The following is a 42,403-nucleotide window of genomic DNA, read 5'->3' as shown; positions in this document are numbered from 1 at the left end:
CGGGTGGCCGAGCCGCGCCCGGCCGCCGCGCCGCCGCCGGCCGCCGCCGAGTCTGCGCCCGCCCCGCGCGGCGGGGAGCCGACCCCGGTGGTGTCCGCGAACCCGCCCGCCGACCAGGCCGGGGACGCCGGCGAGGGCGGGCTGGGCACCGGCGACGTCCGCCGGGTGTGGCCCGAGCTGCTCGCCGTCGTCAAGCGGCACAAGCGCACCACCGAGGCGCTGCTCAAGAACGCGCAGGTGCACGAGCTGCGCAACGGCGTGCTCACGCTGTCGACGTCGTCGCCCGCGCTGGCCCGCCGGATCGGCGACGACCTCAACAAGGACGTGCTGCGCGAGGCGCTCAACGAGCTGCTCGGCGTGCGCTGGAAGGTCGAGGCGGTCGTCGAGGGCGCGACCCGCGGCTCGGGTACCGCCGGCCCGTCCCCGGAGGCCGCGCGCGAGGCGGCCCGGGCGGCGGAGGCCGCCGAGGCGCGCGAGCTCATGGCGCAGCGGGCGGCCGAGGGCGACGACCCCGCCGCCGACCGCGAGCCCTCCGTCGACCCCGAGCAGGCGGCGCTCGCGCTGCTGCGCGCCCAGCTCGGCGCCCAGCCGCTGGAGGGCTGACCGCGCCGGTCCCGGCCGCCGTCCCCCCGGATGTCGGACCGGCGGCCTACCCTCGGGTCATGTTCCCCGGTGGTGGCCAGCCCGACCTGTCCGCGATCCTGCAGCAGGCCCAGCAGATGCAGCAGGCGCTGGCCGCCGCGCAGGAGCAGCTGGCGAACGAGGAGGTCACCGGCTCGGCCGGCGGCGGCCTGGTCACGGCCACGATGACCGGCGACGGCGAGCTGCGGGCGGTCACCATCGCGCCGTCGGCCGTCGACCCCGACGACGTGGAGACCCTGCAGGACCTCGTCGTCGCCGCCGTCCGCGACGCCTCGCGCCTGGCGAGCGAGCTGACCGCCGACCGCATGGGCCCACTGGCCGGCGGTCTGGGCGGCGGCTTCCCCGGGCTGCCCGGCGCCTGACCGGCGCACCACCTCTCCCTTCTCCCCGAGGAGCACCGTGTACGAGGGGGCCGTCCAGGACCTCATCGACGAGCTCGGCCGCCTGCCCGGCGTCGGGCCCAAGAGCGCGCAGCGCATCGCCTTCCACCTGCTCGCCGCCGAGTCCGCCGACGTCGGCCGGCTGGTCGCCGCGCTGCAGCGCGTGCAGGCCGAGGTCCGCTTCTGCGTGACCTGCTACAACGTCGCCGAGGGCGAGCAGTGCCGGATCTGCAAGGACCCGCGCCGCTCCGACGACGTCATCTGCGTCGTCGAGGAGCCCAAGGACGTCGTCGCCATCGAGCGCACCCGCGAGTTCCGCGGCCGCTATCACGTCCTCGGTGGCGCGATCAGCCCGATCGAGGGCGTCGGCCCCGACGACCTGCGGGTCAAGGAGCTCATGACCCGGCTCATGGACGGCACCGTCACCGAGCTGATCATCGCCACCGACCCCAACCTCGAGGGCGAGGCCACCGCGGCCTACCTGGCCCGGCTGGTCGGCCCCCTGGGCCTCACCGTCTCCCGCCTGGCCAGCGGGCTCCCCGTCGGCGGCGACCTCGAGTACGCCGACGAGATCACCCTGGGCCGCGCGTTCGAGGGCCGCCGCCGCATCGACGCCTAGCGGGTGGACGCGGGACGGCCGTCACGGTCGGGTAACGCCCGCCGTCGAGGTCTCTGAGCGCTGAGAGACGTGTGCTACCCATGAGCAGCCACAGGCCACGGCGGCCGCACGTCGGCGCCCCGGAGGCGCCGCGCGGCCGCGCTCGAGAACGAGGTAGCGGATGACTCCCGTAGGGACCCCTGGCCGTCGCGCGCGCGCGGCCACCGCCGGCATCGCCGTCACGGCGCTCGCCCTGACCGCCTGCGGCGGCGGTGGTGACGACGGCGGCTCCGGCGGCGGCTCGGGTGACGGCGGCGACGCGCTGATCATCGGCACCACCGACGTCATCACGACGATCGACCCGGCCGGTTCCTACGACAACGGCTCCTTCGCCGTCATGAACCAGGTCTACCCGTTCCTGATGAACACCCCGTACGGCAGCCCGGAGGTCGAGCCGGACATCGCCGAGTCGGCCGAGTTCACCGCGCCCAACCAGTACACGGTGACGCTCAAGGACGGTCTGACCTTCGCCAACGGCCACGAGCTGACCAGCTCCGACGTCAAGTTCTCGTTCGACCGCATGGTCGCCATCAACGACCCGAACGGCCCGGCGTCGCTGCTCTACAACCTGGCCGGCGTCGACACCCCGGACGACACCACCGTCGTCTTCAACCTGACCTCCCCGAACGACCAGGTCTTCCCGCAGATCCTGTCGAGCCCGGCCGGCCCGATCGTCGACGAGGAGGTCTTCGCCGCCGACGCGCTGACCCCCGACGCCGAGATCGTCGACGGCAACGCCTTCGCCGGCCCGTACACGATCACCAGCTACGAGCAGAACGACCTCATCTCCTACGAGGCCAACCCCGACTACCAGGGCCTGCTCGGCGCGCCGAAGACCAGCGCGGTCAACGTCCGTTACTACGCCGAGGCGTCGAACCTCAAGCTCGACGTCGAGGAGGGCGCGGTCGACGTGGCCTTCCGCAGCCTGTCGGCGACCGACATCGACGACCTGCGCGGCAACGACGAGGTCGAGGTCGTCGACGGCCCCGGCGGCGAGATCCGCTACATCGTCTTCAACTTCAACACCCAGCCCCACGGCGCGACGACGCCCGAGGCCGACCCGGCCAAGGCGCTCGCCGTCCGCCAGGCGGTGGCCCACCTGCTCGACCGGCAGGAGATCGCCGACCAGGTGTACCGCGGCACCTACACCCCGCTGTACTCCTTCGTCCCCGAGGGCCTGACCGGCGCCACCACGCCGCTGCGGGACCTCTACGGCGACGGCCAGGGTGGCCCCGACGCCGACAAGGCGGCCCAGACCCTGCAGGCCGCCGGCGTGCAGACCCCGGTCCAGCTGTCGCTGCAGTACTCCAACGACCACTACGGGCCGAGCTCCGGTGACGAGTACGCGCTCATCAAGGACCAGCTCGAGGCGACCGGCCTGTTCCAGGTGGACCTGCAGACCACCGAGTGGACGCAGTACTCCGAGCAGCGCACCGCCGACGTCTACCCGGCCTACCAGCTGGGCTGGTTCCCGGACTACTCCGACGCCGACAACTACCTGACGCCGTTCTTCCTCACGGAGAACTTCCTCAGCAACCACTACGCCAACCAGCAGGTCAACGACCTGATCCTGCAGCAGGCCACCACCGCCGACCCGGCGCAGCGGCAGGCGCTGATCGAGCAGATCCAGCAGCTGGTCGCCGCCGACCTGTCGACGGTGCCCTACCTGCAGGGCGCGCAGGTCGCCGTCGTGCGGACCGGCGTGGAGGGCGCCCAGGACACCCTGGACGCGTCCTTCAAGTTCCGCTACGGCGCGCTGTCCCGCGGCTGACGCGGGCAGGCGGACGACCCCGGCCCCGGGTGGCCTCCCGAACGGAGGCCACCCGGGGCCGACCCGTGTGAGGCGGACCATGTGACCGGGACCCGGCACCGGTCCTCACCGGACCTGAACGAGCAGGAGACATGACCACCACCACGACCGAGCTCACCGGCACCGGCCCCGAGGCCGACGCCGCCCCCGCCGGCGGACGCCGGCGCCGCGGCGGTGGCGGGCTGGGCAGCTACCTGCTGATCCGGTTCCTGCTGATCATCCCGACCGTCTTCGTCCTCGTGACGACGGTCTTCTTCCTCATGCGGTCCACCGGCGACCCGATCACCGCCGCGCTCGGCGGCCGCCTGCCCGCCGACGAACTGGCCCAGCGCGTGCGCGAGGCCGGCTACGACCGCCCCCTGCTGGTGCAGTACGGCGAGTTCCTCGGGGACCTGGTCCGCCTGGACTTCGGCACGACCCTCTCCGACCGGCGCCCGGTGCTCGAGGTGCTCACCGAGTTCGGTACCGCGACGCTGGAGCTGGCCGTCTACGCGCTGCTCGTCGCGTTCGTCGTCGGCGTGCCGCTCGGCCGCTTCGCCGCCTACGCCCGCGACCGCTGGCCCGACGCCGTCCTGCGCGTGTTCGCGATCTTCTGCTACGCGACGCCGGTCTTCTTCGCCGGCATGCTGCTCAAGCTGGTCTTCGCCAGCGGCCTGGGCTGGCTCCCGGTCGCCGGCCGGGCCTCCACCCGCAGCGAGATCCTCATCCAGACCGGTGTCGACGACCCGACCGGCATCTACCTGGTCGACGCGATCCGCACCGGCAACGGCGAGGTCGTCCGCGACGTGCTCGAGCACGCCGTCCTGCCCGCGGTCGCGCTCGGCCTGCTCACCGCCGGCGTCTTCCTCCGGCTGGTCCGCACCAACGTGATCGGGACGCTGGGCATGGGCTACGTCGAGGCCGCCCGCTCGCGCGGCGTCAGCGAGCGCCGGCTGCTGCGCAAGCACGCCTACCGGCCGGCGCTCATCCCGATCGTCACCGTCATGGGCCTGCAGATCGCGCTGCTGCTCGGCGGCGCGGTCCTCACCGAGACGACGTTCGAGTGGAAGGGCCTGGGCTTCCAGCTGGTGCAGTACCTGCAGGCCCGGGACTTCGTCGCCGTCCAGGGCATGGTCGTGCTGCTGGCCGTCATCGTCGCCGTGACCAACTTCGTCGTCGACGTGATCGCGGCGCTGATCGACCCGCGAGTGAGGTACTGATGGCCACCACCGTGACCCCGCGGCGCAAGCGCGGGCTGCCGCTGGTCCGCCAGTTGCGCCAGAGCGTCGGGCTGCAGCGCGGCATGCTCGTCGCGGGCCTCGTGCTGACCGGGCTCTTCCTGCTCACCGCGCTGCTCGCCGACGTCATCTCCCCGTACGGCTTCAGCCAGCTGCGCGACGGGTCCGGCTCGTTCGGCGCCCAGCGGCCCCCGTCGGGTGACCACCTGCTCGGCACCACCGTCGGCGGCTACGACGTCCTGTCGCGGGTCGTCCACGGCACCCGGACGGCGCTGCTCGTCGTGGTCGTCGCCGTGGTGCTGTCGATCTTCGTCGGCGTGCTGCTCGGACTGGTGTCGGGCTACTTCGGCGGCTGGGTCGACCGGGTGCTCGTCGTCGTCTGCGACGCCATCTACGCCTTCCCGTCGCTGCTGCTCGCCATCGTCGTGGCGATCGTGATCAGCGGTGGGCAGTCGAGCCTGTGGGGCGGCATCCTGGCCGCGGCGCTGTCGATCACCGTCATCTTCATCCCGCAGTACTTCCGCGTGGTGCGGGCCGAGGTGGTGCGGATCAAGGCCGAGGCGTTCGTCGAGTCGGCGAAGGTCATCGGGGCCGGCCACTGGCGGATCATGACCCGGCACGTGCTGCGCAACGCCACCCGCACGCTGCCGCTGATCCTCACGCTCAACGCCTCCGAGGCGATCCTCACCCTCGCCGGCCTGGGCTTCCTCGGGTTCGGCATCGAGCAGACCGCCGCCGCGGAGTGGGGCTTCGACCTCAACCGCGCGCTCTCCGACGTCACCAGCGGCATCTGGTGGACGTCGGTGTTCCCCGGCCTGGCCATCGTCCTGGTGGTCCTCGGCCTCACCCTCGTCGGCGAGAGCCTCAACGACCTGGCCGACCCGCGGCTGCGCAGCCGCCGGGCCGCCGAGTCCGGGGAGACCGGCGAGGTGTCCGTGGTGCCGGGCGGCGTGCTCGGTGCGGGTCCGGCCGGCCTGGCCGGCATCGAGGAGGTCCGGTGAGCACCACCCTGCCCGTCGGCGGCGAGCCCGTCGTCGACATCCAGGACCTGTCGGTCTCCTTCGCCACCGATGCCGGCACCGTCGCCGCGGTGCAGGACGTGAGCCTGTCGGTGGCCGCCGGCGAGGTGCTGGCGATCGTGGGGGAGAGCGGCAGCGGCAAGACCGTGACCGCGCGCAGCATCCTGGGGCTGCTGCCGGAGACCGCGACCACCCGCGGCGCGGTGCTGCTCACCCGCAAGGACGGCAGCGACGCGCACGACGTCGTCACGCTGTCCCGGTCCGGGCTCGGCGAGGTGCGCGGCCGGGACGCGGCGATGGTCTTCCAGGAGCCCTCGACCGCGCTCAACCCCGTCTACCCGGTCGGCTGGCAGATCGCCGAGGGGCTGCGGGCGCACGGCCGGCTGTCCCGCAAGGAGGCCCGTGCCAAGGCCGTCGACGTGCTGCGGCGCGTGGGCATCCCCGACCCGGAGACGCGGGTGGACCACTACCCGCACCAGTTCTCCGGCGGCCAGAAGCAGCGCATCGTCATCGCCCAGGCGCTGGTCCTCGACCCGGGCGTGATCATCGCCGACGAGCCGACGACGGCCCTCGACGTCACCGTGCAGGCCGAGATCCTCGACCTGCTGCGCCGCTGCCGCGACGAGTTCGGCGCCGCGATCGTGCTGATCACCCACAACATGGGCGTGGTGGCCGACCTCGCCGACCGGGTGGCGGTCATGTACCAGGGCCGGGTCGTCGAGCAGGCCGACGTCCGGACGCTGTTCTCCGCCCCGCGCGAGGAGTACACCCGCCAGCTGCTCGGCTCGGTGCCGCGCCTCGGCCAGGGCCGGGTGCGGACGGCGGAGCGCGCCGCCGCGCGCCCGGCCGGCTGGGAGACCGCCGCGCCGGTCGTGCAGGCGCGCGACCTGCGGATCGTCTACCCCGGCCGGCTGCGCCGGCCGGACTTCACCGCCGTCGACGGCGTCTCGTTCGCCATCCGCCCGGGCGAGGTGCTCGGCCTGGTGGGGGAGAGCGGCAGCGGCAAGACGACGATCGGGCGGGCCATCGCCGGCCTGACGAGGGTGACCGGCGGGTCCCTGTCGGTGCTCGGCACCGAGATGAACGGCGTCAAGGAGAAGCGCTTCCGGCCGGTCCGCGAGCGCATCGGGTTCGTCTTCCAGGACCCCGCCTCCAGCTTCAACCCGCTGCTGACCGTGGCCGACGCCGTCGCCGAACCGCTGGTCGTGCACGGCCGCGCCGGTGACGCCCACGAGGCGCGCGGCCGGGTCGACGAGCTGCTCGAGGCGGTGCAGCTGCCGCGGGCGTTCGGCGACCGCTACCCGCACGAGCTGTCGGGCGGGCAGCGCCAGCGGGCCAGCCTGGCACGTGCACTGGCGTTGGACCCCGAGCTGCTCATCGCCGACGAGCCGACCTCGGCGCTGGACGTCTCGGTGCAGGCCCGGGTGCTGGAGCTGTTCGCGGAGCTGCAGCGCGAGCTGGGCTTCGCGGCGCTGTTCATCAGCCACGACCTCGCCGTCGTCGACCTGCTGGCCGACCGGATCGCCGTGCTCTACCGCGGCCGGCTGGTCGAGGAGGGCACCGGGGAGCAGGTGCTCGGCGCGCCGCAGCACCCGTACACGCAGCGACTGCTGGCGTCGCTGCCCGTCCCCGACCCCGCCGAGCAGGCCGTCCGCCGGGCCACCTGGCAGGAGCTGAGCCGGGCGTAGCCGGAGGACCCTGCTGCCCCCGGCCGCTCCCAGGCTCGCGGCGGCGCCCTGCAGGAGGGCCGTCCCCACGTCCCGGCCGCCGGGACGTGGGGATCGCTCCCCGTGCCTCAGTCCTCCACGACGACGTCGTCGCCGCGGCGCAGCGCCCGCTTCACCCGCAGCCGCAGCACCTTCGCGTAGCCCCGGACGAACTGGGTGTAGCCCGGCGTGGGCCCGTGGTAGCCGAGGAAGCCGCGCGGGCCCTCGACCATCTCGCCGGTGCGCACGTCGAACCGGCTCTGGTGCCACGGGCAGACCAGGCAGCCGTCCTCGTCGAGGGACCCCTCGGAGAGGTCGGCGAGCTGGTGGCGGCAGCGGCGGGACACGGCGAAGTACTCGCCGTCGCGGTTGCCCACCGCCCACCTCCCGGCCCGGCCCACCGTCCCCGGGGGCAGCCGGTCGGCGGGGATGCGGTCGGTCTCGCTCACGGGTGGTCCTCCTCGGGTCGGGACTCGGTCGACCGCCCCCTACCCGGTCGTGCCCGTCCCATCCCGCCGAAAGGGAGGCGCCCACCTAGGGTCGGGACCGTGCGCCGGCTGATGGGGGTCCTCGCAGTCACGGCCGCGGTCCTGGTCGCCGGCGGCAGCCCGGCGCTGGCCGAGCCGCCCTTCGACGTCCCCGACGAGGTGACCGACCGCGCCGGCGTGCTCGGCTCCGGGGGACTCGCGCAGGTGCAGCAGGCGGTCGACGAGCGGCAGGCCGAGGACGGCACGCAGGCGTTCGTCGTCTACGTGGCCAGCTTCGACGGCATCGACCAGGGGGCGTGGGCGCAGGCCACCGCGGAGGCGTCCGGACTCGGGTCGACCGACGTGCTGTTCGCCGTCGCGGTGGACGACCGGCGCTACGGCTACTGGGTCGACGACGCGTTCCCGCAGACGGACGCGGAGGTCGAGGAGTTCCTCGCGCGCGACGTCGAGCCCGAGCTCGGCGCCGACGACTGGGCCGGCGCCGGGGTGGCCTTCGCCGAGGGCGTCGGCGACCCGGCGGGCTCCGGCTCCGACGGTGGCTCGGGGGCCGTCACCGCCGCCGTCGTCGGAGGGGTCGCCGTCGTCGGCGGAGGTGCCTACCTGGTGGCGCGCTCGCGGCGCCGCCGGCAGGGGACGCCGCCGCCGACGACGCGGATCGAGCGGCCCGACCCGAACGCCGGTGTGCCCACCGAGGAGCTGCAGGGCCGGGCCGGCGCCGCGCTGCTCGACCTCGACGAGGCGGTGAAGACCTCCCAGCTGGACCTGGACTTCGCCCGGCTGCAGTACGGGGAGGCCGCCGTCGCCGGGTTCACCGAGGCGCTGGGGCAGTCGCGGCAGGAGCTCACCCGCGCCTTCACGCTGCGCCAGCAGCTCGACGACGAGGTCCCGGAGGACGAGCCGGCGCGGCGGCGGATCCTGGGCGAGATCCTGCAGCTCACCGCGGCCGCCGACGCCCGGCTCGACGAGCAGGCGCAGGCCTTCGAGCAGCTGCGCGACCTCGAGCGCACCGCCCCGCAGGCGCTGGAGGCGCTGGGCCCGCGGATCACCGCGCTGCACGGCCGGCTGCCGCAGGACGAGCAGCGGATGACCCGGCTGCAGCGGCGGTACGCGGCGTCCGCGCTGGCGCCGGTGGCCGACAACCTCGACCAGGCCCGCGCGCGGCTGGCCGCCGCCGAGCAGGAGGTCGCCGAGGCCCGGGCCGCGCTCGACGCCGGCCGCTCCGGCGAGGCGGTGGGCGACCTGCGGGCGGCCGAGGACGCGGTGGCCCAGGTCGGCACGCTGCTCGACGCCGTCGCCCGGCTCGAGCGCGACCTCGAGGAGGCCGCCGCCCGGCTGCCCGCCGTCCGCGCCGAGACCGAGGAGGACCTCGCCGAGGCCCGCGCCCTGGTGGCCTCCGGGAACGCCGGCGGGCTGCGGCCGCAGGTGGCCCGGGCCGAGACGGGGCTCGCCGCGGCGGAGGAGGCCATGGGCTCCGGCGACGGCGCGCTGCCCGACCCGCTCACCGCGCTGCGAAGGCTGGAGGAGGCCGACGTCGCGCTGGAGCAGGCGCTCGCCGTCGCCCGGGACGCGCAGACCCGGGCCCGCCGGGCGGCCGCGGCGCTGGACCAGACGCTGCTGCGGGCCCGCTCGGCGGTGGCCGCCGCGGCGGACTTCGTCGCCACCCGGCGCGGCGCGGTCGGCCCCGAGGCCCGCACGCGGCTGGCCGAGGCGCAGCGCCACCTCGACGCCGCCGTCGGCACCGGGCGCACCGACCCCGAGGGCGCGCTGCGGGAGGCGCAGCTGGCCGACCAGCTCGCGCAGTCGGCGCTGCAGCTCGCGCAGTCCGACGTCGCCACGTGGTCCTCGGGCTACGGCGGCGGGTACGGCGGCGGCTACGGCGGCGGCTACGGGCCGGGGTACGCGCCGGGGTACGGCGGCGGGCGGGGCGGCGTCGACCTCGGCAGCCTCGTGCTCGGCGGCATCCTGGCCGGCGGCTTCGGCGGCGGGCACGGCCGGGGCCACGGGGGCGGGGGGCTCGGCGGTGGCTTCGGTGGTGGCCTGGGGAGCGGTGGCCTGGGGAGCGGTGGCGGGCGGCCGCGGGGCGGCAGCTTCGGCGGCTCGCGCAGCCGCGGCCGCAGCGGCGGCGGCCGCTTCTGACGCGGCTCCCGCATACGTCCGCGGAGGTGCACGGGAGGCTCGGCGGCCCGGCGGGTCGTCCCCGGCGCGCCGGAGGGCGGCAACCGGCTCCTCCCTGCCGGAGGAGCCGCCGGGCGCGTCAGCCCGGGTCAGCCGGGCAGCTGGCCGTAGGTGTGCTCGGGGGTGAACCGGACGACCAGGCGCCGCTCGGCCACCATCGCCCGGCGGTAGTCGTCCCAGTCCTCGTGTTCCTCGGAGATGCCGCGGTAGTAGGCGACGAGCTCCTCCACCGTGGCGTCGTGCGGGTCGGCGGCGACCGGGGTGAGCTCCGCGGTGCCCTCGACGGCCACCCACGACCAGAGGTCGCGCGAGGTCACGTGCAGGGTGAGCCGCGGGTCGGCCCGGAGGTTGCGCGTCTTGGCCCGGTCCGCGGTCACCGAGATCCGGAACAGCCGCCGCTCCGGGTCGTAGGCGTAGCCGACGGTGGACACCTGGGGCCGCCCGTCGCGCTTGACCGTGGCCAGCACGCCCATGTGGTGCTCCGCCACGAAGGCCAGGTGCCGCTCGTCGGCGGTCACCGGACCCGCCCCCGGGCCTTGAGCGGCACCGGCGGCAGCGCCGGCGCGAGCTGCCGCTGGTCCTCGTCGAACCCGGCGACGACGCCGAACCGCGGGTCGCCGTCGTTCCACCGCTCGGCGTACTCGGCGATCTCCTCGCCGGAGCGGCCGACGAAGTTCCACCACATGACCAGCCGCTCCTCGAACGGCTCGCCGCCGAGCAGCAGCAGCCTCGTGGCCGCCTCGGTCCGGATCCGCACCGACCGCCGGCCGGTGCCCAGGTAGACCATCGCCCCGTGCGCCAGCGGCGCGCCCTCGACGTCGGCCCCGCCCGAGGCGCCGAGGAGCGCGTGCTCGAAGTCCGGCTCCAGCGGCACCTCGACGTCGGCGCCCGCGGCCAGGTCCAGGTCGACGCCGACGATCGGCGTGTGCGCGGTGCCCGGCGACACCGCGCCGCCGAACCCGCCCATGAGCACCGTCGCGGTCAGCCCGTCGGAGGTGAACCCGGGCAGCGTCGCGTGGTGCTCGAAGGCAGGCGCGGTGTCGCGGGTGGCGTCGGGCAGCGCCACCCACAGCTGGGCGCCGTGCAGGAACCGCGGGTGCGGCACCGGCGACTGCTCGGAGTGCGCGATGCCGTGCCCGGCGGTCATGAGCGCGAGCTGGCCGGGGCCGAAGGTGACGTCGCTGCCGAGCGAGTCGCGGTGGTGCACGGTGCCCTGGAGCAGCCAGGACACCGTCTGCAGCCCGGTGTGCGGGTGCGGGGTCACCTGCATGCCGGAGGTCGCCGCGACGTCGTCGGGGCCGTAGTGGTCGACGAACGCCCAGGCGCCGACCATCCGGCGGCCGAGAGTCGGCAGCAGCCGCCGGACGACGGTGTTCTCCCCCAGCGGCACCTCCTTGGCGGGCAGCAGGTCGAGGGCCGGACCGGCGGCCGTGCCGTCCAGGCCACCCACCTCGCGCGGGGTGGGGCGGGGCTCGGTGTTGCTCATGGGCGGACCTCCGGACGGCGGACGGTGGGCAGGGTCAGCGGGGTTCGGGCGCGGTCGGGCAGCGCAGTGCGGCCAGGTCCCAGCCGGCGCGGCGGGCGCCGGCGGCGTAGGCGCTCTCCAGGAACTCCAGGACGGTGGCGCGCGGGTCGGCCGCCGCCCGCACGTCCTCGTAGGGCAGCAGCGCGAGGTGGGCACCGCGGCTGTCGATCCACCGCGCCGCCGCCGGCCGCAGCGGCTCCTCGGCCAGGCCCGCGGGCTCGGGCGCGGTGTAGGAGTAGAACGCCGGCTCCGGGACCTGGTCGTCGCCGAACCAGAAGCCGGCGCTGACCACCTCGTGCGAGTAGGCCTCGCGGGTGACCGGGTCGACGGTGTCCGGCTGCTCCACCCGGCGGTCGGAGAAGCGGGTGACGGCCAGGTCGAAGGTGTGCCAGAAGTGGTGCACCGGGCTGGTCTTGGCGTAGCTGCGGCCGGCGAACTCCTCGAGCACCTGGGCCACCTGGCCGAGCACCACCCAGTAGCGGGTCACCGCGGCGCGGTCGTAGGCGGCGTGGTGCTCGTCCTCGGCGAACGGCGTGCGGTCGGCCAGGTCGAAGGGGACGGGCAGCTCGACGGTCGCGGGCAGGCCCAGCGCCGACAGGCTGCCGAGCAGCTGCCGGTAGAAGGCCGCCACGCTCAGCCCGGGCAGCGGGAACGACGTCCGCCGCCCGTCGGCCACGGCGATCTCGAGCCGGTGGTCGACCAGGTCGAGGTCGACGGCGAAGACGGGGTCGAAGCCCATCGGCCGGGTGGTCAGGCCGCGGCCGGTGAGGTGGAAGGGGACGTGCCACCAGTGGTTGCGCCGCGGGGCGTTGGCCAGCCGCAGCTTGCCCACGACCTGCAGGAACCGGTGCAGGGTGTCCTTGGTGTCGGCCCAGTCGGCCAGCGGCACGGGCGGGAAGACGGGCACGGGGGCTCCTCGGTCGGCGGTCGCGGCCAGCATGCAGGCCCCGGCGGCGGCGCGGAAGCCGCCACCGGGGCCGTGCTCACCGTCCGCTGCTCACTGCCCGGTCCCGCCGCGCACGGCGGCGTGCGCGTAGGTGGCCGGGATGCTGCCGAGCCGGCCGGCCCGGGAGTCGGCGAACGCGTCGAGCAGCTCCTGCCGGGTGTTCATGACGAACGGCCCGTACATCGCGATCGGCTCACGGATCGGCCGCCCGCCGAGGACGACGACGTCGAGCGCCGGCGTGCGCGACTCCTGCCGCACCGCGCCGCGGACGGTCACCGTGTCGCCGGGGCCGAGGACGGCGAGCCGGCCGGTGCGCACCGGCGCCCCGTCGATGCCGACCGAGCCGGCGCCGGACAGGACGTAGACCAGTGCGTTGAACGAGGGGTCCCACGGCAGGTCGAGCGTCGCGCCGGGGGAGACGGTGGCGTGCACCATCGCCATCGGCGTGTACGTCGAGCCCGGCCCGCGGTGTCCGGCGACGTCGCCGGCGATGACCCGCAGCAACGCGCCGGCGTCGGGGCTGGCCAGCAGCACCGACCGGTCGGCGCGCAGGTCCTGGTACCGCGGCTGCACCCACTTCTGCGCCCGCGGCAGGTTCACCCACAGCTGCAGGCCGTGGAACAGCCCGCCGCTGGCGACGAGGTGCTCCGGCGGCCGCTCGACGTGCAGCACGCCGCCGCCGGCGGTCATCCACTGCGTGTCGCCGTCGCTGATCGTGCCGCCGCCCCCGTGCGAGTCGGCGTGCTCGAAGGTGCCGTCGAGGATGTAGGTGACGGTCTCGAAGCCGCGGTGCGGGTGCCAGGACGTGCCCCTGGGCTCACCGGGGGCGTACTCGACCTCGCCCATCTGGTCCATGTGCAGGAACGGGTCCAGGTCGCGCAGGTCGACCCCGGCGAAGGCGCGGCGGACCGGGAAGCCCTCGCCCTCGAGGCCCGACGGCGCGGTGGTCACCGAGCGGGTGCGGCGGCGGACCGTGCCCGGCCCGGGCAGCGGGACGCGCGGCAGGGTGGTGGTGTCCTCGACGGTGACGGCGGGCATCGCCGGCCTCCTCAGTTGAGCTCTCAACCAGTGGCGACCACAGCACCGCGTGCGGCGGATCTGTTCCCGGTCGTTTCGCCCGCCCGCGCACCGGTCACGTCCCGGGGGTGGACGAGGTCGGCCGGCGGCCCGGTTGCCCGAAGCGCATGGTCTTCGGTCCGTGCGGCGGGGTCCGGGACGACGGCCGCTGCGAGGTCGCCGAGGAGCGGTGCGTCTTCGTCGACGACCCCGCGCCGGCGTGGGAGGCGCCGGTGCCGCCCCCCGCGCCGCCCCGGCCGGGCGGCCTGCTCGACCGCGCCCGCACCCGGCCCGTCGTGCTGACCGACCTCAGCGTGGCGCCCTACGACCCGGCCTCCCTGCGCCGGGTGGTCGAGGCGCTGGCCCCCGTCTCCGACGGGCTGCTGGTGGGCGAGCACGCCAACCGCCCGGACTTCCCGCCCACCCTCGTCGCCGCGGAGGTCCTGCAGGCCGGCGGCCGGCCGTGGACCACGCTGGCCTGCCGGGACCGCAACCGCGTCGTCCTCGAGCAGGAGCTGGCCGGCCTGGCCGCCGTCGGCGTCGACGGCGTCCTCTGCGTGACCGGCGACGCCCGCGGCCCCGGTGTCCGGCCCGGCGCCACCCAGGTCTTCGACCTCGACGGCGTCCGGCTGGCCGCGCTCGCGGCGACCGCCGGGCTGCCGGTCGCCGTCCCGGAGTCGCCGTCCGCACCGCCGGTGCACCGGCGCCCCGCCCGGGTGGCGGACAAGCAGCGGGCCGGCGCGCAGCTGTGCGTGCTCAACCACGTGCGCACGCCGGCCGAGGTGGCGGCCTTCGTCGCCGCGGCCCGCCGGGCCGGGGCCACGCTGCCGTTCGTCGCCGCGGTGGCGGTCTACACCGACGAGCGGTCGGCCCGGGTGCTCCAGGGGTTCCCCGGCCTGCACGTGGACGACGCGACGGTCGAGCGCGTGCTCGCGGCCCCGGACCCCCGGGCGGCCGGCATCGCGGCCGCGGTGGCCGAGGCCCGGGCGCTGCTGGCGGTCCCCGGGGTCGTCGGGGTCAACCTCTCCGGCCTGGCCGCGGGCGGCGGGGAGGACGCAGGGGCGCAGGTCAAGGCGGAGGTCGCCGCCGCCGTCCGGGAGGTCGCGTGAGCGAGCTGGAGAGCGAGGCGATGGAGGCCGAGTTCGGCGACGTCGCCGGCTGGACCGAGGAGGCGGTGCGGGCGCTGGGGGCCGGGCACGCCATCCCGGCCGGGTGCCGCGGCAGCGGCAGCGAGGGCGCGCTGCGCTGGCTGGCCGACCGGCTGGCGCTGCGCCCGGGCAGCCGGGTGCTCGACGCCGGCGCCGGGGTCGGCGGCCCGGCCGGCTGGCTGGCCGCCGACCGCGGGGTCCGGCCCGTGTGCGCCGAGCCGATGCACACCGCGGCGCGGGCGGCCGCCCGGTTGTTCGGCCTGCCGTCGGTCACGGCGGTGGCCCAGCGGCTGCCCTTCCGCGACGCCGCGTTCGACGCGGAGTGGTGCCTCGGGGTGCTGTGCACGACCGCCGACAAGCCCGGTGCGCTGGCCGAGCTGCGCCGGGTGCTGGCCGACGGCGGCCGGCTGGGCCTGCTGGTCTTCGTCGCCGTCGGCCCGCTGCCGCCGCCGCTGCCGGAGGGCAACGAGTTCCCCGGCGAGCGCGAACTGGCGGAGCTGGTGACCGCGGCCGGGTTCCGGCTGGGGGAGACCGCGACCGCGGACCTCGGGGACAGCCCGCCGGAGTGGAGCGGGCGGGCCGACGCCGTCGACGCCGAGGTGGCCCGCCGGCACGGGGAGGACCCGCGCTGGCGCGAGGCGCAGGAGCAGTCCCGCCGGGTGGGCCGGCTGCTCGCCGACGGCGCGCTGCGGCCGTGGCTCGGGGTCGCCGAGGCGCGCTGACGCCGGCCGCGGGGAGGGGCGGGTCAGGAGGCGAGCTCGCCCTCGGTGGCGACCACCGGCGGGCCGTGCTCGGCGATCAGCGCGGTGGTGGCGACCTCGGCGTCGTCGAGGTGGACGGCGTCGCGCGGGTCGGTCGTGTCGAGCACCCGGGTCTCGTGCCCGCGGCCCACGAGCAGGACGACGTCGGCCGGGTCGGCGGCGCGCACCGCCGCCAGGATCGCCGCGCGCCGGTCCGGGACGGTGCGCACGGCCGCGTCCGCTCCCAGCAGGCCGACCCGCAGCTCGGCCACGATCGCCGCCGGGTCCTCCCCGTGGCTGCCCTCGTTGGTCAGCCAGACGACGTCGGCCGCGCGGGCGGACTCGCCCAGGCCCTGCCGCTTGTACCGGTCGCGGCGGCCGCGGGCGCCGAGCACCAGGTGCACCCGGCCGCCGGGCCCGCACAGGTCGCGGGCGGTGGTGACCGCCGCGGCCAGCGCGCGCGGGGTGTGCGCGTAGTCCACGACGACCAGCGGCCGCCCGCGCCCGCCGAGCACGGTGTTGCGCCCCCGCGGCGGCGCGACCGTGGCCAGGCCGTCGGCGATCCGCACCGGGTCCACCCCGAGCACCCGCCCGGTGGCCCACGCCGCGGCCAGGTTGGTCACGTGCACCCGGCCGACCAGCGGGCTGTGCACCCGGTGGCCGCCGGTGTCGTCGGCCAGCAGCACGTCGGTGCCGCCGGCGCCGGTGCGCCAGCCCAGGACCCGGACGTCGGCGTCCGCGGCCGAGCCCACGCGGGTCACCGGCACCGGCGCCTGGTCGGCCAGCCGCCGGCCCCACGGCTCGTCGACCACCACGACGCCGGCCGCCGCGCGGTCGCGCTCGAACAGCCGCGCCTTGCTCGCCCAGTACTGCTCGAGGGTGCCGTGGTGGTCGAGGTGGTCCTCCTCGAAGCCGGTGAACACCGCGACGTCGAAGCGCAGCCCGTCGATGCGGCCCACGTCCAGCGCGATCGAGGACGCCTCGACGACGGCCCGCCGCGCCCCGGCGTCGACCATCCAGCGCAGCAGCTCGTGCAGCTCCGGGGCCTCGGGCGTGGTCAGCGCCGTCCCGCGCGAGCGGGTGCCGACGGACGCGCCGAGCGTGCCGACGACGCCGGTGCGGACGCCCGCCGCGTCGAGCACCCCGCGCACGAGCGCGCCGGTCGTCGTCTTGCCGTTGCTGCCGGTCACCCCGACCAGGCGCAGGGCGCGCGCCGGGTCGCCGGCGAGCAGCGCGCCGAGCGGGCCGAGCTGGGCGCGCACCGAGGAGACGCGCAGCTGCGGCAGCGCGACGTCGACCGGCCGGTCCACCAGCAGCGCCGCGGCACCCGCCCGCGCGGCGGCCCCGGCGTGCCGGTGCCCGTCGCTGACCGCGCCGCGGACGCAGGCGAACAGCGAGCCGGGCGCCACCCGCCGGGAGTCGGTGACCAGGCCGCGCACGGTCAGGGCGTCGGTACCCCCGACGCGGCGGACCTCCCCGCCGGGGACGGTGGCCGCCCGCCGCTCGACGTCCGGCCAGGTCACGGCGGGGAGGGGCACCCGGCCGACGGTAGGTGGCGCGCAATGTTCTCGCAGGTCGAGCAATGCGCCCCGGCGCGTCGTCGCCGTCCGGAAACGCGCCGGACACACGCCCGAACTAGGTTCCGGACCATGGCGGACCTCTTCGACGGCTACCCACTCGGGGAGCAGTGGGACGAGATGTTCGGCGGCCCGGCGCAGCCCCGGCCGGCCTACGCTGGGCTGTTCGCGTCGCTGCAGCCGATGGCCGGCGAGGAGCTCGCCGCGCGGGCGGACCTGCTGTCGCAGACCTACCGGGACGCCGGGGTCACCTTCGCCCACGCCGGCGAGGAGCAGCCCTTCCCGCTGGACATCGTGCCGCGGGTGATCGGGGCCGACGAGTGGGCGGTCGTCGAGCGCGGCGTCGCCCAGCGGGTGCACGCGCTGGAGGCCTTCCTCGCCGACGTCTACGGCGCGGGTGAGGTCTTCGCCGACGGCGTCGTGCCGCGCAGCGTGGTCACGACGAGCGCGCACTTCCACCGGCAGGCCCACGGGCTGGTGCCGCCCAACGGCGTGCGGGTGCACGTGGCCGGGATCGACCTGGTGCGCGACGAGGCCGGCGACTTCCGGGTGCTCGAGGACAACCTGCGCTCGCCGTCCGGGGTCAGCTACGTCATCACCAACCGCGCGGCGATGAGCCAGGTGCTGCCCGAGCTGTTCGCCGACCACCGCATCGAGCCGGTCGCGGACTACCCGACCCGGCTGCTCGAGGCGCTCAAGGCCTCGGCGCCGCCCAACGTCAGCGACCCGACCGTCGTCCTGCTCACCCCGGGCGTCTACAACTCCGCCTACTTCGAGCACGCGCTGCTGGCCCGGCAGATGGGGGTGGAGCTGGTCGAGGGCCGCGACCTGGTGTGCGCCGGCAACCAGGTGAGCATGCGCACCACCGACGGCCAGCGCCGCGTCGACGTCATCTACCGGCGCATCGACGACGACTTCCTCGACCCGGTGCACTTCCGTCCCGACTCGGTGATCGGCTGCGCCGGCGTCCTCAACGCCGCCCGCGCCGGCCGGGTGACCATCGCCAACGCCGTCGGCAACGGCGTCGCCGACGACAAGCTGCTCTACACCTGGGTGCCCGACCTCGTCCGCTACTACCTCGCCGAGGAGCCGGTCCTCGACAACGCCGAGACCCACCGGCTCGACGACGAGGACACCGTGCGCTGGGTGCTCGACTCCCTCGACCAGCTGGTGCTCAAGCCGGTCGACGGCTCGGGCGGCAAGGGCATCGTCATCGGCCCGCGCGCCGACGACGCGACGCTCGCCGAGCTGGCGGAGAAGGTCCGCGCCCGGCCCCGCGACTGGATCGCGCAGCGGCCGATCGGGCTGTCGACGTCGCCGACGCTGGTGGGCGGCCGGATCGCCCCGCGGCACGTCGACCTGCGGCCGTTCGCCGTCAACGACGGCGAGCGGGTCTGGGTGCTGCCCGGCGGGCTGACCCGCGTGGCGCTGCCCGAGGGCGAGCTGGTGGTCAACTCCAGCCAGGGCGGGGGCTCGAAGGACACGTGGGTGTTCAGCCCGCCGCGGCCGGCGCCCGAGGACGACGAGCCGCCGGCGCGCACCCGGATCGAGTTCACCGCCGCCGACCTGCCCGGCGACCCGCCCGGCCAGGACCCCGGCCCGTTCGAGGACGCCGTCGCCGGCCAGTCGCAACAGCAGCAGCAGACCCTGGGGGAGACGCCGTGCTGAGCCGGATCGCGGAGTCGCTGTTCTGGATCGGCCGGTACGTCGAGCGCGCCGACGACACCGCCCGGATCCTCGACGTGCACACCCAGCGGCTGGTCGAGGACCCGTGGATCGACGAGCGGCGGGCCTGCGCGAACCTGCTCGGCCTCATGGGCGCGGGCGTGCCCGAGGAGGAGGCCGACACCGAGCGGGTGCTCGCGACCCTGGCCTTCGAGCGGGACAGCCCGAGCTCGATCGTCGGGGCGCTGTCGGCGGCGCGGGAGAACGCCCGCGGTGCCCGCGAGGTGCTCTCGGCCGAGATCTGGGAGTCGCTCAACGTCACGCACAACGCGCTGCCCCAGCAGCGCACGATGGCCCGCCGGTACGGGCCGCACTCGCTGTTCCGGTTCGTCCGCGAGCGCTCGGCCATGGTCTTCGGCCTGGCCGACTCCACGATGAGCCGCGACGAGTCCTGGCTGTTCCTCGTCCTCGGCCGCTCGCTGGAGCGGGTGGACATGACCGCGCGGATCCTCTCCACCCGCGTGCTGGCCGGGGACGCGGCGCCGTCGTGGACGCTGGTGCTGCGCTCCACCGGCGCCTACGAGCCCTACCTGCGCACCTACCGCGGCGTCGTCGACTCCAGCCGCGCAGCGGAGTTCCTGCTGCTGGACCGGCTGTTCCCGCGGTCGGTGTTCGCCGCGCTGGAGCAGGCCGAGGCGTGTCTGGCCGAGCTGGAGCGCTCCACCGTCCGCGACGCCACCCGCATCGGCGTGGCCGGCGAGGCACACCGGATCGTCGGCCGGGCGCGCACGATGCTCGAGTTCATGCCGCCGCCCGAGCTGCTGGACCGGCTGCCGCAGCGGCTCGACGAGCTGCAGCGCACCTGCTCGCTGGCCAGCGCGGCGGTCACCGGCCGGTTCTTCACCGAGCAGGCGCCGCAGGTGTGGGTGCCCGAGGGGGTCGCGTGAGCCAGTCGCAGGTCCAGACCCAGGTCCCCGGCCGGGCGCCGCGCCCGCCCGGCGACCGCTGGCGGCTGCAGGTCGTGCACACCACCCGGTTCCGCTACGGCGGGCCGGTGCGCTCCTCCTACAACGAGGCCCGGCTGACGCCGGAGAACAGCGGCCGGCAGACGACGCTGCGCTCGCGGGTGGAGATCGAGCCGGCCGCGACCGCGTTCGCCTACCGCGACTACTGGGGCTCGACGGTCACCGCCTTCGACCTGCACACCCCGCACCGGGAGCTGGTGGTCACCGGTACCTCGATCGTGGAGGCCGGCCCCGACGTCGTCGACCACGACCACGTGGGCTGGTCCGCCCTCCGCGGCCGGCTGGTCCGCGACCGCTTCGGCGAGCTGCTGGCCCCCACGCCCCGCACCGCCATGGACCCGACCGTGGTGCGCGCCGCCCGGGCCGCGGTCGGCGACGCCCCGCCGCACCAGGCCGGGCCCGCGGTGTGCCGGTTCGTCCGCGAGCACATGGAGTACCTGTCCGGCTCGACGTCGGTGCGGACGACGGCGATGCAGGCCTGGACGGCGGGCAGGGGCGTCTGCCAGGACATCTCGCACGTCACCGTGGGCCTGCTGCGCGAGCTGGGCCTGCCCGCCCGCTACGTCTCCGGCTACCTGCACCCTCGGCCGTCGGCCGGCATCGGCGAGACGGTGACCGGCGAGAGCCACGCCTGGGTGGAGTGGTGGGACGGCGGCTGGTGCGCCGCCGACCCCACCAACGGCGTCCCGATCGGGCCGCGGCACGTGACCCTGGGCCGCGGCCGCGACTACGGCGACGTCCCGCCGTTCACCGGCATCTTCTCGGGCCCGCGCAGCGAGGGGCACACGGTGACCGTGGAGGTCACCCGGCTGGCCTAGGAGCCCCTCGCCCGGGAGCTCCCCGCCCGGGAGCTCCCCGCCCGGGAGCTCCCCGCCCGGGAGCCCCTCGCCCGGGGAGCCCCTCGCCTAGAAGCCCCGGAGCAGCCGGGCGACGCCGGTGAGCTCCTCCTCGGCGTCGGCGTCGGGGAGCACCTCGGTGCGGTCGGCCAGCCGCGGCCGCCACGCGGGCGGGGCGGACTCCAGCCAGGCGGCGCCGGCGTCGGTGAGGCGGCCGTCGGAGCGCAGCGGCGCCCAGCCGCGCAGGAAGCGCAGCCCCTCGGCGGCGGTGACCAGGGTGCGGGCCACGCCGCGGCCGCGGTACACCGGCTCGACGGTGACGTCGTCGACCAGGCCGGAGCGGATCCACCAGCGGACCTCGGCGATCCGGTCGGTCATCCGCACCCCGGCGGCGGCGACCTCGTGCGGGCGGACGACCGCGCCGGGCCGGAAGGCGTTGCCGCGGAAGGCCAGCAGCGAGGCGGCCGGGACGGCGCTGGTCGCGTGGGTGACCTCGGCGAACCACATCGGCGGGCAGGTCCCCGACAGCTCCTCGGCGACCTCGATGCGCACCACCCGGCCGTCGGAGGCGCGGTGCCGGACGTCGACCTGCCAGCCGGCGGGGCGGCGCCCGCGGGCGTCGACGGCGGTCATGTCGACCGGGGTGCCGTCGGGGAAGCGGTCGGAGTTGACCGCCACCAGCGAGTACTCGACGGGGCCGGGGCCGCGGCGCAGCAGCCGGGCCCACCACAGCGCCGTCGTCCCCGGGGCGGGCTCGGCCAGCGGCGGGACCGCCCGCAGGCGCGGTGCCGCCGGCGCCGGGGCCGGGAACGCCGTGTCGTGGGCCGCTGCCGTCATGCTCATGTCGTCCTCCGCTCGTCCGCCCCGGACACCCGGGGTGTGCTGCCGATGACTCTCCGGACGCCGCTTGCGGGTGCCTTGGGGTCCACTAGCGGACCGCCCCGGGCGGCCGGGGCGTGCGGGCGGCCGGGGATACTGGGGTCCGATGACCTGGACCCGGCCGTGAGCGCCCCGCTGAACCTGCTCAACCTCGAGCGGGTCTCCAAGGCACACGGCACGACCGTGCTGCTCGACGGCGTCTCCCTCGGCGTCGCCGCCGGCGAGCGGATCGGCGTCGTGGGGCGCAACGGCAGCGGCAAGTCCACGCTGCTCGGCGTCCTCACCGGCCGCGAGGAGCCCGACTCCGGCCGGGTCACCCGGCGCGGCGACCTCGCCGTCGGCGTCCTCGACCAGTCCGGCACGCTGCCGCCGGGAGCCACCGTCCGCGACGTCGTCCTGCCCGGGACGCTGTTCGCCGCCGAGCACGAGTGGGCCGCCGACCCGGCCGTCCGCAGCGTGCTGACCGGCCTGGAGCTCGACCGGCTCGGCCTGGACAGCCCGGTCGCCCCGATGTCCGGCGGCGAGCGCCGGCGGGTCGCCCTGGCCGCGCAGCTGATCCGGCCGCTGGACCTGCTGGTGCTCGACGAGCCGACCAACCACCTCGACGTCGAGGGTGTCGCCTGGCTGGCCGACTTCGTCAAGCGGCGGGTCGGCGCGCTGGTCGTCGTCACCCACGACCGGTGGTTCCTCGACGAGGTCTGCACGCAGACCTGGGAGGTCACCGACGGCGCGGTGCACGCCTACGAGGGCGGCTACGCGGCCTACACGCTGGCCCGCGCCGAGCGCGCCCGCGTCGCGGCGGTGACCGAGGAGCGGCGGCTGAACCTGGTGCGCAAGGAGCTCGCGTGGCTGCGCCGCGGCGCGCCGGCGCGCACCAGCAAGCCGCGGTTCCGCATCGAGGCGGCCGAGGCGCTGATCGCCGACGAGCCGCCGCCGCGGGAGTCGATGGCGCTGAAGGGCTTCGCCGCCCGGCGGCTCGGCAGGACCGTCTACGACGTCGAGGACGTCGACTACGCCGTGCCCTCCGACGACGGCCCGCGGGCGCTGTTCCGCGACCTGACCTGGCACGTGGGCCCCGGCGACCGCATCGGCGTGGTCGGCGTCAACGGCGCGGGCAAGACCTCGCTGCTGCGGCTGCTGGTCGGCGAGGTCGAGCCGGACCGCGGCCGGGTGGTGCGCGGGCAGACGGTGGCGCCCGCGTACCTGTCGCAGCACGTCACCGAGCTGCCCGGGCGGCTGCGGGTGCTCGAGGCGGTGCAGGAGATCGCCCGCATCGCGCGGATCGGCAACCAGGAGGTCTCCGCGTCGTCGCTGGCCGAGCGGTTCGGCTTCCCGGCGTCGCGGCAGTGGACGCCGGTCGGCGACCTCTCCGGCGGCGAGCGGCGGCGGCTGCAGCTGCTGCGCCTGCTCATGGCCGAGCCGAACGTGCTGCTGCTCGACGAGCCGACCAACGACCTCGACATCGACACGCTCACCCAGCTCGAGGACCTGCTCGACTCCTTCCCCGGCACGGTGCTGGTGGTCAGCCACGACCGGTACTTCGTCGACCGGGTCTGCGACTCGGTGGTCGCGCTGATGGGCGACGGCTCGCTGGCCGCGCTGCCCGGTGGGGTGGAGGAGTACCTCGCCCGCCGGGCCGCCGGTGAGGCGGCACTGCCCTCGGCCGGCTCCGGTCTCGCGCCCGCCGGCGGCGCGGCCCCGGCGCCCGCCCCGGCCGGCCCCTCGGCGGCGGAGGTGCGCGCCGCCCGCAAGGAGGCCGCCCGGCTCGAGCGGCGGCTGGAGAAGCTCGGCGCGGAGGAGGAGCGGCTGCACGCCGAGCTCGCCGCCGCGGCCACCGACCACGCGAGGGTCGTGGAGCTCGACGGCCGGCTGCGGACCCTGCTGGCCGAGAAGGACCGGGTCGAGACCGACTGGCTGGCCGCCGCGGAGCTCGCCGAGGGCTGACCCGGCAGGAGGTGTTCACCCGGGTCGCCGACTCAGCGACGGTGCGGCTCGGACCGGCTCGAGGAGGCACGTCCGGGGCGTCCCGGCCAGCGCTGGTGAGCTGTCGCGGGAGGCCCACACCGTCGTCTCGAGGAAGTCGAGGAAGCGCTGCGCCTGCTCCCGGGTCGGGAAGTCGAGATCGACGAGGACGTAGCGGTCGTCGTCGACCGGGTGCCGTACCCGCTCGCCGCACACGCCGCCCTGTCGGCGGCGCTCGGCGAACCGGTCGAAGGCGGCCTTCCACGTGGGGAGGTCGCTGATCGGGTGCTCGATGTGCAGGGTGATCACGTCCACGACGCTAGGAACCGGGCGGCGGCGGCCCCATCCCAGATGTCTGGGGTCCGGTGACGCGCGGTGCTGTCCGGCGCGGCGGGGTGTCCGTAGCCTGCCGTCGTGGCCGGGTCCACGGCGGCGCGGGAGCGGGTCGAGCGGATCTGCGCGGCGGGTGCCGACGCCCGCACGTTGCGCCTGCGGCTGCTGGCCGAGCTCCGCCGCGCGGTCGGGTTCGACGCCTACGCCTGGGTGCTCACCGACCCGGAGACGCGGGTGGGCTGCGGGCCGCTGGCCGACGTCCCGTGCCTGCCCGAGCTGCCCCGGCTGATCCGGCTGCGCTACCTGACCGCGCTCAACCGCTGGACCACCCTGACCGACCGACCCGTCGCGCTGCTCGCCGAGGCCACAGACGGCGACCTCGGGCGCAGCCCGCTGTGGCGGGAGCTGCTGTGCCGGTACGACGTCGCCGACGTCGCCTCGGTGGTCTTCCGCGACGGCTTCGGCTGTTGGGCGTTCCTGGAGCTGTGGCGTACCGGAGGCCGGGCCTTCGACCGGGTCCACGCGCAGTTCCTGCGGGACGTCGCCCCGACCGTCACCACGGCCCTGCGGCGCGGCCAGGCGCGCACCTTCGAGACCGCCTCGCCCTCCGACCACCCGACCGGGCCCCTGCTCCTGCTGCTGGCGCCGGACCTGCAGGCGGTGCGGCAGACACCTGGCACGCGGGACGCGCTCCGGCTGCTGGTGCCCCGCGACGACGAGGGGCCGCCGGTTCCGGCCGGTGCCCTCAACGTCGCCGCCCAGTTGCTCGCTGTCGAGGCGGGGGTCGACGCCTCGCCGCCGTGGGCGCGGGTCCACCTGGCCGGGAACTGCTGGCTGACCCTGCGGGCCGCCCGGCTCGAGGGCGACGCTCCACGCGAGGAGCGCGACATCGCCGTCACCATCCACGAGTCGAGCGCCTCCGAGCGGCTGTCGCTGTTCGCCCGCTGCACGGGGCTCAGCGCCCGTGAGGCCGAGCTGCTCGCCCACCTGGCGACCGGCGCCGACACCCGCGACGTGGCCGCACGGATGTTCCTGTCCGCGCACACCGTGCAGGACCACCTCAAGTCGGTGTTCGACAAGACGGGCACCCGCAGTCGCCGGACGCTGCTGGCACGTGTCCTCGGCGCCTGACCCCCGGCGCGTTCGTCGAGGGGTGACCCGCCGTCGCTCCGCGCCCCTGTCCACCCGGGCGCGGAGGCGCCCAGGGGGCCGTCCAGCACCCTGTGATCGACACTGCCTGCCGAGGGCACCGAGCGCTGACCCGGCCCGGCGCGCGCTCGTGCTCCGGGTCCGCAGCGGACCCGGAGCACGAGCGGGTGGCCTCCCTGCAGGGGCCCGCCGCGAGCCTGCGAGTGGCGGAGGGCAGGGAGGTCCTCCCTCAGGCGACGGCGGCCTCGGCGCGGGTGCGGGCGAGCATCCGCAGGCCGACGACGACCGCCGGGACGGCGCCGACGAGGGCCAGGGCGCCGTGGACCGTCGGCGAGAACGGGATCACCGCGGAGGCCACGAGGCAGCCGACGGCCGGGAGCAGCAGCCACCAGCCGGTCACCCCGGCGCGGGCGAGACCCACGTAGCCGACGATCGGGCCGAGGAGCCCGAACAGGGTCAGGACGCCGACGACCGCGACCCCCGAGTTGGCCCCGACGGCGTCGTAGAGGCCCAGGGCGGTGGCCGGGTCGAGCTCGCGGCCGATGGCGCCGGTCCAGTGGTCGTAGAGCACGAAGCCGGCCACGGTGACCAGGCCGATCGCGGACAGCAGCGCCCCGACGACGGTCGGGATGCGCCCGCGGCGGCCCCGCACCAGCGTCGGGACGGCCAGCCAGGCCAGGGCCAGCGCCATGTTGCCGTAGTGCAGCAGCACCGCCGACAGCGTCGTCCGGCCCTCGTCGCGACCCAGGGCCGCGATGTAGTCGGCCGCCGCCTGGGAGTCCTGGGGCGGGGAGGTCACCATGCCGGCGACGTAGAGCAGCGAGCCGCCGACCAGGGCGGCGCCGGCGATCGGCAGCATCAGCGAGCCGGCGCTGCGGGCCGGGCGCGCCTCGGGGGTGGCGGCGGGACGGGTGGGGAGCGGGGAGGTGGTCATCGGTCCTCGTCGGTCGGGGCACCGCTCGCTGCGGTGCGTCGGCGAGGACTCTCCGGCCGCGGGCCCCTCCGCCACGTCCGTCCCGGCGGACCGACCGCCCTCCGCCGCGAGGAGGAGGGAGGGCGCGTGTCCATCGGCCGCGCGGGGGATCCCGGGCACCCCCGCGGGCCCCTACCGTGCTCGCCGTGCCCCGCTGGTCGTCGTCCCCCTCCGCCCGCCGGCTCGTCTGGCCGGTGCTCGGCGCCGTGCTCGCGGTGCTGTCGGTCGTCGAGACGCTGACCGAGGAGGTGTTCCGCTACCCGCTGGTCACCGCGCTGCCCGGCGTCGCCGTCGGGGCCGTCGTGGCGCTCGGCGCCCGGTGGCCGGAGGCGGCCGCGGTGGCCGGCGGGCTCAGCGTGCTCGGCAACTACGCGCTGGGGACGCCCGGTCCCGGCGGCGCCCAGTTGATCGCGATGGCGGTGCTCGTCGGGCACGCCGCCGCGGTGCTGCCGGTGCGGCGGGGGCTGCGCGCGGCCGTCGTCGCGACGCTGGTCGTGGTGGGCAGCGGCATCGCCTTCGGCCCCTCCACCTGGGAGAGCGTCTTCTACCTGGTCGTCACCGGCACCGCCTGGGCGGTCGGGGTCCTCGTGCGGCAGTCGCACTCGCGCTCGCTGGCGCTGCAGGCGCTCGCCGCGCGGCTGGCCGAGCAGCAGGAGGCGGTGGCCGGCGCCGCGGTGGTGGCCGAGCGGGCGCGCATCGCCCGCGAGGTGCACGACTCGGTGGCGCACGCGGTGAGCGTGATGGTGCTGCAGATGGGCGGCCTGCGCCGGCTGCTGCCCGACCACCCGGAGGCCCAGGACGTGCTGCTGGGGCTGGAGCGGCTGGGGCGCGAGTCGGTCGACGAGATGCGCCGGGTGGTCGGCATCCTCCGCGAGTCCGGCGGCGGCGACCCGGCGCCGCGGCCGTCGCTGTCCCGGCTCGACGCCGTCCTCGCCGAGCTGCGCGCCGGCGGGATGCCGGTGCGGCTCGTCGTCACGGGGGAGCCGGCCGAGCTGCCGCAGCTGGTCGACGTCGCGGCCGTCCGCGTGGTGCAGGAGGCGCTGTCCAACGTCGTCCGGCACGCCGGTGCCGCGGCCACGTGCGTGGAGGTCGCCTGGAGGCCGGGCCGGGTGACGGTGACCGTCACCGACGACGGCCGGCCGCGGGTCCCCGTGCCGCCGCCGGTCCCCGGCACCGGCGGGCACGGGCAGCTGCACATGCGCGAGCGGGTGGCCGTGGCCGGTGGCGACCTCTCCGTGGGGCCGGTCCGCGGCGGCGGCTACCGGGTCCGCGCCGGCTTCCCGGTGCCCGCGCCGGCGAGCGCGCCCGCGGCGGTGGGCGCGTGACGATCCGGGTGGTGCTGGTCGACGACCAGTCGATGATCCGCACCGGCCTGCGGATGGTGCTGGCCGCCGAGCCCGACATCGAGGTGGTCGGGGAGGCCGGCGACGGCGCCGGCGGCGTGCGGGTGGTCACCGAGCTCGCGCCCGACGTGGTGCTGCTCGACGTCCGGATGCCCGGCACGGACGGGCTCGAGGCGGCCCGCCGGATCGTCGGGGCCGGCCTGCCCACGCGCGTCGTCGTCCTCACCACGTTCGACGAGGACGAGTACGTGGCCGCCGCGCTGCGCGCCGGGGTCAGCGGGTTCCTGCTCAAGGTGGCCCCGCCCGAGGACCTGGTGGCCGCGGTGCGCACCGTGGCCGCCGGGCAGGGGCTGCTCGACCCGGCCGTGACGCTGCGGGTGATCCGGTCCTTCGCCGCGGCGCCCGCGCCCGACCCCGGCCGCGCCGCGGAGCTCGCGGCGCTGACCGAGCGGGAGACCGACGTCCTGGCGCTGGTCGCCGCCGGGCTGTCCAACGCCGAGATCGCCGCGCGGCTGTACCTCGGCGAGGCGACGGTGAAGACGCACGTCAGCCGGGTGCTGCTCAAGCTGGGCCTGCGCGACCGGGTCCAGGCGGTTGCATTCGCCTACGAGTCGGGCCTGGTGACGCCGGGTAGGTGACCCGGTTCTCCGCACCCCCGGTTTCCCGGCGCGGGAGCAGCGGTACCCCCACGAGGGGGCGACGCCGCCGCACCGCCGTCGTCGCGTGCTCCCCTCCGCCGCCGACCCGGGAGCCCCGTGACCGCACTGCTGCTCGCGCACCTGGTGGCCGCCCTGGCGGCGCCGGTGCTGGTGCGGTGGTGGGGACGGGACGCCTTCCTCGCCCTCGCGCTGGTGCCCGCGGCCGGGTTCGCCTGGACGCTCGCGCAGCTGTCGGCGGTCGCGTCCGGCGACGACGTCCGCGAGACCGTGCCCTGGGTGCCCGCGCTCGACCTGTCGGTGGCGCTGCGGCTGGACCCGCTGGCCCTCGTGTTCGCCGGGCTGGTCACCGGCGTCGGCGCGCTGGTGCTCCTCTACTGCAGCCGCTACGTCGAGCCGGACGCCGAGGGCACCGGCCGGCTGGCCGGCTGCCTGACCGCCTTCGCCGGCTCGATGCTGGCGCTGGTCCTCGCCGACGACGTCTACCTGCTCTACGTCGCCTGGGAGCTGACGACGGTCTTCTCCTTCCTTCTCATCGGCGGGTCGGGGACGTCGCTGGCGGCCCGGCGGGCGGCCGCTCAGGCGCTGGTCCTCACCACCGCCGGGGGCCTGGCGATGCTGGCCGGGCTGGTCGTGCTGGCGCACGCCGCGGGCACGTCGCGGCTGTCGGCGATCGTCGCCGACCCGGGCAGCGGGCCTGCCGTCGTCACCGGGGTGCTGCTCGTGCTGGCCGGCGCGGTGACCAAGTCCGCGCTGGTGCCGTTCCACTTCTGGCTGCCGGCGGCCATGGAGGCGCCGACGCCGGTGAGCGCCTACCTGCACGCGGCGGCCATGGTGAAGGCCGGCGTCTACCTGGTCGCGCGGCTGGCGCCCGGCGCCGCGGACCTGCCCGGCTGGCGGCCGCTGGTACTCGGGCTGGGCGTGGCCACGATGCTGGTCGGCGGCTACCGGGCGCTGCGCCAGACCGACCTCAAGCTGCTGCTCGCCTTCGGCACGGTCAGCCAGCTCGGGTTCCTCACCACGCTGGTCGGCGCCGGCAGCGCCGAGCTCGCGCGCGCCGGGCTGGCCATGGTGCTCGCCCACGGGCTGTTCAAGTCCACGCTGTTCCTCACCGTCGGCGTCGTCGACCACGCCACCGGCACCCGCGACCTGCGCGAGCTGTCCGGCCTCGGCCGCCGGATGCCGGTGGTCGCCGCGGTCGCCGGCCTGGCCGCGGCGTCGATGGCCGGGCTGCCGCCGCTGCTCGGCTTCGTGGGCAAGGAGGCGGCGTTCACCGCGCTCCTCGACGGCGGCCTGCCCGACCGCACCGCCGCGCTGCTGGTCCTCGCCGGGCTGGTGCTCGGGTCGGTGCTCACCGCCGGATACACGCTCCGCTTCGTGTGGGGAGCGTTCGCGGCCCACGCCGGCCGGCCGGCCACGGAGGTGGCGCACCCGCCCGGGCCGCTGTTCCTCGCCGCCCCGGTCGTCCTCACCCTCCTCGGCCTCGCGGGCGGCGTGCTCGCGAAGGGCCTCGAGCCGGTCGTCGGCCGCTACGCCGACGGGCTGCCCGGCTACGCGCCGGAGACCGAGGAGCTCGCGCTGTGGCACGGGCTCCAGCCGGCCCTGGCGCTGTCGGCGCTCACCCTGCTCGGCGGGGCGGCGCTGTTCGCCGGGCGGGCGGCGGTGGCCCGGGTGCAGCGGCGGCTCACGGTCCGGGCGTCGGCCGACGAGGGCTACTGGAACGTGCTGCAGGGCGTCGACCGGCTCGCCGTCCTGGTCACCGGGACGACGCAGCGTGGGTCGCTGCCCGCCTACCTCGGCACCATCCTCACCGCGGTCGTCCTGCTGCCCGGCGCGCTGCTCGCCACCGTCGCCGAGCGCCCGGCGCAGTGGCGGGCCTGGGACAGCCCGGTCCAGGTGCTGGTCGGCGTCGTCGTGCTGCTGGCCGCCGCGATGGCGGTGCGGGTGCGGCAGCGGCTGTCGGCGGCGCTGGTCGTCGGCGTCACCGGCTACGGGCTGGCGGTGTTCTTCGTGATCGCCGGGGCGCCGGACCTCGCGCTCACCCAGTTCCTCGTCGAGACGGTGACGATCGTGGCGTTCGTCCTGGTGCTGCGGAAGCTGCCCAAGGACGTGTCCGAGCGGCACCGCCGCCGCGAGCGCGCCGGCCGCGGCCTGCTCGCCGTCGGCGTCGGCCTGCTCATGGGCGCGGTGTCCGCCGTGGCGCTGGCCGCCCGCGACGCCGCCCCGGTGTCCGACGAGTACGCCCGGCTCGCCGAGGAGGCGCAGGGGCACAACGTCGTCAACGTGACCCTGGTCGACATCCGCGCCTGGGACACCTTCGGGGAGATCTCGGTGCTCATCGTCGCCGCCACCGGCGTGGCCAGCCTGGTCTTCCTGCGGCGGCGCACCGGGGCGATCGAGCGGGCCGAGCGGGTGGACCAGGTCGCCGGGCGGTCCCGGCGGGCGCCGGTCGGGGAGTGGCTGGCCGCCGGCGGCACGCTCGACCCGCGGCGCCGGTCGGTGGTGCTCGAGGTCGTCGTGCGGATGCTGTTCCACACCGTCCTGGTCTTCTCGCTGTACCTGCTGTTCGCCGGGCACAACCAGCCCGGCGGCGGGTTCGCCGGCGGCCTGGTCGCCGGGCTCGCGCTGGTGCTGCGCTACCTGGCCGGCGGCCGCTACGAGCTCGGCGAGGCCGCCCCGCTCGACCCCGGCCGGCTGCTCGGTGCGGGCCTGCTGCTGGCCGGCGGCACCGGCGTCGCCGCGCTCGTGCTGGGCGGGCAGGAGCTCGAGTCCACCTACTGGGAGTGGACGCTGCCCGTCCTCGGCGACGTCAAGCTGGTCTCGCCGCTGTTCTTCGACGTCGGCGTCTACCTGGTGGTCGTCGGCCTGGTGCTCGACGTGCTGCGCAGCCTCGGCGCCGAGCTCGACCGCCAGGAGGACGAGGACGACCCGGTCGAGACCACGCCGGGGGAGGTGGTGGCCCGGTGACGCCGACCGTCGTCCTGCCCGTGGTCATCGGCGGCCTGTACGCCGCCGGCGTCTTCCTGCTGCTCGACCGCAGCCTCACCCGGGTGCTGCTCGGCTTCCTGCTGCTGGGCAACGCCACCAACCTGCTGCTCATCTCCGCCGCCGGCCCGGCCGGGAGCGCGCCGCTGCTCGGCCGCGGTGACGACGCCACCGCCGACCCGCTGCCGCAGGCGTTCGTGCTCACCTCGATCGTCATCACCTTCGGCGTCTCGGCGTTCCTCCTGGCGGTGATCCACCGCTCGTGGCGGCTGGCCCGCCAGGAGGCGGTGGAGGCCGACGAGGAGGACCGCCGGCTGGCCACCCGGGAGGGCCGGCGCTCCGGCCGCGAGGACCCCGACGAGATCGACCCGGACCGGCTGGCCGCCGAGGACCGGCGCCCGTTCCACGCCGAGCCGCCCCGGCGCCGCGGTCAGCCGCCGCCGGGCACCCCCGCGGACGACGTCGACCTGCCCCCGGCGCGACGGCGGTCGCGGTGATCCGCGTCCTCGCCCCGCTGCCGGTGGTCCTGCCGCTGCTGGGTGCTGCCGTCTCGCTGCTGCTCAGCCGCCACACGCGGACCCAGCGGGTACTCAGCGTCGCGGTGCTCGCCGCGGTCCTGGGCGTGTCGGTGACCCTGCTGGTCCTCGCCGACCGGTCGGGCGCGGTCGCGGTGGCGGTCGGCGACTGGCCGGTGCCGCAGGCGATCTCGCTGGTGGTCGACCGGCTGTCGGCGCTGATGCTGGTGGTGGCGCACACCGTGGGCCTGGGGGTGCTGCTGTTCGCCGTCGGCCAGGGCGCCGCCGACGGCAGCGAGCAGGCGCCGGTGTCGATCTTCCACCCGACGTTCCTCGTGCTCATGGCCGGCGTCGGGTTCGCGTTCCTCTCCGGCGACCTGTTCAACCTCTACGTCGGCTTCGAGGTGCTGCTGACCGCCAGCTACGTGCTCATCACCCTCGGCGGGTCCGCGCCGCGGGTGCGCGGCGGGATCACCTACGTCGTGGTCAGCCTGGTCGGGTCGCTGCTGTTCCTCGCCGCGATCGGCCTGGTGTACGCGGCCACCGGCACCGTGGACATGGCCGACCTGTCGGTGCGGCTGGCCGAGGTCCCCGAGGGCACCCGCACGCTGCTGCACGCGCTGCTGCTCATCGCCTTCGGCATCAAGGCCGCCGTCTTCCCGCTGTCGGCCTGGCTGCCCGACAGCTACCCGACGGCGCCGGCGCCGGTGACCGCGGTGTTCGCCGGGCTGCTCACCAAGGTCGGCGTCTACGCGATCGTCCGCACGCAGACGCTGCTGTTCCCCGACGGCGCGCTGGACACCCTGCTGATGGCGGCGGCGCTGGCGACGCTCGTGGTCGGCATCCTCGGCGCGGTCGCGCAGACCGACCTGCGGCGGATCCTGTCCTTCACGCTGGTCAGCCACATCGGCTACCTGGTGTTCGGCATCGCGCTGGGCAGCGTCGCGGGGCTGACCGCCGCGGTGTTCTACGTCGTCCACCACATCGTCGTCCAGACCACGCTGTTCCTCGTCGCCGGTCTGGTCGAGCGCACCGGCGGGTCGACGTCGATCCGCCGGCTCGGCGGGCTGGCCGCCGCCTCCCCGCTGCTCGCGGTGCTGTACCTGCTGCCCGCGCTGAACCTCGCCGGCATCCCGCCGCTGTCCGGGTTCCTCGGCAAGCTGGGGCTGCTGCAGGCCGGGGTCGCCGACGGCCGCCCGCTGGCGCTGGTGCTGGTCGGCGCCGGGCTGGTGACCAGCCTGCTCACCCTCCTGGCGGTGGCCCGGGTGTGGACCCGCGCGTTCTGGCGGCCGCGCGCGCAGGAGCCCGGCGCCGACGCCGCCACCGCGGCGGCGGCCGACGCGGGGCCGCGGGGCGGGGCCCGCCCGTCGGGGAACGGCGCCGCCCGGCTGTCGGCGGCGTGGCAGCGGCAGGTGGCCGTGGCGACGGCGTCCGAGGGGCCCGAGGAGCCCGACGAGCACCCGGGCGAGCCCGCGGAGCGGCTGCCGCGCGTGCTGGTCGGCGCGACGGCGGCGCTGGTGGCGCTGACCGTCGCCCTCACCGCGCTGGCCGGCCCGCTCTACGGCCTGGCCGGCCGCGCCGCCACCGACCTGCTCGACCGCGGCCCCTACCGCACCGCCGTGGAGGGGGAGCGGTGACCGACCGCGCCCGCCACCTGCTGCGCCAGCTGCCCGCGCTGGTCTGGCTGGTGCTGGTCTGGGTGCTGCTGTGGGGCACCTGGTCGTGGGCGAACGTGCTGGGCGGCGTGCTGGTCGCCGTCCTCGTCACCCGCGTGGTGCCGCTCCCGGCGGTGGTGGAGAACATCCGCATCCGGCCGCTCGCGCTGCTGCGGTTCCTCGCCGTGTTCGCCGTCGACCTCGCCGTCTCCAGCGCGCAGGTGGCCTGGCGCGCGCTGCGGCCGGGCCCGCCGCTGCGCAGCGCCGTCATCCGGGTGCAGCTGCGCACCGACTCCGACCTGCTGCTCGCGGTCATCAGCGAGGCGCTCAGCCTGGTCCCCGGGTCGGTGGTGCTCGACCTGGACCGCGAGCACCGGGTGCTGGCCGTCCACCTGCTCGAGGTCCGCGACCGCGACGACCTCGAGCGCCAGCGCGCCGGGGTGCTGGCCGTGGAGGACCGGGTGGTGCGGGCCTTCGGCCGGTCCCGCGAGCGTGCCGCGCTGGACCGGGAGCCCACGGAGGTGGCGCGGTGAGCTGGGTGGCCGTCGTGGCGTTCGGCCTCGTCGGGGCGGGGGCGCTGCTCGCGCTGGTGCGGCTCGCCCGCGGGCCGTCGCTGCTGGACCGGGTCGTGGCCGGCGACGCGATGCTGGTGATCACGGCCGGCGGGCTCGGCGTGCACGTGGCGCTGTCCCGCGACGCGTCCGCGGTGCCGGTGCTCGTCGTCGTGTCGCTGCTGGGCTACATCGGCGCGATCGCGGTGGTCCGCTACGTCGGCGGCATGGTGCTCGACCGGCCCTCCGGCGACGACCCCGCGGGGGAGGAGCGGCCGTGAGCGCGGTCCTCGACGTCGTCGCGACCGTCTGCCTGCTGCTCGGGTCGTTCCTCGCGTTCACCGCGGGGCTCGGGCTGCTGCACTTCCCCGACGTGCTGACCCGCCTGCACGCGGCCACGAAGCCGCAGGTCACCGGGCTGCTGCTGGTGCTGGTCGGCGCGGCGATCCGGCTGGCCGGGACGCCGGCGATGTGGGTGCTGCTGCTGGTGGCGCTGCTGCAGGTGCTGACCGCGCCGCTGTCGGCGCACATGGTCAGCCGGATCGCCTACCGCCGCCGGCACGTGCGCCGGGACCTGCTGGTGGTCGACGAGGTGGCCGAGCACGCCGGCGGGGGCGCGGACCCGGGGCTCCGCGGCGACTGACGCCGCGGAGCCCCGGGCCCGTCCTCAGCGCAGGGCCCGGTTGACCGCCGAGACGACGGCGCGCAGCGAGGCGCTGACGATGTTCGGGTCGATGCCCACGCCCCACAGCACGCGCTCGCCGACCGCGCACTCGACGTAGGCGGCGGCGCGGGCGTCGCCACCGGCGGACAGCGCGTGCTCGGCGTAGTCCAGGACCCGGACGTCGACGTCGAGGGTCGTCAGCGCGTCGACGAACGCGGCGATCGGGCCGTTGCCGCGGCCCTGCACGGTGACCGGGACGCCGTCGGCGGTCAGCTCGACGACCATCTCGTCGAGCTGGTCGCCGTGGGCGGTGTGCCGGTGGCCGGTGAGGGCGAACCGGCCCCACGGGGCGTCGGGGTCGGGCAGGTACTCGTTGCTGAACGCGGCCCACATCTGCTGGGCGGTGACCTCCCCGCCCTCGTCGTCGGTGTGCCGCTGGACGACCCCGCTGAACTCGATCTGCAGCCGCCGGGGCAGGTCCAGGTGGTTCTCGGTCTTCATGACGTAGGCCACGCCGCCCTTGCCGGACTGGCTGTTGACCCGGATGACCGCCTCGTAGCTGCGGCCGACGTCCTTGGGGTCGATCGGCAGGTACGGCACCGCCCACGGCATCTGCCCGACCGGCTTGCCGGCGGCGGCCGCGTCGGCCTCCAGGGCCTTGAAGCCCTTGTTGATGGCGTCCTGGTGGGAGCCGGAGAAGGCGGTGTAGACCAGGTCGCCGCCGTAGGGGTGCCGCTCGTGCACGCCGAGCTGGTTGCAGTACTCGACGGTGCGGCGGATCTCGTCGATGTCGGAGAAGTCGATCTGCGGGTCGATGCCCTGGCTGAACAGGTTCAGGCCCAGGGTGACCAGGTCGACGTTGCCGGTGCGCTCGCCGTTGCCGAACAGGCAGCCCTCGATGCGGTCGGCGCCGGCGCGGTAGCCCAGCTCGGCGGCGGCGACGGCGGTGCCGCGGTCGTTGTGCGGGTGCAGGCTCAGGACGACGGCGTCGCGGCGGCCCAGGTTGCGGTGCATCCACTCGACCTGGTCGGCGTAGACGGTCGGCTCGGCCATCTCGACGGTCGCCGGCAGGTTGAGGATGGTCGGCCGGTCGGGGGTCGGCTCCCAGACGTCGGTGACCGCGTTGCAGATCTCCAGGGCGAAGTCCAGCTCGGTCCCGGTGAAGGACTCGGGGCTGTACTGGAACCGGATCTCGGTGTCGCCGGCCTGCTCGGCCAGCTTGCGGACCAGCTGGGCGCCGTGGACGGCGATGTCGACGATGCCGGCGCGGTCGCTGCCGAAGACGACGCGGCGCTGCAGCGTGCTCGTCGAGTTGTACAGGTGCACGATCGCCTGCTTCGCGCCGCGCAGCGACTCGAAGGTGCGCTCGATCAGCTCGTCACGGGCCTGGGTGAGGACCTGGATCGTGACGTCGTCGGGTACCAGGTCGTCCTCGACGAGCTGGCGGACGAAGTCGTAGTCGGTCTGGCTGGCCGCCGGGAAGCCGACCTCGATCTCCTTGTAGCCCATCCGCACCAGCAGCTCGAACATCCGGCGCTTGCGGTCGGGGCTCATGGGGTCGATCAGGGCCTGGTTGCCGTCGCGCAGGTCGACGGCGCACCAGCGCGGGGCCACCGCGGTGACCTTCTCCGGCCAGGTGCGGTCGGGCAGGTCGACCGGCTGGAACGGGGTGTAGCGGGAGATCGGCATCCCCGAGGGGCGCTGGGGGTTGCGGGCGTGCGGGTGCTGCGGGCTGGTCACGGTGGGATGACTCCTCTGGCGCGGGCTGGACTGTCGCTCCTGGGGGGCGGTCAGCGGGCACCGGGACGTCATCGACCACGGCAGGGTCTCCGCGGCGAGGGAGCCGACCTAGGAGGAGGCCTCGCCGCGGCGGGTAAGCAGGAGGCTGCCGCGCACGGAGCCCACGGTAGCAGCGTGTCAGCCGAGGTCGCAGCCACACGCGCAGTCCGGCGCGTGCGGAGCGGGCGGTGCGGGCCGGCCCGGCGCCGGCGGGGGCTCGTCGAGCAGCAGGTCGTCGCAGGCCGGCGGGCACACGCAGCGGAACTCCGGCGCAGGCGGGAGCAGCCCGGCCGCCCGCAGGCGCTCCCGTTCCGCCGCGCGGGCCCTCTCCGCGGCCGCCCGCCGGGCCGCCGCCCGGTCGGCCAGGGCGTCCCCGGGCCGGGGGAGCTGGTGGTCCTCCGGGGTCCCGCGCACCCGGCGGCGGTCGTCCCTGCTCCGCCGGTCGCGGGTGAACGTGTAGGTGACCGGCGTGCGGTCGTACCGGTGCGGCCCGTGCCACCAGCCGTCGTCGCCGTGCCGGGTGTCCAGGTGCGCGGGGAAGTGCCGGTCGCCCTCGTCCCGCACGGCCGCGCCGTCCATCGGCGCCACCTCCCGCCCCTCGGCGTCCAGCAGCGCCAGCCGCAGCCCGGCGACGGCCGCCAGGCGGGCCAGCGCGCGGGCGTCGAGCCCGCGCGTCCCCGCCTCCGCCGCGGCGAGCGCCGTCTTCGACACACCGCTGGTCCGGGCGAGTTCGCGCTGGGACTGGTCAGCAGTCCTGCGGATCCGCCTCAGGGTGCCGGAGAGGTCGAAGTCGGTCACGGGGGCAGCCTGCAGCGGCTGACCGGATGGCGGCGTGCGGCATGTGCTCCTGTGGAAGCTCGTGCTCTGCCCCCGACTGGGGGCAGAGCACGAAGGTGGGTCCTGCTCGATGGGTTCCGTGTGCTTGTGCTCTGGTCCGTATCGGGGGCAGAGCACTACTCCCCTCGGGAGGTGCACTGCCCGGGCCGGCACGGGCGGAGCCGGGAGCGCGCGGAACGGCCGGTCGGACCCGTGGGCGCGGTGCGCCGGGACCGGCCGGCCGGGCCCGGTGTGGCGTCCGGGAGCTCAGAACTCCCGGCGGCGGCGGAGGCGGAGAGGACGGCCGTCGGGGTCGTCGACCAGGCGGTACAGCGGCGTCGCCCACAGGCGGGTGGGCAGCGTCAGCCGCTCGGGGCGGTGGTGCCGCAGCCGGCCGCGAGGACGGGGTCCCCGGCAGCCCCCGTCGTACCAGGCGTCGAGCGCGTCGGCCGCGGCGTCGAGGGTCGCGACGAAGGCGGCCGGGTCGAGCAGGTCGGCGTCCTCGCTGCCGTCCTCGGCCCGGTCGGTGTGCTCGCGGGCGAGCACCAGCCGCAGGTCGCGGGCGAAGGTCCGGGCGCCGTCGCCGGTGCCGGCCGGGTCGCGCGGCTCGCGGGGGTCGAGGGTGGTGTCGAGGACGGCGGAGGACAGCTCGCTGTCGTGGGTCCAGGAGCGGCGGTTGAAGTTGTCGCTGCCCACGCTGGCCCACACGTCGTCGACCACGCACACCTTCGCGTGCACGTAGACCGGCGTCCCCTCGTGGTTCTCGACGTCGTACACGTGCACCCGGTCCCGGCCGGCCCGGCGGCACATCTCGATCGCCTGCCACCGCCCCACGTACTGCGGCCGCTGGGCGATCGCGCCGTCCTGGTCGGGCACCCGCGGCACGACGACGACCAGGTGCAGGTCGGGGTGCTCGCGCAGCGCGTGGGCGAACAGCTCCGCCACCTCGCCCGACCACATGTACTGGTCCTCGAGGTAGATCAGCCGCCGCGCCCGCCGGATCGCCTTCGAGTAGCCGCGGGCGACCGACCGCTCGCCGTCGGGGGCGAAGTCGTAGCGCGGCCGGATCGCCGGGTAGGTCCGCAGGTTCTGCACCAGGTGCGGCCCCGCGGGCGGCGGGGGCGGCAGTTGGGGCGGCAGCGGGTCGGCGAACATCCGGCTGCGCCGCAGCCGGTCGACGAGGTGCGCGATCGGGTTGCCCGAGTCGGGGTCGGTGGGGTCGTCCCACCGCTCCCGGAACACCGTGTCCACGGCCGCGACCGCCGGACCCCGGACCATCAGCTGCACGTCGTGCCACGGCGGGGTGGGGCCGTACGCCGCGGCCATCGGCAGCGTCTGCGGGTCACCGCGGTGGTCCGCGTCGTCGCGGCGGCTGTGGCACAGGTCGATCCCGCCGACGAAGGCGGTGTCCCTGGTCGGGTCCTGGTCGTGCCGGCAGACGACCAGCTTCTGGTGGTGGCTGCCCATCCGGCGCACCCGCTGGTCGAGCACCACCAGACCGCCGCCGTCCTCGACCTCCCGGTCCAGGGCCCGGTTCTCACGGGCGCTGAACGACAGCCAGTCCACGTGCGAGCGCCAGACCAGGCCGCGCACGGTCACCCCGCGGCGCACCGCCTCGGTGAACAGCTGGGCGACGGTCGGCCCGCCGGGGCGCAGCTCCTCGTCGGGGTCGCCGCGCCAGTCGGTGAAGAAGAGGTGGTCGCCCTCGTCGAGCTCCTCGACGCACTCGACCAGCCGGTCGAAGTAGGTGGCGCCGTGCACCAGCGGCACGGCGAGGTTGCCCTCGGTCCAGGCCGGCAGCGCCGTGGCCGCGTTGCCCCGCTCCTCGGCACTGAGCAGCCAGTCCTCGGGAGCGGTCACCCGGTGATCACATCGCCCGCGGCGGCCGGACGCAACGGGACCGCGCCGGGCTGATTCACGGGGGAGGAGGCCGGCATCGGTAGCCTGTGGACCCGTGGCCCTCGTCGTGCAGAAGTACGGTGGCTCCTCCGTGGCCTCCGCCGCCCACATCAAGCGCGTCGCGGAGCGCATCGTCGCGGAGAAGAAGGCCGGGAACGACGTCGTCGTCGTGGTCTCGGCGATGGGCGACACCACCGACGAGCTGCTCGACCAGGCCGCGCAGATCACCGACGACCCGCCCGGCCGCGAGCTGGACATGCTGCTCACCGCGGGCGAGCGCATCTCCATGGCGCTGCTGGCCATCGCGATCAGCACGCACGGCTACGAGGCCCGGTCGTTCACCGGCTCGCAGGCCGGGGTGATCACGACCTCCAGCCACGGCAAGGCGCGGATCATCGACGTCACGCCCGGCCGGCTGCGCTCGGCGCTGGACGAGGGCTCGGTCGTCATCGTCGCCGGGTTCCAGGGCGTCAGCCAGGACACCAAGGACGTCACCACGCTCGGCCGCGGCGGGTCGGACACCACCGCGGTCGCCGTCGCCGCGGCGCTGCGGGCCGACGTCTGCGAGATCTACACCGACGTCGACGGCGTCTTCACCGCCGACCCGCGGATCGTCCCCAACGCCCGGCGGCTGGAGACGGTCACCTACGAGGAGATGCTCGAGCTCGCGGCCTCCGGCGCGAAGGTGCTGATGCTCCGCTGCGTCGAGTACGCCCGCCGCTACGGCATCCCGGTGCACGTCCGCAGCTCCTACTCACAGCTCCCCGGCACCGTGGTGACCGGCTCGATGGAGGACCTCAGCGTGGAACAGGCGATCATCACCGGCGTCGCGCACGACCGCAGCGAGGGCAAGATCACCGTCTACGGCGTCCCGGACCGGCCGGGCGAGGCCGCGCAGATCTTCCGCGTGCTGGCCGACGCCGAGATCAACATCGACATGATCGTGCAGAACGTGTCGGCCGAGGCCAGCAAGCTCGCCGACATCTCCTTCACGCTGCCCAAGAGCGACGGCCCGGCCGCGATCGCCGCGCTCGAGAAGGTCAAGCACACCGTCGGCTACAGCGACGTCCGCTTCGACCAGCACATCGGCAAGGTGAGCCTGGTCGGCGCCGGCATGCGCAGCCACCCCGGCGTCTCGGCCCGCTTCTTCGGCGCCCTGGCCGACGCCGGCGTCAACCTAGAGCTCATCAGCACCTCGGAGATCCGCATCTCCGTGGTCTGCCGCGACACCGACGTCGACCTCGCCGTCCGCGCGGTGCACGACGCCTTCGACCTCGGCACCGACGAGGAGGAGGCCGTGGTCTACGGAGGGACCGGACGATGACACAGCAGGGGACCACCTTCTCCGACGACGGCCTGCGGGTCGGGATCGTCGGCGCCACCGGCCAGGTCGGCGCCGTCATGCGCCGGATCCTCGCCGAGCGGCAGTTCCCGCTCGCCGAGCTGCGGTTCTTCGCCAGCGCCCGCAGCGCCGGCAGCACCCTGCCCTGGGGCGACGGCGAGATCACCGTCGAGGACGCCGCCACCGCCGACCCGTCCGGGCTCGACGTCGCGCTGTTCTCCGCGGGCGCGCGCACCTCGCGGGCGCAGGCGCCGCGGTTCGCCGAGGCGGGCGTGACCGTCGTCGACAACAGCTCCGCCTGGCGCCGCGACCCCGACGTCCCGCTCGTCGTCGCCGAGGTCAACCCGCACGCGCTGGCCGAGATCCCCAAGGGGATCGTCGCCAACCCGAACTGCACCACGATGGCCGCGATGCCGGTGCTCAAGCCGCTGCACGACGAGGCGCAGCTGGTCCGGCTGGTCGCCAGCACCTACCAGGCGGTCTCCGGCAGCGGCCTGGCCGGCGTCGAGGAGCTCGACGGGCAGGTGAAGGCGGTCGTCGACAAGGCCGCCGAGCTCACCCACGACGGCGCGGCGGTGGCCTTCCCCGAGCCGCAGAAGTACGTGCGCCCGATCGCGTTCAACGTGCTGCCGCTGGCCGGCAGCGTCGTCGACGACGGCTCGCTGGAGACCGACGAGGAGCAGAAGCTCCGCAACGAGAGCCGCAAGATCCTCGGCATCCCCGACCTGCGCGTCTCGGGCACCTGCGTGCGGGTGCCGGTCTTCACCGGCCACTCGCTGTCGCTGAACGTCGAGTTCGCCCGGCCGCTGCCGGTCGCCCGCGCCACCGAGCTGCTCACCGGGGCGCCGGGCGTGCAGCTCACCGACGTCCCGACGCCGCTGCAGGCCGCCGGCCAGGACCCCAGCTACGTCGGGCGCGTCCGGCAGGACCAGGGCGTCGACGACGACCGCGGACTGGTGCTTTTCGTGAGCAACGACAACCTGCGCAAGGGCGCGGCCCTGAACACCGTCCAGATCGCCGAGCTGCTGCTCCGGCGCTGAGCGGAGTGGCACCCGTCGGCCGTCCGGGGGCCGGGTGGCGGGTCGCCGCGCAGGTCGCCGTCGTCCTCGGGCTGGCGGTGCTCGCCGGGCTGGTCTCGGCGCTGGGGCCCAACGACCCCTGGCACAACTGGTTCGACCTGCGGGTGTACGACGGCGCCGTCGAGTGGTGGCGCTCGGGCCGGCCGCTCTACGACTACACCTTCGGCCGCACCGACTACGGCTTCACCTACCCGCCGTTCGCGGCGCTGGCGGTGCTGCCGATGACGCTGCTGCCGATCGAGGCCGTCGCGGCCGTGCACGCCGGGCTCAACCTGCTGGTGCTGGCCGGGGTCACCGCGTGGCTGGTCGTCCCGCCGGCCCGCCGGCACGGGTGGCCGCCGGCGTTCGCCGTCGCGGCCGCGCTGCCGGTGGTGTTCGTGCTCGAGCCGGTGCGGGAGACGATCGGCTTCGGCCAGGTCAACCTGCTGCTGCTCGCGCTGGTGCTGGCTGACGTCGCCGCGCTGCGCCGCGGGTGGCGGTGGGCCGGCGCCGGCATCGGCCTGGCCGCCGCGTTCAAGGTCACGCCCGGGCTGTTCGTCGTCTACCTGCTGCTGACGCGGCGCCGGCGGGCGGCGGCGGTCGCCGCCGGCACCGCGGCGCTCGCGACCGGGCTGGCGTTCGCCGTCGCGCCGGCGACGTCGTGGCGGTTCTTCACCGGGACGCTGTGGCAGACCGAGCGGGTGGGCCGGCTGGACAAGACCTCCAACCAGTCGCTGCTCGGCGGGCTGGCGCGGCTCACCGACCCCGCGCAGCCGCCGCGGCTGCTGTGGCTGGTCCTCGCGGTCGCCGTCCTCGCGCTGGTGCTCACCCGCGCGGTGCGGGCCGCCCGGGCCGGTGACGACCTGGCCGGCGTGGCGCTCACCGGCCTGGCCGCCTGCCTGGTCAGCCCGATCGCCTGGTCGCACCACTTCGTCTGGCTGGTGCCCGCGCTGATCGTCCTCGTGGACGTCGCCGCCGGCAGCCCGGCGGCGCCGGGGCGGCTGTCCGGGCGCCGGGCCGCCGCGGCGCTCGCCGTCGTCACCGGGCTGGTGCTGGCGTCGTCGTCGATCTGGTTCGCCGAGGCCGACCCCGGCCACCACCACGACCTCGGCGTCCCGGGGCTCGTGGTCGAGGACCTCTACCTGCTGACGACGCTCGCCGTCGTCGCGCTCCTGCCCGTCAGGGCGACGACACCGTCGGCCCACCGGCCGACACCGCGGCCAGGGGCCGT

At 75.9% G+C, this 42,403-nt stretch carries 37 protein-coding genes and 1 pseudogene (1 of these 38 only partly in view); 26 read left to right on the top strand and 12 right to left on the bottom strand.

Annotated features, from left to right (window positions below):
* From ACFO3M_RS05960 to ACFO3M_RS05930, 7 genes and pseudogenes are all read left to right on the top strand, one after another.
* Positions 1-603: pseudogene (locus ACFO3M_RS05960) on the top strand (DNA polymerase III subunit gamma/tau); the annotation flags it as partial.
* Between the two features lie 59 nt (positions 604-662).
* Positions 663-1,004: a YbaB/EbfC family nucleoid-associated protein gene (locus ACFO3M_RS05955; RefSeq protein WP_387987505.1), complete on the top strand. Its 342-nt coding sequence runs from the start codon at positions 663-665 to the stop codon at positions 1,002-1,004.
* A gap of 37 nt (positions 1,005-1,041) precedes the next feature.
* Positions 1,042-1,641, top strand: a complete 600-nt coding sequence (recR, locus tag ACFO3M_RS05950; protein ID WP_387987503.1) for a recombination mediator RecR — start codon at positions 1,042-1,044, stop codon at positions 1,639-1,641.
* Positions 1,642-1,801: 160 nt separating this feature from the next.
* On the top strand, positions 1,802-3,451 hold the full coding sequence (locus tag ACFO3M_RS05945) for an ABC transporter substrate-binding protein (RefSeq protein WP_387987501.1): 1,650 nt from the start codon (positions 1,802-1,804) through the stop codon (positions 3,449-3,451).
* Between the two features lie 131 nt (positions 3,452-3,582).
* Positions 3,583-4,689, top strand: coding sequence for an ABC transporter permease (locus ACFO3M_RS05940; RefSeq protein ID WP_387987499.1), 1,107 nt, complete (start codon positions 3,583-3,585; stop codon positions 4,687-4,689).
* Positions 4,689-5,708 (top strand): ABC transporter permease, encoded by a 1,020-nt coding sequence (locus tag ACFO3M_RS05935; protein WP_387987497.1) that lies wholly within the window; start codon positions 4,689-4,691, stop codon positions 5,706-5,708. Before ACFO3M_RS05940 ends, ACFO3M_RS05935 begins: the two co-directional genes overlap by 1 nt.
* Positions 5,705-7,414 carry an ABC transporter ATP-binding protein gene (locus ACFO3M_RS05930; RefSeq protein WP_387987496.1) on the top strand — a complete coding sequence of 570 codons (1,710 nt, stop codon included), beginning with the start codon at positions 5,705-5,707 and terminating at the stop codon, positions 7,412-7,414. Before ACFO3M_RS05935 ends, ACFO3M_RS05930 begins: the two co-directional genes overlap by 4 nt.
* 107 nt (positions 7,415-7,521) lie before the next feature.
* On the opposite strand, the gene ACFO3M_RS05925 is transcribed toward ACFO3M_RS05930, so the two are convergent.
* Positions 7,522-7,881 (bottom strand): Rieske (2Fe-2S) protein, encoded by a 360-nt coding sequence (locus tag ACFO3M_RS05925; protein ID WP_387987494.1) that lies wholly within the window; start codon positions 7,879-7,881, stop codon positions 7,522-7,524.
* A 111-nt stretch (positions 7,882-7,992) separates the two neighbouring features.
* Between ACFO3M_RS05925 and ACFO3M_RS05920 the strand changes: the two genes are divergently transcribed.
* On the top strand, positions 7,993-10,056 hold the full coding sequence (locus ACFO3M_RS05920; protein WP_387987492.1) for a TPM domain-containing protein: 2,064 nt from the start codon (positions 7,993-7,995) through the stop codon (positions 10,054-10,056).
* A gap of 128 nt (positions 10,057-10,184) precedes the next feature.
* Here the strand turns inward: ACFO3M_RS05920 and ACFO3M_RS05915 are convergent, their stop codons facing one another.
* The 4 genes from ACFO3M_RS05915 to ACFO3M_RS05900 all read right to left on the bottom strand — a co-directional run bounded on the left by ACFO3M_RS05915 (position 10,185) and on the right by ACFO3M_RS05900 (position 13,604).
* Positions 10,185-10,613, bottom strand: a complete 429-nt coding sequence (locus ACFO3M_RS05915) for a PPOX class F420-dependent oxidoreductase (RefSeq protein ID WP_387987491.1) — start codon at positions 10,611-10,613, stop codon at positions 10,185-10,187.
* Positions 10,610-11,581: a pirin family protein gene (locus ACFO3M_RS05910; protein ID WP_387987489.1), complete on the bottom strand. Its 972-nt coding sequence runs from the start codon at positions 11,579-11,581 to the stop codon at positions 10,610-10,612. The genes ACFO3M_RS05915 and ACFO3M_RS05910 overlap by 4 nt, the downstream gene beginning before the upstream one ends.
* A gap of 34 nt (positions 11,582-11,615) precedes the next feature.
* The gene (locus tag ACFO3M_RS05905; protein WP_387987488.1) at positions 11,616-12,527 is read right to left on the bottom strand and encodes a DUF5996 family protein; all 912 of its coding nucleotides are present in this window, start codon (positions 12,525-12,527) and stop codon (positions 11,616-11,618) included.
* A gap of 90 nt (positions 12,528-12,617) precedes the next feature.
* Positions 12,618-13,604 (bottom strand): pirin family protein, encoded by a 987-nt coding sequence (locus tag ACFO3M_RS05900; protein ID WP_387987487.1) that lies wholly within the window; start codon positions 13,602-13,604, stop codon positions 12,618-12,620.
* Positions 13,605-13,711: 107 nt separating this feature from the next.
* Between ACFO3M_RS05900 and ACFO3M_RS05895 the strand changes: the two genes are divergently transcribed.
* Both ACFO3M_RS05895 and ACFO3M_RS05890 read left to right on the top strand, forming a co-directional pair.
* Positions 13,712-14,731: a methylenetetrahydrofolate reductase C-terminal domain-containing protein gene (locus ACFO3M_RS05895; RefSeq protein WP_387987485.1), complete on the top strand. Its 1,020-nt coding sequence runs from the start codon at positions 13,712-13,714 to the stop codon at positions 14,729-14,731.
* Positions 14,728-15,492 carry a class I SAM-dependent methyltransferase gene (locus ACFO3M_RS05890; RefSeq protein WP_387987483.1) on the top strand — a complete coding sequence of 255 codons (765 nt, stop codon included), beginning with the start codon at positions 14,728-14,730 and terminating at the stop codon, positions 15,490-15,492. The genes ACFO3M_RS05895 and ACFO3M_RS05890 overlap by 4 nt, the downstream gene beginning before the upstream one ends.
* Before the next feature lie 23 nt (positions 15,493-15,515).
* Here the strand turns inward: ACFO3M_RS05890 and ACFO3M_RS05885 are convergent, their stop codons facing one another.
* On the bottom strand, positions 15,516-17,048 hold the full coding sequence (locus ACFO3M_RS05885; protein WP_387987482.1) for a Mur ligase family protein: 1,533 nt from the start codon (positions 17,046-17,048) through the stop codon (positions 15,516-15,518).
* Between the two features lie 111 nt (positions 17,049-17,159).
* Here ACFO3M_RS05885 and ACFO3M_RS05880 point away from each other — a divergent pair, with 111 nt between their 5' ends.
* Genes ACFO3M_RS05880 through ACFO3M_RS05870 form a run of 3 tightly spaced genes read left to right on the top strand, consistent with a single transcriptional unit; the run spans position 17,160 to position 20,595 of the window.
* The gene (locus ACFO3M_RS05880) at positions 17,160-18,755 is read left to right on the top strand and encodes a circularly permuted type 2 ATP-grasp protein (RefSeq protein WP_387987480.1); all 1,596 of its coding nucleotides are present in this window, start codon (positions 17,160-17,162) and stop codon (positions 18,753-18,755) included.
* The gene (locus tag ACFO3M_RS05875) at positions 18,749-19,699 is read left to right on the top strand and encodes an alpha-E domain-containing protein (protein ID WP_387987478.1); all 951 of its coding nucleotides are present in this window, start codon (positions 18,749-18,751) and stop codon (positions 19,697-19,699) included. The genes ACFO3M_RS05880 and ACFO3M_RS05875 overlap by 7 nt, the downstream gene beginning before the upstream one ends.
* Complete coding sequence (locus ACFO3M_RS05870; protein WP_387987477.1) at positions 19,696-20,595, top strand: transglutaminase family protein; 900 nt, start codon at positions 19,696-19,698, stop codon at positions 20,593-20,595. The genes ACFO3M_RS05875 and ACFO3M_RS05870 overlap by 4 nt, the downstream gene beginning before the upstream one ends.
* 87 nt (positions 20,596-20,682) lie before the next feature.
* On the opposite strand, the gene ACFO3M_RS05865 is transcribed toward ACFO3M_RS05870, so the two are convergent.
* On the bottom strand, positions 20,683-21,456 hold the full coding sequence (locus ACFO3M_RS05865) for a hypothetical protein (protein ID WP_387987476.1): 774 nt from the start codon (positions 21,454-21,456) through the stop codon (positions 20,683-20,685).
* A 159-nt stretch (positions 21,457-21,615) separates the two neighbouring features.
* Between ACFO3M_RS05865 and ACFO3M_RS05860 the strand changes: the two genes are divergently transcribed.
* A complete protein-coding gene (locus tag ACFO3M_RS05860) occupies positions 21,616-23,436 on the top strand; it encodes an ABC-F family ATP-binding cassette domain-containing protein (RefSeq protein ID WP_387987475.1) in 1,821 nt (606 codons plus the stop codon).
* Between the two features lie 15 nt (positions 23,437-23,451).
* Here ACFO3M_RS05860 and ACFO3M_RS05855 read toward each other — a convergent pair whose 3' ends face one another.
* On the bottom strand, positions 23,452-23,763 hold the full coding sequence (locus tag ACFO3M_RS05855; protein ID WP_387987473.1) for a hypothetical protein: 312 nt from the start codon (positions 23,761-23,763) through the stop codon (positions 23,452-23,454).
* A gap of 105 nt (positions 23,764-23,868) precedes the next feature.
* Between ACFO3M_RS05855 and ACFO3M_RS05850 the strand changes: the two genes are divergently transcribed.
* The gene (locus ACFO3M_RS05850; protein WP_387987471.1) at positions 23,869-24,918 is read left to right on the top strand and encodes a helix-turn-helix transcriptional regulator; all 1,050 of its coding nucleotides are present in this window, start codon (positions 23,869-23,871) and stop codon (positions 24,916-24,918) included.
* Between the two features lie 247 nt (positions 24,919-25,165).
* Here the strand turns inward: ACFO3M_RS05850 and ACFO3M_RS05845 are convergent, their stop codons facing one another.
* Complete coding sequence (locus ACFO3M_RS05845) at positions 25,166-25,870, bottom strand: hypothetical protein (RefSeq protein WP_387987470.1); 705 nt, start codon at positions 25,868-25,870, stop codon at positions 25,166-25,168.
* Positions 25,871-26,055: 185 nt separating this feature from the next.
* On the opposite strand from ACFO3M_RS05845, the gene ACFO3M_RS05840 reads away from it, so the two are divergent.
* The 8 genes from ACFO3M_RS05840 (at position 26,056) to mnhG (ending at position 34,257) form a co-directional block, all read left to right on the top strand.
* A complete protein-coding gene (locus tag ACFO3M_RS05840) occupies positions 26,056-27,234 on the top strand; it encodes a sensor histidine kinase (RefSeq protein WP_387987468.1) in 1,179 nt (392 codons plus the stop codon).
* Positions 27,231-27,890 carry a response regulator gene (locus tag ACFO3M_RS05835; protein ID WP_387987467.1) on the top strand — a complete coding sequence of 220 codons (660 nt, stop codon included), beginning with the start codon at positions 27,231-27,233 and terminating at the stop codon, positions 27,888-27,890. Before ACFO3M_RS05840 ends, ACFO3M_RS05835 begins: the two co-directional genes overlap by 4 nt.
* Positions 27,891-28,007: 117 nt before the next feature.
* Complete coding sequence (locus ACFO3M_RS05830) at positions 28,008-30,875, top strand: Na+/H+ antiporter subunit A (RefSeq protein WP_387987466.1); 2,868 nt, start codon at positions 28,008-28,010, stop codon at positions 30,873-30,875.
* Positions 30,872-31,390, top strand: a complete 519-nt coding sequence (locus ACFO3M_RS05825) for a Na(+)/H(+) antiporter subunit C (protein ID WP_387987464.1) — start codon at positions 30,872-30,874, stop codon at positions 31,388-31,390. Before ACFO3M_RS05830 ends, ACFO3M_RS05825 begins: the two co-directional genes overlap by 4 nt.
* The gene (locus ACFO3M_RS05820) at positions 31,387-33,045 is read left to right on the top strand and encodes a Na+/H+ antiporter subunit D (RefSeq protein WP_387987463.1); all 1,659 of its coding nucleotides are present in this window, start codon (positions 31,387-31,389) and stop codon (positions 33,043-33,045) included. Before ACFO3M_RS05825 ends, ACFO3M_RS05820 begins: the two co-directional genes overlap by 4 nt.
* On the top strand, positions 33,042-33,596 hold the full coding sequence (locus ACFO3M_RS05815) for a Na+/H+ antiporter subunit E (protein WP_387987461.1): 555 nt from the start codon (positions 33,042-33,044) through the stop codon (positions 33,594-33,596). The genes ACFO3M_RS05820 and ACFO3M_RS05815 overlap by 4 nt, the downstream gene beginning before the upstream one ends.
* On the top strand, positions 33,593-33,895 hold the full coding sequence (locus tag ACFO3M_RS05810) for an MrpF/PhaF family protein (RefSeq protein ID WP_387987459.1): 303 nt from the start codon (positions 33,593-33,595) through the stop codon (positions 33,893-33,895). Before ACFO3M_RS05815 ends, ACFO3M_RS05810 begins: the two co-directional genes overlap by 4 nt.
* Positions 33,892-34,257, top strand: coding sequence for a monovalent cation/H(+) antiporter subunit G (gene mnhG, locus ACFO3M_RS05805; RefSeq protein WP_387987457.1), 366 nt, complete (start codon positions 33,892-33,894; stop codon positions 34,255-34,257). The genes ACFO3M_RS05810 and mnhG overlap by 4 nt, the downstream gene beginning before the upstream one ends.
* Before the next feature lie 24 nt (positions 34,258-34,281).
* Here the strand turns inward: mnhG and leuA are convergent, their stop codons facing one another.
* The 3 genes from leuA to ACFO3M_RS05790 all read right to left on the bottom strand — a co-directional run bounded on the left by leuA (position 34,282) and on the right by ACFO3M_RS05790 (position 38,733).
* Positions 34,282-36,018: a 2-isopropylmalate synthase gene (leuA, locus tag ACFO3M_RS05800; RefSeq protein WP_387987455.1), complete on the bottom strand. Its 1,737-nt coding sequence runs from the start codon at positions 36,016-36,018 to the stop codon at positions 34,282-34,284.
* 177 nt (positions 36,019-36,195) lie between these two features.
* The gene (locus ACFO3M_RS05795) at positions 36,196-36,855 is read right to left on the bottom strand and encodes a helix-turn-helix domain-containing protein (protein ID WP_387987453.1); all 660 of its coding nucleotides are present in this window, start codon (positions 36,853-36,855) and stop codon (positions 36,196-36,198) included.
* Positions 36,856-37,140: 285 nt separating this feature from the next.
* On the bottom strand, positions 37,141-38,733 hold the full coding sequence (locus tag ACFO3M_RS05790) for a phospholipase D family protein (RefSeq protein ID WP_387987451.1): 1,593 nt from the start codon (positions 38,731-38,733) through the stop codon (positions 37,141-37,143).
* A gap of 94 nt (positions 38,734-38,827) precedes the next feature.
* Here ACFO3M_RS05790 and ACFO3M_RS05785 point away from each other — a divergent pair, with 94 nt between their 5' ends.
* The 3 genes in view from ACFO3M_RS05785 to ACFO3M_RS05775 are tightly spaced (at most 5 nt apart) and all read left to right on the top strand, a layout consistent with a single transcriptional unit that may run on beyond the window.
* Positions 38,828-40,096 (top strand): aspartate kinase, encoded by a 1,269-nt coding sequence (locus ACFO3M_RS05785; protein ID WP_387987449.1) that lies wholly within the window; start codon positions 38,828-38,830, stop codon positions 40,094-40,096.
* The gene (locus ACFO3M_RS05780; protein WP_387987447.1) at positions 40,093-41,154 is read left to right on the top strand and encodes an aspartate-semialdehyde dehydrogenase; all 1,062 of its coding nucleotides are present in this window, start codon (positions 40,093-40,095) and stop codon (positions 41,152-41,154) included. The genes ACFO3M_RS05785 and ACFO3M_RS05780 overlap by 4 nt, the downstream gene beginning before the upstream one ends.
* Positions 41,155-41,159: 5 nt before the next feature.
* Positions 41,160-42,403: the 5' portion of a glycosyltransferase 87 family protein gene (locus ACFO3M_RS05775; protein WP_387987445.1), read on the top strand. 16 nt of this gene lie beyond the right edge of the window; only the first 1,244 of its 1,260 coding nucleotides appear in the window; the start codon lies at positions 41,160-41,162; the stop codon falls past the right edge of the window.

Origin of the sequence: Geodermatophilus arenarius (genome assembly GCF_042654585.1) — a bacterium.
GTDB classification, from domain to species: domain Bacteria; phylum Actinomycetota; class Actinomycetes; order Mycobacteriales; family Geodermatophilaceae; genus Geodermatophilus; species Geodermatophilus arenarius.
The sequence above is the reverse complement of the archived record's forward strand: the minus strand, read 5'-3'. Positions and strand labels throughout refer to the sequence as shown.

What these genes read in the sequence shown, in the direction of transcription:
- ACFO3M_RS05955 (WP_387987505.1), top strand. Translation starts at nt 663, where the DNA reads ATGTTCCCCGGTGGTGGCCAGCCCGACCTGTCCGCGATCCTGCAGCAG.
- ACFO3M_RS05945 (WP_387987501.1), top strand. Translation starts at nt 1,802, where the DNA reads ATGACTCCCGTAGGGACCCCTGGCCGTCGCGCGCGCGCGGCCACCGCC.
- ACFO3M_RS05940 (WP_387987499.1), top strand. Translation starts at nt 3,583, where the DNA reads ATGACCACCACCACGACCGAGCTCACCGGCACCGGCCCCGAGGCCGAC.
- ACFO3M_RS05935 (WP_387987497.1), top strand. Translation starts at nt 4,689, where the DNA reads ATGGCCACCACCGTGACCCCGCGGCGCAAGCGCGGGCTGCCGCTGGTC.
- ACFO3M_RS05920 (WP_387987492.1), top strand. Translation starts at nt 7,993, where the DNA reads ATGGGGGTCCTCGCAGTCACGGCCGCGGTCCTGGTCGCCGGCGGCAGC.
- ACFO3M_RS05910 (WP_387987489.1), bottom strand. Translation starts at nt 11,581, where the DNA reads ATGAGCAACACCGAGCCCCGCCCCACCCCGCGCGAGGTGGGTGGCCTG.
- ACFO3M_RS05900 (WP_387987487.1), bottom strand. Translation starts at nt 13,604, where the DNA reads ATGCCCGCCGTCACCGTCGAGGACACCACCACCCTGCCGCGCGTCCCG.
- ACFO3M_RS05880 (WP_387987480.1), top strand. Translation starts at nt 17,160, where the DNA reads ATGGCGGACCTCTTCGACGGCTACCCACTCGGGGAGCAGTGGGACGAG.
- ACFO3M_RS05865 (WP_387987476.1), bottom strand. Translation starts at nt 21,456, where the DNA reads ATGAGCATGACGGCAGCGGCCCACGACACGGCGTTCCCGGCCCCGGCG.
- ACFO3M_RS05845 (WP_387987470.1), bottom strand. Translation starts at nt 25,870, where the DNA reads ATGACCACCTCCCCGCTCCCCACCCGTCCCGCCGCCACCCCCGAGGCG.
- ACFO3M_RS05780 (WP_387987447.1), top strand. Translation starts at nt 40,093, where the DNA reads ATGACACAGCAGGGGACCACCTTCTCCGACGACGGCCTGCGGGTCGGG.